Annotated in this window: 50 protein-coding genes, 2 pseudogenes and 1 riboswitch (2 of these 53 cut by a window edge); of the genes and pseudogenes, 19 read left to right on the forward strand and 33 right to left on the reverse strand. The window is 44.4% G+C overall.

Features of this window, described 5'->3' with window-relative positions; genetic code table 11:
* The 4 genes and pseudogenes from QUE24_RS08880 to QUE24_RS08895 all read left to right on the forward strand — a co-directional run.
* Positions 1-1,231: the 3' portion of a type IV pilus secretin PilQ gene (locus QUE24_RS08880; protein ID WP_286303499.1), read on the forward strand. 887 nt of this gene lie to the left of the window's left edge; the window shows 1,231 of its 2,118 coding nt (coding positions 888-2,118); the start codon falls outside the window, past its left edge; its stop codon occupies positions 1,229-1,231.
* Positions 1,232-1,347: 116 nt separating this feature from the next.
* Positions 1,348-1,824: pseudogene (aroK, locus tag QUE24_RS08885) on the forward strand (shikimate kinase AroK); the annotation flags it as partial.
* A gap of 21 nt (positions 1,825-1,845) precedes the next feature.
* Complete coding sequence (aroB, locus tag QUE24_RS08890; protein WP_286306094.1) at positions 1,846-2,931, forward strand: 3-dehydroquinate synthase; 1,086 nt, start codon at positions 1,846-1,848, stop codon at positions 2,929-2,931.
* A gap of 7 nt (positions 2,932-2,938) precedes the next feature.
* The gene (locus QUE24_RS08895; protein ID WP_286303500.1) at positions 2,939-4,480 is read left to right on the forward strand and encodes an SPOR domain-containing protein; all 1,542 of its coding nucleotides are present in this window, start codon (positions 2,939-2,941) and stop codon (positions 4,478-4,480) included.
* Here QUE24_RS08895 and QUE24_RS08900 read toward each other — a convergent pair.
* From QUE24_RS08900 to QUE24_RS08920, 5 genes are read right to left on the reverse strand one after another with little or no spacing between them, the layout of a single operon-like run.
* Complete coding sequence (locus QUE24_RS08900; RefSeq protein WP_286303501.1) at positions 4,455-5,603, reverse strand: pyridoxal phosphate-dependent decarboxylase family protein; 1,149 nt, start codon at positions 5,601-5,603, stop codon at positions 4,455-4,457. The two genes, QUE24_RS08895 and QUE24_RS08900, sit on opposite strands and share 26 nt — an antisense overlap.
* Before the next feature lie 6 nt (positions 5,604-5,609).
* The gene (locus QUE24_RS08905; RefSeq protein WP_286303502.1) at positions 5,610-6,194 is read right to left on the reverse strand and encodes an amino acid kinase family protein; all 585 of its coding nucleotides are present in this window, start codon (positions 6,192-6,194) and stop codon (positions 5,610-5,612) included.
* Position 6,195: 1 nt separating this feature from the next.
* Positions 6,196-7,578, reverse strand: a complete 1,383-nt coding sequence (pabB, locus tag QUE24_RS08910; RefSeq protein ID WP_286306095.1) for an aminodeoxychorismate synthase component I — start codon at positions 7,576-7,578, stop codon at positions 6,196-6,198.
* Between the two features lie 9 nt (positions 7,579-7,587).
* Positions 7,588-8,634, reverse strand: coding sequence for a hydantoinase/oxoprolinase family protein (locus tag QUE24_RS08915; RefSeq protein ID WP_286303503.1), 1,047 nt, complete (start codon positions 8,632-8,634; stop codon positions 7,588-7,590).
* Entirely contained in the window at positions 8,618-9,583 is a 966-nt protein-coding gene (locus QUE24_RS08920) for an ATP-grasp domain-containing protein (RefSeq protein WP_286303504.1), read from the reverse strand. Before QUE24_RS08920 ends, QUE24_RS08915 begins: the two co-directional genes overlap by 17 nt.
* A 22-nt stretch (positions 9,584-9,605) precedes the next feature.
* On the opposite strand from QUE24_RS08920, the gene QUE24_RS08925 reads away from it, so the two are divergent.
* On the forward strand, positions 9,606-10,319 hold the full coding sequence (locus tag QUE24_RS08925) for a HisA/HisF-related TIM barrel protein (protein ID WP_286303505.1): 714 nt from the start codon (positions 9,606-9,608) through the stop codon (positions 10,317-10,319).
* 26 nt (positions 10,320-10,345) lie between these two features.
* Here QUE24_RS08925 and fae read toward each other — a convergent pair whose 3' ends face one another.
* From fae to QUE24_RS08990, 13 genes are all read right to left on the reverse strand, one after another.
* Positions 10,346-10,864, reverse strand: coding sequence for a formaldehyde-activating enzyme (gene fae / locus QUE24_RS08930; RefSeq protein ID WP_007143952.1), 519 nt, complete (start codon positions 10,862-10,864; stop codon positions 10,346-10,348).
* Positions 10,865-10,967: 103 nt separating this feature from the next.
* Entirely contained in the window at positions 10,968-11,858 is an 891-nt protein-coding gene (locus QUE24_RS08935; RefSeq protein WP_286303506.1) for a triphosphoribosyl-dephospho-CoA synthase, read from the reverse strand.
* Positions 11,848-12,762 (reverse strand): ATP-grasp domain-containing protein, encoded by a 915-nt coding sequence (locus QUE24_RS08940; RefSeq protein WP_286303507.1) that lies wholly within the window; start codon positions 12,760-12,762, stop codon positions 11,848-11,850. Before QUE24_RS08940 ends, QUE24_RS08935 begins: the two co-directional genes overlap by 11 nt.
* Before the next feature lie 6 nt (positions 12,763-12,768).
* On the reverse strand, positions 12,769-13,752 hold the full coding sequence (gene mch, locus QUE24_RS08945; protein ID WP_286303508.1) for a methenyltetrahydromethanopterin cyclohydrolase: 984 nt from the start codon (positions 13,750-13,752) through the stop codon (positions 12,769-12,771).
* 73 nt (positions 13,753-13,825) lie between these two features.
* Positions 13,826-15,052: a multifunctional CCA addition/repair protein gene (locus QUE24_RS08950; RefSeq protein ID WP_286306096.1), complete on the reverse strand. Its 1,227-nt coding sequence runs from the start codon at positions 15,050-15,052 to the stop codon at positions 13,826-13,828.
* 16 nt (positions 15,053-15,068) lie between these two features.
* Complete coding sequence (locus tag QUE24_RS08955; RefSeq protein WP_286303509.1) at positions 15,069-16,991, reverse strand: transglycosylase SLT domain-containing protein; 1,923 nt, start codon at positions 16,989-16,991, stop codon at positions 15,069-15,071.
* Positions 16,992-17,083: 92 nt separating this feature from the next.
* On the reverse strand, positions 17,084-17,404 hold the full coding sequence (locus tag QUE24_RS08960) for a hypothetical protein (RefSeq protein ID WP_286303510.1): 321 nt from the start codon (positions 17,402-17,404) through the stop codon (positions 17,084-17,086).
* Positions 17,386-17,562: a hypothetical protein gene (locus QUE24_RS08965; protein WP_286303511.1), complete on the reverse strand. Its 177-nt coding sequence runs from the start codon at positions 17,560-17,562 to the stop codon at positions 17,386-17,388. Before QUE24_RS08965 ends, QUE24_RS08960 begins: the two co-directional genes overlap by 19 nt.
* Positions 17,563-17,571: 9 nt before the next feature.
* A complete protein-coding gene (locus QUE24_RS08970; protein WP_286303512.1) occupies positions 17,572-23,463 on the reverse strand; it encodes a hybrid sensor histidine kinase/response regulator in 5,892 nt (1,963 codons plus the stop codon).
* A 23-nt stretch (positions 23,464-23,486) separates the two neighbouring features.
* Positions 23,487-24,752 (reverse strand): methyl-accepting chemotaxis protein, encoded by a 1,266-nt coding sequence (locus tag QUE24_RS08975; RefSeq protein WP_286303513.1) that lies wholly within the window; start codon positions 24,750-24,752, stop codon positions 23,487-23,489.
* A 24-nt stretch (positions 24,753-24,776) separates the two neighbouring features.
* Positions 24,777-25,325 (reverse strand): chemotaxis protein CheW, encoded by a 549-nt coding sequence (locus QUE24_RS08980; protein ID WP_286303514.1) that lies wholly within the window; start codon positions 25,323-25,325, stop codon positions 24,777-24,779.
* A gap of 2 nt (positions 25,326-25,327) precedes the next feature.
* Positions 25,328-25,693, reverse strand: a complete 366-nt coding sequence (pilH, locus tag QUE24_RS08985) for a twitching motility response regulator PilH (RefSeq protein ID WP_286303515.1) — start codon at positions 25,691-25,693, stop codon at positions 25,328-25,330.
* 3 nt (positions 25,694-25,696) lie between these two features.
* Positions 25,697-26,068 carry a response regulator gene (locus tag QUE24_RS08990; RefSeq protein WP_414673376.1) on the reverse strand — a complete coding sequence of 124 codons (372 nt, stop codon included), beginning with the start codon at positions 26,066-26,068 and terminating at the stop codon, positions 25,697-25,699.
* Positions 26,069-26,330: 262 nt separating this feature from the next.
* Here QUE24_RS08990 and gshA point away from each other — a divergent pair, with 262 nt between their 5' ends.
* On the forward strand, positions 26,331-27,605 hold the full coding sequence (gene gshA / locus QUE24_RS08995) for a glutamate--cysteine ligase (RefSeq protein ID WP_286303517.1): 1,275 nt from the start codon (positions 26,331-26,333) through the stop codon (positions 27,603-27,605).
* Positions 27,606-27,610: 5 nt separating this feature from the next.
* Here gshA and QUE24_RS09000 read toward each other — a convergent pair whose 3' ends face one another.
* From QUE24_RS09000 to QUE24_RS09010, 3 genes are all read right to left on the reverse strand, one after another.
* Positions 27,611-28,753, reverse strand: coding sequence for an FIST signal transduction protein (locus QUE24_RS09000; RefSeq protein WP_286303518.1), 1,143 nt, complete (start codon positions 28,751-28,753; stop codon positions 27,611-27,613).
* A 212-nt stretch (positions 28,754-28,965) separates the two neighbouring features.
* Positions 28,966-30,408, reverse strand: a complete 1,443-nt coding sequence (gatB, locus tag QUE24_RS09005) for an Asp-tRNA(Asn)/Glu-tRNA(Gln) amidotransferase subunit GatB (RefSeq protein WP_286303519.1) — start codon at positions 30,406-30,408, stop codon at positions 28,966-28,968.
* A gap of 49 nt (positions 30,409-30,457) precedes the next feature.
* Positions 30,458-31,111 carry a histidinol-phosphatase gene (locus tag QUE24_RS09010; RefSeq protein WP_286303520.1) on the reverse strand — a complete coding sequence of 218 codons (654 nt, stop codon included), beginning with the start codon at positions 31,109-31,111 and terminating at the stop codon, positions 30,458-30,460.
* Between the two features lie 148 nt (positions 31,112-31,259).
* Here QUE24_RS09010 and QUE24_RS09015 point away from each other — a divergent pair.
* Positions 31,260-31,768, forward strand: a pseudogene (locus QUE24_RS09015) (RNA pyrophosphohydrolase).
* Here the strand turns inward: QUE24_RS09015 and argA are convergent.
* Positions 31,765-33,066 carry an amino-acid N-acetyltransferase gene (gene argA, locus QUE24_RS09020; protein ID WP_286303521.1) on the reverse strand — a complete coding sequence of 434 codons (1,302 nt, stop codon included), beginning with the start codon at positions 33,064-33,066 and terminating at the stop codon, positions 31,765-31,767. The pseudogene QUE24_RS09015 and the gene argA overlap by 4 nt on opposite strands.
* A gap of 117 nt (positions 33,067-33,183) precedes the next feature.
* Between argA and ilvD the strand changes: the two genes are divergently transcribed.
* A complete protein-coding gene (gene ilvD, locus QUE24_RS09025; RefSeq protein ID WP_286303522.1) occupies positions 33,184-35,037 on the forward strand; it encodes a dihydroxy-acid dehydratase in 1,854 nt (617 codons plus the stop codon).
* Between the two features lie 32 nt (positions 35,038-35,069).
* On the opposite strand, the gene QUE24_RS09030 is transcribed toward ilvD, so the two are convergent.
* Genes QUE24_RS09030 through QUE24_RS09050 form a run of 5 tightly spaced genes read right to left on the reverse strand, consistent with a single transcriptional unit; the run spans position 35,070 to position 39,549 of the window.
* A complete protein-coding gene (locus QUE24_RS09030; RefSeq protein WP_286303523.1) occupies positions 35,070-36,854 on the reverse strand; it encodes an ABC transporter ATP-binding protein in 1,785 nt (594 codons plus the stop codon).
* Between the two features lie 9 nt (positions 36,855-36,863).
* Complete coding sequence (locus tag QUE24_RS09035) at positions 36,864-37,631, reverse strand: heme ABC transporter ATP-binding protein (RefSeq protein ID WP_286303524.1); 768 nt, start codon at positions 37,629-37,631, stop codon at positions 36,864-36,866.
* A gap of 7 nt (positions 37,632-37,638) precedes the next feature.
* Positions 37,639-38,679: a FecCD family ABC transporter permease gene (locus QUE24_RS09040; protein WP_286306097.1), complete on the reverse strand. Its 1,041-nt coding sequence runs from the start codon at positions 38,677-38,679 to the stop codon at positions 37,639-37,641.
* Positions 38,680-38,695: 16 nt separating this feature from the next.
* Positions 38,696-39,181: an ABC transporter substrate-binding protein gene (locus QUE24_RS09045; protein ID WP_286303525.1), complete on the reverse strand. Its 486-nt coding sequence runs from the start codon at positions 39,179-39,181 to the stop codon at positions 38,696-38,698.
* Positions 39,157-39,549, reverse strand: coding sequence for an ABC transporter substrate-binding protein (locus QUE24_RS09050; RefSeq protein WP_286303526.1), 393 nt, complete (start codon positions 39,547-39,549; stop codon positions 39,157-39,159). The genes QUE24_RS09045 and QUE24_RS09050 overlap by 25 nt, the downstream gene beginning before the upstream one ends.
* 166 nt (positions 39,550-39,715) lie before the next feature.
* Between QUE24_RS09050 and QUE24_RS09055 the strand changes: the two genes are divergently transcribed.
* Genes QUE24_RS09055 through QUE24_RS09065 form a run of 3 tightly spaced genes read left to right on the forward strand, consistent with a single transcriptional unit; the run spans position 39,716 to position 42,665 of the window.
* On the forward strand, positions 39,716-41,743 hold the full coding sequence (locus QUE24_RS09055; RefSeq protein WP_286303527.1) for a TonB-dependent hemoglobin/transferrin/lactoferrin family receptor: 2,028 nt from the start codon (positions 39,716-39,718) through the stop codon (positions 41,741-41,743).
* A 9-nt stretch (positions 41,744-41,752) separates the two neighbouring features.
* Positions 41,753-42,136 (forward strand): heme utilization cystosolic carrier protein HutX, encoded by a 384-nt coding sequence (hutX, locus tag QUE24_RS09060; RefSeq protein ID WP_286303528.1) that lies wholly within the window; start codon positions 41,753-41,755, stop codon positions 42,134-42,136.
* A 10-nt stretch (positions 42,137-42,146) separates the two neighbouring features.
* A complete protein-coding gene (locus QUE24_RS09065; protein WP_286303529.1) occupies positions 42,147-42,665 on the forward strand; it encodes a HugZ family pyridoxamine 5'-phosphate oxidase in 519 nt (172 codons plus the stop codon).
* A 72-nt stretch (positions 42,666-42,737) separates the two neighbouring features.
* On the opposite strand, the gene QUE24_RS09070 is transcribed toward QUE24_RS09065, so the two are convergent.
* Positions 42,738-43,412 (reverse strand): TIGR04211 family SH3 domain-containing protein, encoded by a 675-nt coding sequence (locus tag QUE24_RS09070; RefSeq protein ID WP_284452220.1) that lies wholly within the window; start codon positions 43,410-43,412, stop codon positions 42,738-42,740.
* A 146-nt stretch (positions 43,413-43,558) separates the two neighbouring features.
* Here QUE24_RS09070 and QUE24_RS09075 point away from each other — a divergent pair, with 146 nt between their 5' ends.
* Positions 43,559-44,011 (forward strand): arsenate reductase ArsC, encoded by a 453-nt coding sequence (locus tag QUE24_RS09075; RefSeq protein ID WP_286303530.1) that lies wholly within the window; start codon positions 43,559-43,561, stop codon positions 44,009-44,011.
* 5 nt (positions 44,012-44,016) lie between these two features.
* Here QUE24_RS09075 and QUE24_RS09080 read toward each other — a convergent pair whose 3' ends face one another.
* The 3 genes from QUE24_RS09080 to QUE24_RS09090 form a co-directional block, all read right to left on the reverse strand.
* Entirely contained in the window at positions 44,017-45,831 is a 1,815-nt protein-coding gene (locus QUE24_RS09080) for a GGDEF domain-containing protein (RefSeq protein WP_286303531.1), read from the reverse strand.
* 89 nt (positions 45,832-45,920) lie between these two features.
* Positions 45,921-46,139: a porin gene (locus tag QUE24_RS09085; protein WP_286306098.1), complete on the reverse strand. Its 219-nt coding sequence runs from the start codon at positions 46,137-46,139 to the stop codon at positions 45,921-45,923.
* Positions 46,049-47,275 carry an OprO/OprP family phosphate-selective porin gene (locus tag QUE24_RS09090; protein ID WP_286303532.1) on the reverse strand — a complete coding sequence of 409 codons (1,227 nt, stop codon included), beginning with the start codon at positions 47,273-47,275 and terminating at the stop codon, positions 46,049-46,051. The genes QUE24_RS09085 and QUE24_RS09090 overlap by 91 nt, the downstream gene beginning before the upstream one ends.
* Positions 47,276-47,493: 218 nt before the next feature.
* On the opposite strand from QUE24_RS09090, the gene QUE24_RS09095 reads away from it, so the two are divergent.
* From QUE24_RS09095 to groL, 3 genes are all read left to right on the forward strand, one after another.
* Entirely contained in the window at positions 47,494-47,967 is a 474-nt protein-coding gene (locus tag QUE24_RS09095; RefSeq protein ID WP_286303533.1) for an FxsA family protein, read from the forward strand.
* Positions 47,968-48,082: 115 nt separating this feature from the next.
* Complete coding sequence (gene groES, locus QUE24_RS09100) at positions 48,083-48,373, forward strand: co-chaperone GroES (protein ID WP_007143920.1); 291 nt, start codon at positions 48,083-48,085, stop codon at positions 48,371-48,373.
* 46 nt (positions 48,374-48,419) lie between these two features.
* Positions 48,420-50,057 carry a chaperonin GroEL gene (gene groL / locus QUE24_RS09105; RefSeq protein WP_286303534.1) on the forward strand — a complete coding sequence of 546 codons (1,638 nt, stop codon included), beginning with the start codon at positions 48,420-48,422 and terminating at the stop codon, positions 50,055-50,057.
* A gap of 58 nt (positions 50,058-50,115) precedes the next feature.
* On the opposite strand, the gene mscL is transcribed toward groL, so the two are convergent.
* Positions 50,116-50,571, reverse strand: a complete 456-nt coding sequence (gene mscL, locus QUE24_RS09110; RefSeq protein ID WP_286303535.1) for a large conductance mechanosensitive channel protein MscL — start codon at positions 50,569-50,571, stop codon at positions 50,116-50,118.
* 178 nt (positions 50,572-50,749) lie between these two features.
* A riboswitch (cobalamin riboswitch) is annotated at positions 50,750-50,939 on the forward strand.
* A gap of 130 nt (positions 50,940-51,069) precedes the next feature.
* Between mscL and QUE24_RS09115 the strand changes: the two genes are divergently transcribed.
* The 3 genes from QUE24_RS09115 to QUE24_RS09125 are packed head-to-tail and all read left to right on the forward strand — an operon-like array spanning position 51,070 to position 56,140.
* Positions 51,070-55,380 (forward strand): cobaltochelatase subunit CobN, encoded by a 4,311-nt coding sequence (locus QUE24_RS09115; protein ID WP_286303536.1) that lies wholly within the window; start codon positions 51,070-51,072, stop codon positions 55,378-55,380.
* A gap of 3 nt (positions 55,381-55,383) precedes the next feature.
* Positions 55,384-55,833: a MotA/TolQ/ExbB proton channel family protein gene (locus tag QUE24_RS09120; RefSeq protein WP_286303537.1), complete on the forward strand. Its 450-nt coding sequence runs from the start codon at positions 55,384-55,386 to the stop codon at positions 55,831-55,833.
* The gene (locus QUE24_RS09125) at positions 55,826-56,140 is read left to right on the forward strand and encodes a DUF2149 domain-containing protein (RefSeq protein WP_286303538.1); all 315 of its coding nucleotides are present in this window, start codon (positions 55,826-55,828) and stop codon (positions 56,138-56,140) included. Before QUE24_RS09120 ends, QUE24_RS09125 begins: the two co-directional genes overlap by 8 nt.
* Before the next feature lie 2 nt (positions 56,141-56,142).
* On the opposite strand, the gene QUE24_RS09130 is transcribed toward QUE24_RS09125, so the two are convergent.
* Positions 56,143-56,562 carry a lysozyme inhibitor LprI family protein gene (locus QUE24_RS09130; protein ID WP_286303539.1) on the reverse strand — a complete coding sequence of 140 codons (420 nt, stop codon included), beginning with the start codon at positions 56,560-56,562 and terminating at the stop codon, positions 56,143-56,145.
* Positions 56,563-56,761: 199 nt separating this feature from the next.
* Between QUE24_RS09130 and glnE the strand changes: the two genes are divergently transcribed.
* Positions 56,762-57,671, forward strand: the 5' portion of a protein-coding gene (glnE, locus tag QUE24_RS09135) for a bifunctional [glutamate--ammonia ligase]-adenylyl-L-tyrosine phosphorylase/[glutamate--ammonia-ligase] adenylyltransferase (RefSeq protein ID WP_286303540.1). Its footprint extends 1,907 nt past the window's final position; only the first 910 of its 2,817 coding nucleotides appear in the window; its start codon is at positions 56,762-56,764; the stop codon falls past the right edge of the window.

Consider the following 57,671-nt stretch of genomic DNA (forward strand, 5'->3'; position numbering starts at 1 on the left):
ACTTCAGCTTTTAGCTGATTTTACAGGCATGAACCTCGTTACCAGTGACACCGTGACTGGCAACCTGACTCTACGTCTAAAAAATGTTCCCTGGGATCAAGCTCTGGATATCATCTTAAAAACGAAAGGCCTTGCCATGAGACAAAATGGCAATGTGATGTTAGTTGCACCAGCTTCAGAAATCGCCGCCAGAGAGAAACAAGAACTGGAAGCTCAAAAACAACTTGTTGAGTTAGAGCCACTGTATACGGAGATTAAAGAAATCAAGTTTGCTAAAGCCGATGAGCTGGCAACCTTGTTACAAGGTGACGGTAAAGAATCGGGTTTCTTATCTGCCCGAGGTAATATTACGATTGATGCCAGAACTAATTCTCTGTTAATTCGTGATACGGCAAAAGGTCTGACTGAAATCAGTCAAGTCATTGAACAATTAGACAAACCTGTCAGACAAGTATTAATCGAGTCACGTATTGTTATTGCAAATAATGACTTTGAGAATGAATTAGGTGTTCGTTTTGGGGCGTCTGGTCGTAGCCGAACCTTGGGTGTGGGTACGTCTGGCTCATTAGATGGCTTGACCGTGACTGATGGTGTGAGTAATCCAAACTTGGTCACACCCGCAACCGGCACACGAACATTAGGTCAGGATTTAAATGTGAACCTTCCTGTGACAGATGCTTCTGGCACCATAGGACTTGCTTTAACAAAACTTCCACTAGGAATGATACTAGAGCTTGAATTATCAGCCATGGAGACCGAAGGTAAAGGTGAGGTTATTTCTTCACCACGAGTGATTACCTCTAACCAAAAGCAGGCCACCATTGAGCAAGGGACAGAAATACCGTATCAGGAAGCAACATCAAGCGGCGCAACGAATGTGTCGTTCAAAGAGGCCGTGCTGAAGCTGGATGTGACACCTCAAATTACACCTGATGATCGTATTGTGATGGACTTAGAAGTCAGCAAGGATGCCGTTGGTAGTTTATTCAATGGTATTCCGAGTATTGATACCCGTAAAGTTCAGACACAAGTCTTAGTAGATAATGGTGAAACAGTAGTTTTGGGTGGGATTTATGAACAAACAAAATCTGACACGGTAGAGCGTGTCCCATTTTTTGGTGATTTACCTTACGTTGGCTTTATGTTCAGAAATACGAATAAAACAGATTCAAAACGTGAATTACTGGTTTTCATCACACCCAAAATTGTAAAAGAAGGATTTCAATACTGAAATCAGTCATTATCGGTTAAAATGAAAAAGCCGGATCTTATGTGATCCGGCTTTTTTATCATCAGCATTTGGATTAAACCACTTTGAGTTTAGGAAATATATTTCTTGTTGGGCCGATGGGCGCAGGTAAATCTACAATAGGTAGACAGCTTGCAAAAGCTCTACACAGGAAGTTTTACGATAGCGATAAAGTTATTGAAAAGCGAACAGGTGTGTCTATTTCCTGGATATTTGAAATGGAAGGGGAATCTGGCTTTAGAGACAGAGAATCAAAAGCGATTGATGAATTAACTGATTTGAAAAAGGTCGTTGTGGCTACTGGTGGCGGTGCGGTTTTGTCTGAACAAAATCGTCAATGGCTTAAAACGCGTGGCCAGGTTATTTATTTATCTGCATCGGCAGAGCAATTATATCGACGTACAGCCAGAGATAAAAAACGTCCCTTATTACAAAACACCGATAGACGTAAACAAATTGAAAACTTACTCTCAATTCGAGATCCTCTCTATCGTGATGTGGCTGATATTATTGTAAAAACAGGTGAGCAATCTGTTCAGCATACCGTCAATGAAGTGATTCGTAAGCTGAAAGAATTAGACAAAAAAGTGAAACGCATGAAAACGCTACAGGTTGAATTAGCAGAACGCAGTTATCCCATTTATATCGGGACTGAGTTATTGTCACAGAAAGAGTTGCTAAGCAAGCATATCAAACGTCGCGAAGTCGTGATTGTGACGAATGAGACCATTGCACCTTTATACCTTGAGAAAGTGAGTGCTTTACTGACCGAGTTTAAGTGTGAATCTGTCATTTTGCCGGATGGTGAGTCGTATAAAACTATCGAGGTAATGAATCAGATTTTTGATAAGTTACTCTCGGAGCAGTTCTCAAGGCAAGTGACATTGATTGCACTTGGAGGGGGCGTTATCGGTGACATGACAGGGTTTGCTGCGGCATGTTATCAACGGGGTGTACCATTTATCCAAATACCCACCACCTTGTTATCACAAGTTGACTCTTCCGTGGGCGGAAAGACTGCGGTGAATCATGCTTTGGGTAAGAACATGATTGGCGCGTTTTATCAGCCGCAATGTGTCATTGCGGATACCAACACACTCAATACCCTGGATGATAGACAATTAGCTTCCGGTATAGCGGAAGTCATCAAATATGGCTTGATTAATGATTTGGCTTTTTTTGAATGGCTGGAAAACAATATTTCAGCGTTAAAGCAGCGTGATCCACAGGCATTAGCCTATGCTATCGAGCGTTCATGTCAGGATAAGGCCGATATTGTTGCTAAAGACGAGACAGAACAAGACGTTCGTGCATTATTAAATTTAGGTCATACTTTTGGTCATGCCATTGAAACGGGCATGGGCTATGGCAATTGGTTGCATGGCGAAGCGATTGCAACCGGGATGTTAATGGCCGCCGATCTGTCAGCAAGACAAGGTTGGATGTCAACTGAGGATGTTGCACGTATACGAGATTTATTCATTGCTGCAGGGCTACCAGTTGATGGACCACAACAAATGTCTTCTGACGACTTTATGTCATTAATGTCAGTTGATAAAAAAGTTCAGGATGGAGTCATTCGCCTGGTGTTATTGAAAGGCATAGGCAAAGCCATTATCAGTGATAATTATGATGCAGATAAACTGCGTGAAACACTGATGGCATTTCAAAAAGAACTATAGGTGCTGAATGAGTGATATTGCTGCAACATCGCCAGAGCCAGCATATATCACTAAGCTGGCTTTACGTCATCTTCCTTTCTCTGAGGTAAAAGAGACGCAAGACTTTTTCGATGGCCGCTATATCAAGCAACGACGTTTACTGATATTACATTTATTAAGATCCACTACTACTCCCATTCTGTTGCAGGCAGATTCAGGGGCAGGTAAGACAACGTTATTACAGCAACTACAGCGCCAGGCACCATCTGATATACGGTTTTACAGCTGGCAGAAAAATGCGTCAGCTGCTGAGCAGTATCAAAGCATGTTAAAAATATTAGCGACTGAAACGGCTTCGACACGAGATGAAACAGCGCTAGCGAATATTCTGAAAGAGCGGCTCAGTCATCTAAAAAAACTCAACATTACTCCTGTCTTACTGGTTGACGATGTGCACTTATTGACGGACGTTGAGCAGCAAGTCTTACAAGTCTGTCTTAGCTGGCAAGATGAGCAGCAACAGCCAGTCATGCAAGCTGTCTTAGCAATGACGGCAGAAACAGCCTTTACGGTTATTCCCACGCAATGGATGGATTTACCGCCATTAGAGCTTATTGAAACAGAAGCGTATTTATTACACCGCTTGAAATACGCTGGACTTCAGGGAGATAGCCCTTTCACCCAAAAAGAGATTCAATATTTAAGTAAGACATCAGCAGGGAATCTGGCAAAACTGAATGCCTTGGCGCATCAGCAATTATTAGGCATTAAAGCCAAAAAGTGGCGTACCAGACCTTCTATCAGACTTGGAAACGTCCATTGGCTAAGATGGGGTGGAGGGCTTTCGCTGGCCATTGTTATTCTGCTTATCCTAAGTTTTCAGAATCAAATTAATGAATGGATTTCTGCCTCTACCACAACTGAAAATCATCTCGATTTGCCGGAAGATATTACAACCGAAGATGAGAAGCTGGCCACGGTTATTGTTGGGGATGAGCAAGAAATAAAAGCAGAAATGCTATCTGAACGTGAAAAGTTAGAAGCGCTACTTGCTGAAATTCCTCCTCCAGCGTCCCAGGAAAGTGAGGCTCCAAAGGCCATAGAGCCAGAACCACTCAGCGCACCTGTTCCTCAGCAACTTTCTGAGCCTGAAGAACAACCCCTCGCCGAGATATCAGTGGAAGAGCTGTCAGGGGAAAATACCAGTCAGGAATCACGTCAGGAAGCTACAGATAAAGCTGATGAGGATATGCTGAGCGCTGTTCACCAAAGAGACTGGATTCTGTCTCGTCCAGAAAAAAGCTATACATTCCAATTAATGGGATCGTGGGAAGATAAAGAGGTCGATGACTTTATCAAGGAGCATGGGCTGAAAGGCGATGTTGCCCGCTTCACAAGCTTACGCGAGAATAAACCATGGCATGTGCTTATTTATGGTGTTTATCCATCCAAGCAAGCAGCCCTAAAAGCCAGTAATCAGTGGTCTGGTGCCATGAATAATTTGCCAACCTGGTTACGTCGATTTGATAGTGTACAAAAACAAATCAAAGAAAAGGGCGTAGCACCCTAAGAATATTGTCTGCGCTTGTATCGAGTCCTGCAAAAACGACACGATAATACAACGTTTGATTTAATTTAATAGTAGAAATGGTGCCATTTTTAATTAATGATGTTAAATCATGATCCTGGTTGAGCTTGAAGCAGACAATACCTGTCCCATGATTGATCACTTTACACTTAGCTTGTTCAAGTGCTTCGGTAAAATGTGCTGCTTGTGCAAGACGATAAGCCATTTTTTCAATAAACCATGTTTTGCCCAGCAGCTTCCAGTTTAACCATAAGGGAAGAAAAACCTCTCCTCCATAAGAACCACCAATGGTCATCTCGGGCGGCTCTGATAGGTAATCAATCGCACTCATCAATTCTGGGGCTTGATGGCTAAATAAAAGACTGCATGGTCTAGGTTGAAATAATGCCTTATGGGGGTCGAAACTCAAGCTATCGACTTTCGATATGAGTTGTTTAAGCTCATTAGCCTGTAAAAGCATAAAGCCTCCCCAGGCGCCATCCACGTGTAACCATGAGTCATATTTAGCCGCAATTGCTGTTATCTCTTCGATGGGATCCATAGCCCCCGTGGCTGTGGTTCCCATATTAGCAATAATGGCGAGTGGTGCAGTCTCTGCACATTTTTCTTCTAATGAGGCGAGGTGGATTTGTTGACGCTCGTTACATTCAATTACTTCAAAAGTGATACCGAGAATATCACAGGCTTTGGCTATGGAATAATGGCACGCTTCACTGCCATAAATCACGTTTTTATTAGTGTCTGACTGCTTTCTCGCCTGCCATAAAGCTTGTAGGTTTGAGAATGTTCCACCATGAGTAAATTGGGTGTAAGTAAATCCAAACTCTTCTGCCAGCGTGTAACGAAGTTCTGTTTCAGCTTGTTTGAGTTTGGGATAAAGCTCAGGAGATAACAGATTGCCATGATGGTGCAATGCCAACTGCATGCCTAACTGACTGTATGGTGCCAGATCGGGTGTCATATGAGCTGCCCAACATGCATTCTGGTAACGGCTGGCCTCTTCGACAAGATCCTGATAACTGATATCAGACGAAAGATTTTCCCGTGCATTACCTGCTTGTGCTGTCTGGTTTATTCCATCCTCAGCATCGTAGTTATGTTTCATGTTTGTTCATTGCAGTACAAGACCTTTGTCGGGAAACAAGGCTTGCTGTTGAAAGTGAAACAGGCGTGTCATAATGGGCTGTTGATGGAATAAGGGCAGAAAGCCACTGTCCAGGACGTTATGATTAATTAAAGATTTTATCTGACTAGAAATAACGGTACTGCGTTTAATGATGCTGAGCTCATCCGCCTTGAGTGACTGACTCAGCCACAAGGCCATGCTATCTGAAGTAATATTCCAGCTATGTTTTAACTCTGCTACAGACAATACTCTATGATCGGGAAGCCAGATATATAAACCATTTTTCAATAGCGTTGTCTGTTGCTCACCTGGGTAGTAGAAAGGGCGACAATTCGGTGCTAGATCTTTTATTAATAAACCAAATTGTGACATGGCTAAGATGGCCATATGATGTGCTGTCGCATCACTAAAGCGGTGTAAACGTTGAGCATGCCGAACTTCATCAGCAAAAGGGCCACCGCCAGGTACGATGATCACGGTTTCGTATTCGCTGGCTCGACTTAATAATGTTAGCCATTGCTTAAGTTCTGGCGTATGAAAAAGACTACCACCCAGTTTAATAATTCGCATGTTATTGTAAAAATTGAATTAGGTTAATCATTGCTGCTGCTTTATCGTGCACTTCTTGGTATTCCTCATCTGCATCAGAGTCTGCCACAATTCCGCCTCCAGCCCAGAATCTTAGACGATTATCACTGAATACCATGGTGCGAATAGTAATGTTGGTATCCATATTACCATCAAAACCAATATAGCCGATGCTTCCACAGTAGACACCGCGACGTTGGGGTTCAAGCTCTTCTATAATTTCCATTGCTCGTAATTTTGGCGCGCCAGTTATAGAGCCGCCAGGGAAGCATGCTCTGAGTAAAGTCACCGCTGACTCTGTCTTGGCCAAGGTACCTGTAATCGTGCTCACGAGGTGGTGGACAGTGGCAAAGCTCTCCAATGCAAAAGGGTGAGGGACCTGAATACTTCCCGGTTCACAAACCTTACCAATATCATTCCTTAGCAGGTCGACAATCATTAAGTTCTCTGCACGATCTTTTAGGCTGTTTTGAAGTGACTCAGCAAGCAATCGATCTTTTTCAGGATTATGGCGATCGCGAGGTCTTGTTCCCTTGATAGGTTTTGTTTCTACCTGTGTTCCCTCAACACGCAATAAGCGTTCAGGTGAAGAGCTTAATACAGAGACGGTACCCGTATCAAAATAGGCTGAAAAGGGCGCTGAATTTTGTTTTCTTAAAGCCTGATAGGCTAACCATGAATCACCTTCAGCATTAACTTCAAAGCGCTTTGCCAGATTAACCTGATAACAATCGCCCTCAGTAATGTAGTTTTTTATTTTTTTGAAAGCTGACTTATACGATGTCGTATCGAAGTTACTTTTTAATCGACTGGTGATATTGAATGCTCTTGCTTGCTTGTCAGCTAAGGAGTTCAAGGTTTTGAGCAAGTCTGACCATCTATCCTCTGTATGAGGATCAAGACCATGACTAACCAGCCAGCTACGTTTCAACTTGTGATCAACGACGACTGCCCAGTCATAAATGCCCACTGCCATGTCTGGAATCTGTTCAGCATCTTCAGCCACTGCTGGTAGTGTCTCCAGATAGCGACCTAAATCATAAGCAAAGTAGCCAATCGCACCACCGGTAAAAGGTAATGATGTTGTGTCTTGTTTGTAGCGCTGTAAAAGATCATTGAGCAGTAGAAAGGGGTCGGATGTCACCGTTTTTTTATTCTGACTCTCTGAGATCACTGTTGTGCCATCAGTCGTTTCTAATGTCATAAATGGGGCAGCAGCCAGAATGTCAAAGCGGCCAATATCGGGTGAAGTATTGGCACTATCCAGCATCACTGGCCAAGGAAAGTGACGGATACGGCAAAAAAGCTCAGCGCTATCTTCAAGATAAGGGAGTTCAGTGGTTAAACGTGGGTATTCAGAGTTCATCATGTTATTTTACGATAACTGCTGTGCAGCAAGAAGCGCTAATGCCGTAGCGGGAGCATAGGATGCAGCATCAGGATGATGCTGACAGAAGGCAGCATAATCCACATAAGGACGATTGAGTCGTGATGCGCATTTCTCGACGATGAATTGCCCAATTCCTGCACCTATAATCGGACTTGATGGTTGCCAATCAGGAAATTGACTTAATACTTGATAGCAGCCATTAAGGATCTGTTGCATTTGCTTCTCAGCAAAATAAGCGGCTACATTCTGCCATTGTGCGTCGGTGGCATCACGGGCGTCAGAGCCCAACATTCTGGCTAACCGTTGTTGGCTATGCGTTTGAGTCCATGGCTGGCCATCAGTACTACTATCTTGAATATCGCTCTCATTGAGTTGATTCAATATCAGCCAGATATCAGCACTACTGGCAAACCATTCTGCAGCCAGGGAAACCCGATTGCCGTGTAATGGGGCAGCATCACTTATCGCTATTAACGGTGTTCGTATCGCACCGGTATAGACCAGCTCGCCCGAGCATTGTCGTCCATAATCGGTTGTGGCTGTTGCCGAAACTTGGTGACGATCAATCCCAATGATATCGCAGGTCGTGCTGCCGATATCAATGAATAACCCCTGTTCAATATGTTGAGCAGCAAGCAATGCACTTGCTTGCCAGTTCATTGAAGCAATATTCTGCCATTGCTCAATCGCTTGATTTTTTGTTAGCCAAGTTGCCTGACCAGCAAAGAAACGCACGTCACTGTTATTGAGGTGAGCGTCAATAGTTTCGACAATCGCTTTCACTCCTTCTTGGCGATCAGGGAAGGCATCTACGAGTTCTCCTGTCATGGTAATGTAATGACCAGCCGTAGCTTTGGGTAATAGAGCAAGGGCAGATCTGATGCTTTCATTCAGGGCATCAATGCCTTTCCATAAGGCGCAGGGGAGTTGAAAGACATGTAGTAAATTTCCCGTTGCATCAGCATAAGCCACTTTAAGATGTGCGCCACCAATATCCCAGCCGCAAAATGCCATATTAGTTTGTGTTGTCATGGTTGAGTGCTTGTATGTGTGTATTCAATAATCTTGCAGGATTTGTTTGGCTTCGCATGGCTGGTTCTGCATAGGTTGTGGTCAGTCGCGGATTGACTTCTACTACATAAATGACGTTGTCAGTTTTGATAAGATCAACACCAACGAAGCCCCATAGCCCTGGGATTGCCATACGAATCTGTTCAGCGATTTCTTGTGCTTTCTCAATGGACAGCATATCAAATCGTTGGGCTTCAAATGCGTCTAAGTGCAGCTGTTGCTGATGTTTTTTTACATGCTGAATATTGACGGATAGTAAGTGAGACTTTTCACCTGTCATAAACAGACTCAAGCTTAGGCTGTCACCGTAAATATATGGCTGAACGATAAACCGGTCTTTGTTTAAGGTTAAAAGCTGATGTCTGGCATCAATACTGTTGTATACATACGTGTCCTCACAGCCGGCACCATCCATGGGTTTTAAGACCCACTGATGGTGATCATGGTGATCTTTGTAAAGCCACTCATCGGCTGTGAAGGTGACTGGTGTCTTTATCTGATGAGCTTTAAATTGCTGATATGTTCGGTATTTATCAGTACATAAAAGAATAGCTTCAGTACGGCAATTAAGGATGGTTTTGGATTGTTGTTCGAGACTTTGTATTAAATCAAACAATATTAAATCCGTTTCGGGTGCGATAATGAGAAACACGTCATAGCGTTGCTGGCATTGTAACCAAGTCTGATTGAATTGCTTTTGAGTTTGGATGGGGTAGGTGGTTATACGCTCTGTTGAGAAAGGTAAAGCTGGAAGCCGCTCATCTCGCATAATGGCGATGTGATGATCATATGCCTGTAAATCCTGACAAATGCTTGCCAGCATTAATTCACCTTCGTGCATCAAACCAGCGGAAAAAACCGTTTCTGATAACGCACCACTGGTAAGATGTTCGTATATAAAAATTGTCATTTAAGCGGACATATTAAGAACTATGAATATTATACCTGTCATTGATATTCGTGATGGTATTGTTGTGCATGCACGGGGTGGCGAAAGAGCAAACTACCAGCCATTAAAGTCACTATTAACTCAGTCTGTGAAGCTAGAACAAGTCATTGATGATTTACTCGCGTGGTACCCATTCAAACAGCTCTACATTGCCGATCTCGATGCCATTGAGCAAAAACAACATACGCCTCAACAATATCAACATTTAATCGACACATTTCCACAACTGAGCCTCTGGCTTGATGCTGGTATTACTGAGATGAGTGCGTATTCATATTATCCGATGTCGCCACAATTACGTCTTGTCCTTGGAAGTGAAACGCTGACAGATCTGCAATTGTTAAAAGCGCCGCATGTCAGACAACAGTCAATTTTGTCTCTGGACAAGAAGTCTGGATCCATTTTGGGCAGTGAAGAAATAGTAAAAGAGCCAGCTTATTGGACACAAACATGTATAGCCATGAGCTTAGATAATGTAGGTACAGATAAGGGACCAGACTTTGACTGGCTCAAATCATTAATGAAAGAGCAAGAATGCGTGAAATGGTATGCTGCGGGTGGAGTACGTGATGAAGCTGATTTAAGTCAGTTAGCACAAATAGGTGCCACAGGGGTATTAGTAGCCAGTGCATTGCACACTGGTAAATTAGGTCGCTCGAATATAGAACGATTAAGCAGGGACATCACTCTTCCGTAGAAGAGTGATGTATGTAAGCTTAAATCTTACTTAGCACCAAATGGGTGTTCGCTAGATTTGTATTGTGCAACAACGTCAGCCGCTTTTGGCTCACGAGCAACAGCACGTTTGATAGCTTCTTTAGTAGCGCGATAGTTCCAATCTTGGATTTTTTCATCGCTATCAGCAGTTGGAGAAATGAATACGCCAACGCAGATAAAGCAATCATCAGCTTCACCAGCTGGGATAGTGCCATCTTCAACACATTCAGCAACAGCAAGTGAAACACCACGCTGTGCTGGGCCGAACATTTGAACGGCTTGTTTCATGTTTTTGATGGTGACTTTGTTGAACATTACAGTTGCAGGCTTAACCATTAAGTTAGGCGCAACAACAGCCAACAAGCCATTAACCCCTTGTTTCTGGTCGGTGAGAGTACGGCAGAAGGCATCTTCTGCTGCAGAACCACGTGGACCCATGATTAAGTCAATGTGTGCAACGTTGTCTAAGTCACCATCTTCGATGACCAATGATTCACCTACAAGTACGCGATCGATAACTGGCATGTTATATTTTCCTGTTCCAAAAAAATTGTCAAAAAGGCTCATTTTTTTCCCTCCTTATTGTGAAAGGAAGGGTTTATACGTAATAAAGGAACGTATCACCTGCTCAGTGCCGTCCGCTAAATGCTTCGTGGTACTGAAATTCATTAAAAGAAAGCAATTGCTTAAATTTATAAAGCAACAAGGTGGCTGCAATAAGATCAGCCGATGTCCCTGGATTAATTGCTTTCTCTTTTAATTCTTTATCCCAGTGAGTGAGTGCATCAAAATGGGTCTCTACAGTACCCGTTTCTTCTATTTGGATCACAAACTGTTTTGCTCTCTCACTGACTTTGGTTGCCAGCGCAGTGGATTGCTTACGGGATATCAAGCTATCCAACGCCTTCGATAACAACTTAAGATACGCGAAAGCCGTTGCCCATTCAACACTTTCCCCAGAATTTATCGCTTTTGTCAATGATGGTAAACTCAGATCCCATAGCGTGTTGAAATTATTGATATATTGCTGTGCAATATGATCACGATTTTTTGCTAAATCCATCGCTTCAAGCAAGGTAATGGTTGGTACTGCGCTGATATCCTGTTGGTCTTGTTTACCTAGTCCACCCGCTTCAGCTAAACGAATGGCTTGGTAGCAATCGATGGCATCATCTACAGTCAGATTATTGAGTACGACTTGAAGACGTTCTGGAAGTTCGTCAAAGGTTTCACACGACTGAACAGCCTGACACAGTGGTGCAAACAGTAAAACAATACCTAAGTTGGTATTGCAGTTGACAACACGTCGGGTTGCCTGAATCGATTGCAAAATACGTTCACCTACGGTCAAATCAGGTTTTGCCATAACCGGGGCGATAGCGTGAGCACTTTTAATAAAATCTTCCACCACCATATTATGCCCATCACTGATGACATTAACATTACCGGGTTTGGGGGCAGAGACCTCTTGCTCACAGGCCCAGAATACAGCGTCTTTTAAATCTGACTCAGAGAGCATGGGTCGCTTGTTTTTGTTCAATACGTTTGACTAATGCTTTAGCCAGGTGCATAGCCACATCCGTTCCGGTAGCTTGATAGAGTCCTTTCCAAGCTGGAACACTGTTCACTTCTAACACGGTAAAGTGTCCATTTTTATCCCTGATCAGATCGACACCGGCATAGTCTGCATTCACTGCTGCCGTCGCTTTGACAGCTAATTGCCTCATCTCTTCGGTGACCGTGGTAGCAAAACAGCTGGCTCCTTGAGCAAAATTGGTTATCCATTTATTGGCGCGTCGGCTCATGGCGGCGCAGACTTCATTATCAATGACCAATAGACGCCAATCCTGCCAGATACCTTCAAGTTCTGGTGCAATATATTCCTGCAGATAATAAGCACCACCAACAGGAGGAAGTTGTTCGAATTGCGATAATTCTTCGATTAAGGTGATACCTTTACCTTGGCAGCCGAATAACGGTTTCATCACGATTTTATTACCCATATTCAATTCTCGGGTAATGATCTGTTTGGCCATATTGCTGTCTTCGCATGCCCAGGTTCTTGGCGTGCTCAATCCAGCCTGATTCAGGCGTAATGATGTTCTGGCTTTATCTACCGTGTATTCGATAGCCGTTGCTGGGTTAAAAACAGGAATTCCCAATTCAGCTAAGGTATGCAGGACATCCATGCGAAGGGTGATTTGTTCGAGAAATCCTGGCGCAATACCTCGAACCATAGCGGCGGCGGGTAATTCATTCTCAAAGCCGGGAATAAACAAACCGGTCGGGGAGTCTAGATCGATTCGACATGCCGCTAAGTCTGTTAACACTGCTTCGATACCAAACTGGCTCAGTGAATGTGTTAATTGTTCACTGTGCCAGCCGTGGGTATCGTTAAAAATAACAAGGCGGTTTGACGCCATAGTGATTTAAAGTCCGAAAGAAAGATTGAGTAATTCCTGATTCAGCTCACCAGCAGTGAAGCTTTTACCTGTTTTTGTGCTAGTCACAATCACTTTACCTGGACTGAACAACATGCCATCAATTTTGAAAAAGTCATATTCATAAGATTTAAAGATGTCGGCAAAGGGACGGCCATAGTCTGATGAAGTATTACTAGGCATTTTTTCAGCCAGATCTTTCGCTTCTTCATCTGTAGCATCAACAAATAAATGTACTTGGCCACCAAATAAAATTGCATCATTAGTGCGGCCCATGGCAGTCATAAAGTCACCACCTGGAGGCGCGACTGGCGTTGAGCCATAACCATCAACAATTTTTTCTAACGGGAAATGCAGTTCGTGTGCTTTATGCATGGCGACTTCCAGGACACGGATAGCAATTTGCATCACACCAGCCAGACTCGAGGTAGGCGTCAAGATGAACGTGAGGTTTTCAGGCTTAATACCACAGTTATTGGCCACTTTTTCAGCCACTTCTACTGGCGGGAAACTATCTACTTCCAGAACAATGACGGTTGATTCAGCTTCGTCTTTGTAACCAAACTCTTTGAAAATTTCTTCTCTAGCTGCCAGCGCACGACCGGGGCCAGAGCCTAAAGCAAAGAACTTACTGTCTTCGCTTTTATGAGATAAGCTCCATCCGGCATATTGACTGCCGAGGCAACTTAAAACGGGGGTCTTAGCATGGACATTAACTGACCATGGCCAGTTGGCAAAGCCACTGTTGGTACCCATGGTGGCCGTACCCAGCCCACCCATACAAATTTCACCAATAAGACGTCCGGCTTCCAGCCCGCCGTTACAGTTAATGCCAGCATCAACCACCCGAGTGTCATTGCTTAAGGTGCTGATTTCAAGTTGTAATGCTTCAGCATTATCAATTAAGGCATCCACTAATGGTTGGCAGGCAGCGTTTACACTGGTCCATTTGGCTGAAATGTCTGTGCTCATTGTAACGTCCTATAGATAGAGTCGAAAAAAGATTCATTAGATTATACGTGATGAAGGGCTGGCTTATGCAAGGTCATGGCGCTGCTCGGTAGTGGGATAAGACCCCCTCAATTGCATCGAGTCTATGTTGGCGAATTGCCGATTTGATTTGCTCGCCTGCTAAACCTTGATCAAGTAATGGTTTGATGTCGACCGCGGCAGCGTGTTGATAACAAGCCGAAAAGGCATCTTTTTCAGGATAATCAGCGGTTTCATACCCTGGTCGACCACGAAAGTCCGCTTCACCTGCCAATAAAAACTGTTCACATCGGTGAGGACGGCGAAAGCTATCCAAACCTTCAAGCACCTTTAAAACCCGACTGGCATCAAGCTCAAATAATAAGTGAACATCGGTATGAAACTCTGCCACTTTTGCGGCAAGCGAACTGATATCTTTTGGTACTCTCAAGCGTTGGCATAATTGTTGGGTCAGCTTAATACTTGTCGCTTCATGACCGGCATGACTGGGCAATATATCTTTTGGTGTCAGACCTTTACCCAGATCGTGGCATAAAGCAGAAAATCTGACAGCCAGGTCTTCGGTTAACTTTGCAGCCTGATCGATAACCATCATCACATGCACGCCGGTATCGACTTCAGGGTGCCATTTGGGTATTTGTGGCACACCAAACAGACGATCCACTTCAGGGAATAAAGTGGATAGCGCATTCACCTGTCTGAGGCTAGTGAAAAATACGGAAGGTTGTTCTGTTTGTAATGCTTTTGATAACTCTTGCCAGACCCGTTCAGCCACCAAGTGTTCAAGTTCGCCACTGGCTACCATTTGTTTGATTAGCTGTTGAGTTTCATCGGCAATAGTGAAATTGAAGCGAGCTGCAAAACGAGCGATACGTAGTACCCGAACAGGATCTTCTACAAAAGCAGGTGATACATGCCTGAGAATGCCTTGTTCAAGATCGCGAATGCCGTTGAAGGGATCGATAAGCTCACCATCAAGTGATTCGGCAATGGCATTGATGGTTAAATCGCGACGTGCGAGATCATCTTCTAAGGTGACGTCTGGCGAAGCATGGACGGTAAATCCCTGATAACCATGTCCTGATTTGCGTTCAGTTCTGGCAAGTGCGTACTCTTCCTGCGTCTTAGGATGAAGAAACACGGGAAAGTCTTTCCCTACTGGTTTGTAACCATTTTCCAACATATAGTTGGTTGAGGCACCAACGACTACCCAATCACGATCCTTGACAGGTTTTCCGAGCAGTTTGTCTCTAACACAACCGCCAACAAGATACGTTTTTATCGTGTCGATAACGACCTTACTCCGATTTTATTCTAGGCATTCTTTCTGACAACGGTTTAATTGATTGGTTACGTTGACTATCAAAAATAGCTGCATAGCTCATGACCGTTTGGACATAGTGCCGGGTTTCATTAAATGGAATATTTTCAGCCCAAATATCAGCATCAAGTGAATTATCAGGTAACCACTTACTGACACGATGTGGTCCTGCATTATAGGCGGCAGTGGCTAATACAGGATTTTGTTGATTCTCATCATACATGCGACGTAAATAAGCACTACCTAGTTCGATATTACGCTCTGGACGATACAGTTCGTTAAGCTGTTTTAATGGACGATTAATCAGTTTAGAAATCAGGCGACCAGTATCGGGCATCAGCTGCATTAGTCCCATTGCACCAGCATGTGAGCGGGCTTCTGGGTTGAACGCACTTTCCTGACGAGCGATGGCTAGTAACCATGACGGATCTAAACCTTGTGCTTTACTGGCCTGACGCATGGCATCATCATAAACGACAGGGAAACGTAAATCTAAAGCATCCCAATATTGGGCTTTACCCAATAAGGCGATGGTTTGATTATGCCAACCCCATTCGTGAGTCAGCATCGCGATCATTTGAAGTTCACGATCCGGACGCGTTTGTTTCAAGTGGTAAGCTTCTCGACGTGCTTCCAAGTGCATACCTTGTATATAAAACTCATGTAAGCGTTGGATTGCAGATTGTTTTTTTAACGCTGCCATGTCTTGTTGAGTCACCGGTATAGGGCGGTGATTCATTTTATAAGGCTGGGTTAGATGATCAGAAGCCAAGAAAGAGTAATAATCGCGCTTACCTAAAATGGCTGAAAATGTTTGATTAGCAGCTTGCTTTTTCCCTAGTGCTTCCTGACTTCTGCCTAACCAATACTGCCAGCGTGTTGTACCCAGCTCATCAATATTCATCAATTTGATAGCTTTTTCAGCGGCTTTCCAGTCTTTTTGCCATAATGCGGCACGCACCTGCCATTCACCACCTGGAATATCACCAAAGTAACGCAAAGCTTTTTTATCACGGTTAAGTGCGGCCCATTTTCCAATCGCTTTTCTAGCTTCAATCGTATCTTGTTGGCTAAAATTGTAGCGCGTTTTAATGTTTGACCAGCTAGTGAATGCTTGCTCCGGCGAACGTCTGGCTAGTCGTTGCAAACCATGAATAATCATTTCACGATTGAGGGCCGTATCAGCGCTTAATGAGCTATTCTTGGCAAGCCCGTTGAATACAGAGAGGGGATTATTATGTATCGCTTGCCACTGCTTCACCAACTGCTGATTATCTACTGGATTGGCGGTTGATTTAGCTAGATAAGTCGCCATAGAGAATTGATTGGCACGCAAGGCCAGCATCATACGTTGATAGCGTAAATCATTGTTTAATAAACCCGCCGTTTCCCAAGCTGAGAATACGGGATCACAGGCTTTTTCTTGTGAGTGGGGGACCAGCCATAACTCAGGCGTAAGTTCAAAAGCTTTTTGTTTCTGACCCGAGGCTAGTAATGCTTGCAGGTAATAGCACTGCCTTGTTGCTGATTGTGGAGGCTGGTAAAAACTCAAATAGTCGGACCAACGATTTTGTTGAGCTAACTTATTTAGCCAAAACATACGTAAACGTTCAGCATAGAAACTGCCATCTTCTTTCTTTAAAAACTCGCTGACAGAAGCGTTGCTGGCCTGACTCAGGCGTCCATTCAGATATAGATACTGTAAATAACCTTGTAGTGGATAGCCATCAAGTTGTTTATGTAGCATTTGATAGCGTGATATTTGATTATCTTGTAGCGCTTTTTTTGCTTGCTGGAACAAATGTCGTTGTTCAGTTAGTTGCACAGCATTATCGCTATAAGCCAGTGGGCTCATCAGTAGACAGAGAATGAAAAACGGCAGTGTTTTGATAATGTTCATGAGGCCTATCTTAAACCATATACGCAGACAAAATCAGCCTATCTGTAAAGAAAATATGAGTGTGATTGATGACGTAAATAGATGATAAATTTTCAATCGTTTTTAGCTGATAAATTTGCGTTCTTTATGGCGATTTCCAGCGTATCAAGATTAGGAATAAAGGCCACTTTATTACCCACTTTTATTTGGCAATACAGATAATCAGAGTTGTTCTGGTCGTGTGTCATTTTAAGCGCCGAAGCGTTTAGCGTAATGAGTTGTGGTGAACCTGTGCAAGGAATCGCATAATACCCGATATCGGCATCAGCATTAATGCCTTCGATAATGCACAGTTTGTTAGCAGGATAAAGTGTTTCTATATTTTGCTTGAGTAAAGTCTCAAGATCGACAACAGCTAATTTTTTTGTTGCCATTCGACCCACTCTAACCAAGGAGTCATCTTCGTGGCCGCTTGTTTAATCGTTGCTTTTGGAAGCACTTCCGTTATCGTGCTGTTTGGCAGCAGTAGGTAATGTTTCTGCAGTGGAATCAGCATGCAGTGCACGAATTGAGCTTGGGCAGGTTTTTCCATATCTGACATCTACTGTGTGGTTTCCTGAAAACTGACTTTACCCAGCAATTTCTGCATCTGCCAGATGAGTTCTTCTTCTTGGTAAGGTTTGCCCAAATAGGCATTCACACCGATTTCCAGGGCTCTTTCACGATGTTTATTCCCTGTTCTTGAGGTGATCATGATAATTGGAAGATGCCTGAATTCTTGGTCATTACGTACAATCGAGGCGAACTCAAAGCCATCCATGCGAGGCATTTCAACGTCTAACAGAATAATGTCGGGCTTCTGCTCATGTAATTGCGATAGCGCATCAACGCCATCACGAGCTGTCATGACTTCGAAGCCGATACGACGTAAAAGATTGCCTGTCGCTTTGCGCATGGTAATAGAGTCATCGACGACCATCGCGGTTGGCAGTCTGTCTTGTAACTGTTCGAGTTCACGTTCGAGGTTAATCGCATCGTCAGTATCCAGAGAAATATTCTGGCTACTATCCATCAGTGTGGGTATATCCAATATAAAGACCACCCGACCATCCCCAAGAATGGTGGCGCCGTTGATGGCTGTAATATGACCAAGTTGTGTACCGACAGATTTAATGACAATTTCGCGGTTGCTGACAATATCATCCACTAACAAGGCAATGCGTAAGTCACCAGAGCGGAACAGAAGCAGCGGCATTTGATGTTTCAGATTATCAGACAATGATAGTGGTTTATCGAGCAATGAACTCAGCGGCATAAACCGGTATTTTTCACCCTGAAAATCATAATGCGGTTTATGTGTGCCCAACATTAATTTAATGTCACGAACGCTGATACGTTCACCTGCCGTGATGGTATTTAAAGGTAGGGCGTACTGCTCATCCTGAACCCGAATTAATAAGGCCTGGATGACTGACAATGTTAATGGCAGACGAATTGTAAATGTACTACCTTTGCCGCGCTCAGATTTGATACTAAGACGTCCTTTCATACCGCGGATTTCATTGCTGACAACATCCATGCCAACACCTCGGCCAGCAAGCTGAGAGATATTGTCTGCGGTACTAAAGCCTGAGCTCAAAATCAGCTGAATCAGCTCATCTTCTGATGGCATATCATGATGGTTGATAAGGTTCATGGATAAGGCTTTTTCTCGCACCTTATCGATATTGATTCCTTGTCCATCATCACTGATATTGATGACAATTTCTGAACCTTCACGTGTGATAACTAATGACAGCAAACCGTTAGCTGCTTTACCGTGGTTGAGCCGATCTTCGCTATCTTCAATTCCATGCGCAATCGCATTACGAAGAATATGCTCCAATGGGGCGACAAGGCGGTCAAGAATCGTTCTATCGATATCGAGTTCAGAGCCTCGAATTTTTAACTCGACTTTTTTACCTAACTCAGATGCTGTTTGTCTGACGATGCGTTCAAGCCGACCAACAATGCCACTGAAAGGTAGCAAACGGGTGGTCATCAGACCTTGCTGTAAGTCGGTATTAAGCCGTGACTGCTGCAACAGAATTGCATCAGTTTCCCTGACCAAGGTATCCATCGAGTGACTGATGTCATGTAAATCAATGACGCTTTCAGTTAGCCCCCGAGATAACTGTTGAATCAGGGAAAAACGATCCAACTCCAATGGGTCAAAATCCGATTCATTCTTGAGTCGTTCATCTTCATAACGGAACAAAATCTGAGTTTCCGTTTCAATTTCCAAATTACGCAGCTGATCATGTAAACGAGCAACCGTCTCTTCCATTTCGTGTAGTTGCTGACGCAGTGCTATATGTTGTTGCGTCACCCGATCACGCGAAATACTGACTTCGCCGGCAAAGTTTGTTAGATAATCCAGAAGATCAGCACGAACTCTGACTTGCTCGACATGTTGAGGCGCTGGTGGGGTATCAGTTTGAATCGGGCTGACTGGTAATATATCGGACGCGGTATCTATATCTCTTTCTGCTTGTCTAACTTTTTCTGGTGCAGGTAGCGGTCTGTCTTCAATATGTAAATCCTGGCCTTCCGTGCGTGTGGATATCTCGGCAATCAAAGATAATGCCGTTTTCACCGGCTGGTGATTGGCTAATTGTTCCTGCATTTCCGCCAGCTTATCCTGACAGCGTTGCAGTAAATCAAAGAAATCCTCATCGGCTTCTTGTAAGCCATCGCTGACGGCCAACACTAATGTTTCGATTTGATGCGTCAAATCGGCCATAGGTGAAATACCCGTCAGCCTTGCGCCTCCTTTTAGCGTGTGTAAGTCACGCTGGAGCTGCAATATATCTTGTTCAGTATGAGTATGGCTCACCCAGGCTTTGATGATTTGACTGCTTGAGTCGAGTAGCTCTTGTGCTTCTGCGGCAAAGGCTGACAGCAAGTCATCATCCATATCTGCAGGTATGGCGTAGTCTGTTTCATCCAAGCCCATATCCTGCTGATGACGTGTTTTTTGAGCCAGGTAGTTATCAACCCGAGCAGAAAAATCGGCAGAGGTGGAAAGCGGCTTATTCTGTAATAAGCTTTCAATAAACTGGTTTAACTGCTCATACCCCTGTTCCAGTAAGGCATTTAAACCAATATCTTGAGGATGGCATTGATTAATGAGCTTGTTCAGGCTGGCATACGTGTTTGCAATGAGGGTTTGTTGTGCATCGGATGCCGTTTGCTCTAACTGCCGCAAGGTTGAACTAATGGCAAGCAGATTGTCCTGATCCGTGGGCACCAATTGCCACTGTTTTAATTGCTTGGTGTAATCTTCAAGGAGTTCATCCGTTTCTTCCAGCAAGATCATCAGATATTCAGGATCAATGACTGGTGCCAGTGCCGTTTCTCCAGACGGTGTCAGTTCAGAAATATAGGATGATAATGTGATCAGGTCAGGCTGTTCGCTCTGATTCATCACGTGTTCAAGCAGTTTGTCTAGGCCATCAACCACCTCATGCATCAACGTCATCTGATGATTATCAAGCACAGTATCGTTCATATGGAGTTGCTTAACAGCTTGATCCATTTCTGTGGCAATCATCGCCATGGTTTTTATGCCGGCAATATTGGCACAGCCTTTTAATGAGTGAACCGAGCGTAAAACTGGCGAAGTGATTTGTCTGGAAAAAGCGATATCGTTGAGGCTTTGCTTCAGTGTTGAAATATGTTGTTGTGCTTCTGCCACAAAGATATTGAGCAACTCATTATGCTCTTCTTCTGCAATTTCATCCGCTTCCTGTTCAGATAATGTTTTTGCTTTGATGTATTGATCGACAGATGTGTTGTCTTGAGCACGTTGAATCAGGTAACGGTCAACAGAGCTTATGGGGGACAGTATTTCTTCTACAGGAATACTTGTGCGGAATGCCTCAATTTCTTTTAAACGATCCTGCTGGGCAATATAGCGTGCGACACTCGTTTGTTGAGGTTCAGTAATGGTTGTTTCATGCTCTGTATGCAAACGCTGTATGTAGCTTTCAACGCTGGTCATAAGTGGACTTTGATGCTTCTCAAGCCCCCACTTCTTACGAATATATCGTTCGACGCCCGTAGGCAGAATGGGATCTATTTCAAAAACAGGTTTGTCCGGGGAATATTGCGCATCTTGCTGTGCCTGATACGTTGCTAAATCGACATCTAACCTTGCTGCATCACGTGCTTGACGAATTTGGATATAACGTTCAACAGAGGTGCGTTGGTCCTGCTGTCTTTGCGCTTTTACTTCTTTGAGTAAGGGATTTAAGCACCTTTCTTTTAGTTCATACAACGCATCGATGTTATCTGGCGAACTGGTATCTGCTTGAGTGAAACGTGACAGTAGCTCTGGTAAGAGTTGATAACTGTCTTGTACTAATTTTTTGACAAGATCATTATCGTCTCGGCTGCCCTCAATGACGTGATTCAACACATCTTCAACAGCCCAGCAAAGATCGGCAATGACCTGAGCTTTTGCCATACGTCCGCTGCCTTTAAGCGTATGGAAGTGACGCCTTGTTTCATTTAATGCTGCCTGATCCTGCTGTTGAATCCAGGCAGGAATGTGGTGCGCTAATTCCTGTAACACTTCTGTGGCTTCTTCAATGAAGATAGCAGCTACTTCAGCATCAATACCCTCAGCAAAATGCCAGTCTGCGTCAGCGCCTGAATCTGTGCCGGCAATGTTGGGTTGGTCAGTTGATACCTCGACTGGGGATGAATGAACGGTATCATCGCCAGAAAGAACAGGATCATCGATAAAGTCATATGGCTCAATACGCTTATCTTCAACGGATAGCGCAGGTTCGGCGGAAGTCTCTGTGTCAATTATGACGTCTTCATCAGTCGCTGTTTCATATTCATTATCGAACTGCAGCAGTTTGGTTTTAGCTGTTGCCAGATAATCGTCATCAGCCTGTCCGTGATGACGCACGCCCTCCATGTATAATTCGCAGCAAGCAATGATATCAGCCAAACGTTGCAGCTTAATCGCCGAGAAGGTTTTCTCCCCTGCGTGATAATCAGATAGTGTCTCCGATGTCATTTTCACGATCTCGGCCGCAGCAGCCTGGTCCAGCATATCAAGACTGCCTGCAATCAAACTTAACTGTTGTTCTGTTTCTCCTAAGCCATCAACATAGCGTTCTGATCGCTCCATTAATGTTAGTGTTTCTTTGATATTACTCAGCTCTAGCAAACATTCGGTCATGACTGTTTGGCGCAACTGGTCACTGACGTTTGCCTGTGTCGTAGATGCCAGTAGGGCTTCTGCCTGTAATAAGCTATCGGCAAGTTGCGTTAAGTCATCTTCACTGGGAATATCACCGCGACTGCTTATCGCATTGAGTTGCTCTACCTGATGATGTAATAGATTGCTGGCTTCATATTCGGCAAGTAAAGCCAGTGTGTCTGACATGCTTTGTAATTGTTTTGATGTCGACTCAATCACATCAATATCAACATCGCCATCATGAACGTGTTGATTTAACTGTTCTTTTATATCCTGAAGTTGCTCAAGCAAAGCAAGGTGAGCATCACCCAGCGCATTGTCACTCATTCCATAGATACGGGAACGTTGATCAAAGAAATACAGTTTTAACGTCGCTTTTAGTAAGGTGACATGTGAGCCACGGCTGGTCGCTTTGGCAATGGCTAATAACAGCTGTTTTTCCAAGTCTGCAGGAAAATCCAATTGTAGGGCGGCTTCACCGGCTTCGCTATGTTGCTTAATTGGTTGAACCAATTTACCCATTAGGGGTTTTATTTGCCCGGCAGACGTCAGTCCTTGGTGTTCAATAGCTTCAATGAAAGCTTCGGCTGTCCACCAGAACAGGCAGACTTTTTCTTGGTGGCTGGATAAGCGAAGAAAATGCACGATGGCATACATTTGCCTTAGGCTGTCATTATCTTGCTGACGTAACCATTGCAGTAGCAAGACTTGGAAAACATGTCCCAACTTACGTTGTTCAATATTCAATGCTGGAAGTTTTCGGGCTGGATTGGGTGCAATGCTGTCTGGTAGAGCAATGGAAAGCGATGGATTAAACAGCTCGATTTCAGTTCTGGTATCTGCTTTGCAGACTTTTCTCAGCTCGTTAATGATATCCAGCAGGGACAGTGGGTGATCCAGAAAGTCGTTATTCAGCAGTTTGATGTAGTTCGGTAATAGTAATAACGATTTTACAATGGCATCCTGAGCCGCTGAGGTATCTGTTACCTGATTATTTTGAAGGGCTCTGACGGCTTTTTGTGTTTCTTCAGTCAGCATTGACGCACCGGACATATTAATCATATCCAGTGTCCCTTTCACCTGATAAAGAGACTCGATAGTATCGGTAAGAAGCTTCTCTTCAGCCTGGCCATCGAGAAAATTATTCATGGCCGCTAAGGCATGAGCAAGAGACTGCTGCAATTCATCTTGCAGCCAGACTAATGCATCGTAATTGCCTTTGATGAGTTGTGCCATTAGATGACTATCTCCAAATAAGCTTAGCGAGGTAACTTAAAGCCAGATACAGACTTACGCAGTTCGTTTGTTAACTCTAGAAGTCGACCAATCGAAGCTGCACTCTCATTGGTGCCGGTAGAGGTTTGCATAGTGATTTCCTGAATAACATTCATGTTCTCAGAGGTCGTCACCGCAGCCGTTGCCTGTTGTTTGGCATTATCGGAGATATTGTTGATAAGTTCTGCCAACTGGTGAGAAACACTTTCAATTTGCTCGAGAGAGGTGCCGGCATCCTGTGATAGTTTTGCTCCGGCAACGACTTCGGTTGTACTTTGTTCCATCGAACTGATGGCCTCGTTAGTATCACTTTGAATCGTTTTAACCAGGGCATCAATTTGGCGTGTGGCGTTACTGGAACGTTCAGCAAGGCGCTGAACCTCATCCGCTACCACAGCAAAACCGCGACCAGCTTCACCAGCCATCGCAGCCTGAATGGCGGCGTTCAGTGACAGAATATTCGTTTGTTCAGCGATATCATTAATCAGTTCAACAATATCTCCGATTTGTTGTGAGCTTTCACCTAAACGTTTGATACGTTTTGATGTTTCTTGAATTTGTTCACGGATGGTATCCATACCGTGTATCGCTTTTTTCACTGCACTGTTACCCTGAATAGCCAGAGATACAGATTGTTGCGCTACATCAGATGATTGGCTGGCACTACGAGATACTTGCTCGATAGAGCCTGCCATTTGATTGATAGACGAACTGACTTCGGTAATTTGTTGTGCTTGATGCTCACTGGCATCGGTCAGATGTAAGGCAGTTGCTTGTGTTTCCTGCGCTGCAGAAGCAACCTGCATGGTGGTAGAGTTAATTTGCTCAACCAGACTTCTCAATGCGTCTATGGTGTAGTTAACGGAATCAGCAATAGCGCCCGTGATGTCCTCTGTCACTGTGGCACTGACGGTAAGATCACCATCGGCCAGATCACCCATTTCATCCAGTAATCGAAGAATCGCATCTTGATTGTGTCTGTTTTGTAATTCCATTTTATCCAGTGACACTTTCAACTGATGAATAGAAGGCAGGCACAGATTAATAGCTGCCAGAGTAGAGAGAACAAACAGTATGGCTACGCCAATGCTGATATAGAGCAAATTGGGGTAGAGGAGTGTGTACATACCCGTTGCAATCAGCCCTAAGCCTGTCAGGGTGAGTATAAACAGAATGATAAACGCGGCCAGTCCCGGCCAGTTCTTACTGTTTTTCAGCGACGAAAATAAAAGCTTGCTGGTTGAGTTCATATACCTAGTCCTGATATCAAATTATTATGCGGCAGCATTAATAAACCTTTCATCTTCAATAAGTTTCGAGAAACTGAAAACGTCCCATTGTATGTCTTGCTGGTAAACACTACCTGTTAAGTAAGGTGTAATTTCTTTATGTGCTTGCGTGTCGAGAGAGTCTGGCTCACGTTGAAAATGCTTGAGTCCATAGACTTCATCTACTAATAAACCACTGTTGATGTCTGCATCGTTGATAACAATAATGCGGCTTCGTTTAGATAATCTGCTGGGTTTATCAAGAAGATAATGCTTTAGATCCAAGACGGGTAATAGTTCACCACGAAGGTTAACGATGCCATATACCCAAGCTTTAGCTTTTGGCACGGCGGTAATGTGGTCGGGGACGGGAAAGACTTCTCTGGAATCGTTTAGTGGAATCACAAAATGCTGACCAGCAAGACGAAATCCGATGGCTGTCCAGCTTTGCCCAAGCGATTCTTGTTGTGTTAACCCTGCCGCTTTTTGTCTGCTACGGCGTTCGACATCTTGCAATATGGCAATAATGTCTTCGGGTGTTTGTGGTTGCATCATAGTCATTTATCCAGCAACGATTGAATCTGTTCAATAATCTCATCCTCTGAGACCGGTTTGCCAAGATAACCTTTGGCTCCCTGGCGGAGTCCCCACATCTTATCGGTTTCCTGATTCTTTGAGGAAACAATAATGATAGGAATGTGACGAGTGTCATCATCACGACTTAAAAGACGTGTAGCCTGAAAGCCATTCAGGTTAGGCATAACCACATCCATCAATACTAAGTCTGGTTGTTCTTCTTGTGTAATACGAACTGCTTGCTCACCGTCTTCTGCAACCAGAACCTGATGACCATGTCGTTCTAACAGTTTTTGAAGCACATATACTTCGGTAGGCGAGTCGTCAGCGATTAAAATTCGAGCCATAAATTAATTTGCGTCCTGAGTTTTTTCCAGCAAATGTGTTCGGATGGCACCGAGTAAATCTTCACGAGTAAAAGGCTTGGTTAAATATTGTTCGGCCCCTACAACGCGTCCTTTTGCTCTATCAAATAAACCATCCTTGCTGGAGAGCATTACTACGGGTATGTCCCTAAATTTAGGGTTATTCTTCACTAGTGCACAAGTCTGATAGCCATCCAGTCGTGGCATCATAATATCGATAAATAAAATATCGGGATGATGGGCACTAATGATGGGTAGAGCTTCAAATCCATTGTCAGCCGTTAACACATCACACCCTGCCTTTTTTAATAGTGTTTCAGCTGTGCGGCGAATGGTGTTGCTATCATCAATCACCATCACTTTCAGACCGTTAAATTCGTTTTCACTCTGGCTCACGACTATGCTATACCTGAATTATTTTATAATTGTAGTGCACACGAAGATAACCCATTTTTGTGTTACAGGCTAGTGATGACTTGAGTTGAATAATCATCTCAGCGAACTGTAAATTCACAACGGTTAAGTATGAATGACTTGAAATATCAAATTTGTGTCCCATGTCTCTTCTTATCGACATTTATACTCAACTCTACACTTTAAAACATAAGCGAGCTTAACCATGACTTCTGGCGTCCCACACTTAACCACCGCTTTAAATGGTCCTCTTCTAAAGTTAGAAGCCATATTGCTAGAAAAGCAGACACAAGTTGAAACATGGTTAAGAGAGCAGTGGTTAAAAACGCCTGCGCCGTTTTATGCTTCTGTCGATCTCCGAAATGCGGGGTTTAAGTTGGCGCCTGTGGATACGAATTTATTCCCTGCTGGGTTTAATAATCTCAACGCCTCTTTTATGCCTTTGTGTATTCACGCTGCTCAGGCTGCTGTTGAACGAACCTGTCCAACAGCAAAACGCGTATTGATCGTGGCTGAAAATCATACGAGGAACTTGTTCTATCTCGAAAGTTTGGAAACCTTACGTGACATCTTCCAAAAAGCAGGTATGGAAGCTCGCATTGGCAGTTTATTAGAAGAGATTGAAGAGCCTATGAGCATTGACCTGCCATCAGGTAAGCAAATTACGCTTGAGCCATTAGTCAGAAAAGGTAATCGTGTTGCCGTGGATGACTTTTCACCCTGTCTGGTTCTGTTAAATAATGACTTATCTGCCGGACGGCCAGCTATTCTCGAAAATCTAGAGCAAGAGGTTATTCCACCATTACGCGCAGGCTGGTCAACCAGAAAAAAATCTGATCATTTCACTCAATATAATCAAGTCGCAAAAGAATTTGCTGAGCAGATTGATATAGATCCGTGGTTAGTATCCCCTTTGACATTGCAATGCGGTGAAGTGAATTTTAAAGAAAAGTCGGGCATAGAGTGTCTCGCCAAAAATGTGAACAATTTGCTGACATCTATTCGAGCCAAATACGCTGAATATAATATCGACAGAGAGCCGTTTGTTGTTGTGAAAGCCGATTCCGGTACCTATGGGATGGGCATTATGACGGTTAAAAGCGCCGAGGAAATCGAAAACCTCAATCGTAAACAACGAAATAAAATGTCATCCGCTAAGGAAGGTTTGGTGGTGGATAATGTGTTGGTTCAGGAAGGCGTTTACACCTTCGAGACATTGGGGGAAGAAAAGGCGGTAGCTGAACCCGTTATTTATATGATGGATCACTATGTGGTAGGTGGCTTCTATCGTGTTCACACTGGGCGTGGCGTTAATGAAAATTTAAATGCGCCGGGGATGCATTTTGAACCACTGGCCTTTGCTCAGTCCTGTAGCACACCAGATCAAACAGATTTGCCTGATTCGGAACCGAACCGCTTTTATGCCTACGGTGTCATCGCTAGATTAGCGTTGTTAGCAGCAGCGAGAGAAATCGCCTGATTTAATCAGGCGTTGTGCTCACTCAGATAAGCGATAGTCATGGTTTGGTTGTGCAGTAAACTGTGACTATCATCTTCCCCTGAACAGATTTCACCATTTGAATAGAATCCGGTGATGCCTGTCTGCATACCCAGTAGTCTTTGCACAGCAAACACTTCGTCTGATACCTGAGATTCCATGACTAATTTACGGCCAACACAGCTCACGCAAATAGCTAAGGCTTTATCGTTTATGTTGACGTCTTTTTGTAATATTTGTCTGGCTGCTTCACTGGCACCTAAAACCAAACGATCATGATCAGACTTGAGAAAACGAACGGTAGACCCTTCTTTTATATTGCCTGCAAAGGTCAAGCTATTATCTTGTTCATTAATCGAGAGGAGTGTTCTGATGACATTAACATTCTTCTCATCCATGATGGCAAAGGGGAAATTCAAGCCAGAAGCAGGTAATTCATTGGCGTAATAGCCTATGTACATCTTGTAAAGTGGAAGAGCGGGTTTATTGTCTAACTCGTACACCACATTTTTGTTTGAACGCGTAATTTTTCTTGGTGGTCCGTATGGTTGCCAGCCGCCTAAGGCGCCACTGGTAACGATGGCATCTTCTCCGTAAATACCAACAGCGATCACTGTACGATCCTGAATTTTGTCATTGTTGATGAGTAAGGTTTGCTTGAATGCAGCAGAGTCGCCTGCTAGACCACCTGTGATAGGAATATTGGGCAATATCTCCTGGAGACCTTCTACCAGTTCAGAACCATTAACATTCAAACCGTCACTGAGAACAAACACGCCTTTGAGATCATCCATTTTTAACTCAGCGGCAATTTGAGCACCCAGTGCATGGGATTGCTCCATACTATTAACCGGCTTGCTTATAAAGCGGAGCGTGCTTCGCTCCCACTGCATGGCTGTGATATGGATGCTGTCATCATAAACACCATCACCTGTAATCTCGCCCGATGTGGTGCAACCGATGATTTCGGCGTTTGGGTAGCGTTTTTTTAGGGTTTTAGCAAAACCTTTATCGTTGAAGCGGCTGACTGAGCCGAAAACGAGTACCCAGTTGGCTTCAGGAAGGGGAGAGGCCGACGGTAATTTATTTAAACCCGTCTTGGCGGGGAGGTGCTCCTGTACAAACTTCATTGGTTGGTCAACCTTTGCTCCATCATTGGCTTTTAGCGCCGTAGTCAAAAAAGCGTAACAAATCCATCGGGTGATACTACATCGTTTAGCGATTAAGGGGAATCGGGTCGCTTGTAATTTGTGAGATGCCTCACAATGAATGCATAAAAATCGGCCATAAAAAAAGCCGCTCAATGGCGGCTTTTTTTGATGATTGACTCATGTGTTAGGAATTATCCATTCAGTTTTTTCTTCAGTAATTCATTTACCTGGGCTGGGTTGGCTTTACCTTTTGACGCTTTCATTATCTGGCCAACGAAGAAGCCAAGTAATTGTTCCTTGCCATCCCGGTATTGCTGCACTTGATCAGGATTATTTGCCAATACTTCATCCACCATAGCTTCAATAGCGCCGGTATCGGTGACTTGCTTCAGACCTTTATTTTCGATGATCGCATCGGCATCTTTACCTTCACCTTTCCACAATGCTTCAAACACGGTTTTGGCGATTTTGCCTGAAATGGTGTTATCACTGATTCTGTTTAAGACACCAGCAAGCTGTTCAGCACTCACCGGCGATTCAGTAATATCCATGCTTGCTTTATTTAGCGCACCGGACAGCTCAACAATAACCCAGTTTGCACACTGTTTAGGATCATTGCCGCCAGTAGCCGCTAATAATGACTCAAAATAAGTGGCTAGCTCACGGCTACTGGTGAGTACTGAGGCGTCATACAGCGATAGACCTAACTCATTGACAAAGCGGTCACGTTTTTCGTTGGGTAGTTCTGGCAATGTCGCTTTAATATCAGTGATCGTGGCTTGGTCAATAATCAGTGGGAGCAAATCAGGATCAGGGAAGTAACGGTAGTCATTCGCTTCTTCTTTACTGCGCATCGCGCGCGTTTCATTTTTGTCGGCATCGTACAAACGCGTTTCCTGAATGACTTCACCACCTGATTCCAACACATCAATTTGACGCTCCACTTCGTAGTTAATAGCGCGTTCAACGTTACGGAAAGAGTTAATGTTTTTCAGCTCGGCACGGGTACCAAACTTTTCCTGCCCTTTAGGACGAATTGAAACGTTCGCGTCGCAGCGGAATGAACCTTCCTGCATATTGCCATCACAAATCTCAAGATAGCGAACCAGTGAGTGGATTTTCCTCATATAAGCAACCGCTTCTTTTGCGCTGCGCATATCAGGTTCAGACACAATTTCTAACAACGGTGTGCCTGCTCGGTTTAAATCAATGCCTGTTTGACCGTCAAAGTCTTCATGTAGTGATTTGCCAGCATCTTCTTCGAGATGAGCACGAGTAATACCGATGACTTTTTCAGAGCCATCCTCCAGTTCGATACTGATGTGGCCTTTTCCGACAATGGGTAATTCATATTGGCTGATTTGATAGCCTTTTGGTAAGTCAGGATAGAAGTAATTTTTGCGGGCAAAGACTGAACGTTCAGAAATCTCAGCATCAACGGCAAGACCAAACTTAATCGCCATTCTGACAGCTTCTGCATTGAGTACCGGTAATACGCCCGGCAGACCCAGGTCAACGGCACATGCTTGTGTATTCGGCTCTGCACCATATGCTGTAGCAGCACCAGAGAAAATCTTAGACTTGGTGGCGAGTTGGGTATGAATCTCTAACCCAATAACAACTTCCCATTCCATAATGACGGCCTGATTGTGAATGATAAAAAACGATGAATTGTAACAATTATTAACGCAAACTGAGAATTTTCCAGCCTTTTTCCTTAGCAAAGGCTTCAAGCTTCTCATCGGGATCAACGGCGACAGGGGTATCGACCAGTTCTAATAGTGGGATATCGTTATGAGAATCACTGTAAAAAGTACTGTTCTCCATCGTTTCATCCCGATGGTTTAACCACATTTTCAAACGCTCGACTTTACCACGCTGAAACGAGGGCGTGCCTGAGACTTTGCCGGTAAACGCGCCATCAATCATTTCTGGATCCGTGCCAATTAAATGTTCAATGCCCAGGAGCTCCGCAATAGGCTGGGTCAGGAAACTATTGGTGGCCGTAATAATGAGTAATGTATCGCCTTGAGCGCGATGCTTTTCGATGAGTTCGATACCCGCTGGCAAAATGATGGGTTTAATTTTTTCTTCTAGATAGGCCGCGCGCCAAGCTTCTAATTCAGACATGGGGTGGTTGGCGTAAGGTGTAAAGACAAACTCCAAAAATGCGTAGATATCGAGCGTGCCGTTAGTGTATTCTTGAAGAAAATGATCATTGCTAGCCCGGTAGGCGTCCTCGTCTACAATGTTATTTTCACACAAGTAACGACCCCATAAATAGTCGCTATCACCGGCCAGTAAAGTATTATCCAAATCAAAAATTGCCAACGCCATGATGCTGGAAAAGTCTCCGTTTTAATCAAAAATGCGACTATTGTATGTCAAAATGCATTGCATACTGACAGTGCTTTTAATAATCTAATCGCTAATTGAGAATAAACCGCTGGGGGCGATTGCGCTCAGCCAGCTAGAGACTTCAGTCGTGATTGATAAAGATGGCTTCAGGCCTAACGTAGGGATCATACTCTGCAACGAAGAGAATCAGGTGTTGTGGGCGCAACGTGCGCAACATGATTCGTGGCAGTTTCCTCAGGGGGGATCAAGTCCCATGAAACTCCTGAGCAGGCGGCTTATCGTGAGCTTACGGAAGAGGTAGGTTTACTGCCAGAGCATGTTGAGTTAATTGCAACGACCCGAGGGTGGTTGCGTTACCGCTTACCTAAACGTTACCTGCGATATGGAAATAAACCGCTTTGTATTGGCCAAAAGCAGCGTTGGTTTTTAATGCGTTTTACCGGTAAGGAAGAAGACGTCAAGCTTAATCTGCATGAAAAACCAGAGTTTGATGATTGGCGCTGGGTGGATTACTGGACGCCGGTTGACGAAATTGTGTTTTTCAAACGTCGTGTTTATGAAAAAGCACTCCATGAGTTTGCGCCATTATTATTTCCGGAATATCGACGTCAGTTAAATAACAAAAAAAGACGTTAATCCAGTTCTTTTCTGAACACACGCGATTTGCGCTGATAATTGTATAGCGCTTGTTTTGCGACAGGGAGATCAGCTATTTCTGCTGGTTTGAACCCATGCTCTAAAAACCAGTGCGCCGTTTGAGTGGTTAACACGCACAGATTATTGATGCCTTGTGCTTTTGCTGACTGCTCCAGTACCCCGAGTAATTGCTGACCGCGACCATGACTCTGGTATTGATTCGATACCGCCAGGCAAGCAAGTTCTGCCATATCATTATCAGGATAGGGGTAAAGTGCCGCGCAGGCTACAACACTGCCATCACGCTCCATGACCGTGAAATGATCGATCTCTCGTTCTAGTAACTCTCTTGAACGTTTTACGACAACTCCTTTTTCTTCTAACGGTTGAATTAACTCCAGGATACCGCCGACATCATCAATCGTTGCTTGTCTTGTGGTTTCAAAAGAGGTGGACGTTACCAGCGTACCAGCACCATCACGGCTGAATAATTCCTGTAATAAAACACCGTTAATGGCTCTATCCAGAATATGTACTCTGGTGACGCCTGCTCTACAGGCTTTTACCGCAGCATGTAATGAAGGATGGGAGCTGAGTGTTTTTTCTGCCTCATTCACCGTCAGTTCGCGGGGCATCGTTTTGTTACTGTGACCAATAAAGATCAATTTATCTGCGCGTAATGCTGTGGCCACTTCTGTCGCGATAGATTCAGCTGAAACGTTGAAGCTTTCGCCTGTAAGGGAGTAACCCAGAGGGGGCAGCAAAACAATATTACCTAATCCCAATTGTTGATTGATGCCTTCAGCATCGATACGGCGCACTTCACCGGTATGACCCAGATCCACACCATCTATGATGCCAGCAGGTCTGGCAATCACCAAGTTCCCACTGATACAACGAATACGTGCATCGGCCATTGGCGTATGTGGTAACCCAAAGGACAGTTTCGATTCGATATCAAGGCGCAGTTTACCAATGGCTGCTTTGGCAATAACCAAGCTGATATCATCGGTCACTCTCAAACCATTGTGATATCTAACAGGTATGTTTTGTTCGATACAGCTTGCTTCAATCTGAGGTCTGGCACCGTATACTAGAACCAATTTAATGCCTAAGCTATTCAGGATAGAGATATCATGGAGCAGGGGCTCGAATTCCTGGCTATCGATGGTTTCACCATCAAAAGCAATCACAAAAGTCGCGCCACGATGACTATGAATATAAGGCGCAGCGGTACGAAACCAGCTGGTTGTGGTGGCTAAGTTTTGTGGTGTAACTGGCTTTACAGTGTCGTTCATTCGTTTCTTTTTATCTCAGACTCGGCACGCTTGCCAAGTGTCGTGTAAAATTTATCAGATTATTACCATGTGATCTAAGGGTTACGTGGGGCAAAACAGATTTTGGAGAGATTTCGCATGCCTCAATATCGTTCAAGAACATCTACCGCGGGTAGAAATATGGCTGGCGCTCGCGCACTGTGGCGGGCGACAGGAATGAAAGATGATGATTTCAATAAACCTATCATCGCTATTGCAAACTCGTTTACACAATTTGTTCCCGGACATGTTCATCTAAAAGATCTTGGCCAACTGGTTGCGCGCGAAATTGAAAAAGCGGGCGGTGTCGCAAAAGAGTTCAATACCATTGCCGTTGATGATGGTATCGCTATGGGGCATGGCGGCATGCTTTACAGCTTACCATCGCGCGACATTATCGCTGACTCTGTTGAATATATGGTCAATGCGCACTGCGCGGATGCCATTGTTTGTATTTCAAACTGCGACAAGATCACACCCGGCATGTTAATGGCCGCTATGCGACTCAATATTCCGGTGATTTTTGTTTCTGGTGGACCAATGGAAGCGGGTAAAACAAAACTCGCTGGTAAAGACGTCAAGCTGGATCTGGTGGATGCCATGGTTCAGGCAGCGGATGAGCATGTCAGTGATGCGGATGTCGAACAGGTTGAGCGTAGTGCCTGTCCAACCTGTGGTTCATGCTCTGGTATGTTTACAGCTAACTCAATGAACTGCCTGACGGAAGCTTTGGGGCTATCATTACCAGGCAATGGTTCATTGCTTGCTACACACGCGGATCGCAAAGAACTGTTTCTGGAAGCAGGTCGTCGCATCGTCGATTTAGCTAAACGCTACTATGAAAATGATGAAGAGGATGTATTACCGCGATCTATTGCGACAAAAGCGGCGTTTGAAAACGCCATTGCCCTAGATATTGCGATGGGTGGTTCAACCAATACCGTGCTGCACTTATTAGCGGCGGCGAATGAAGCCAAAGTCGACTTTACTATGGCTGATATTGATCGCATGTCACGTAAAATTCCGAATTTATGTAAAGTCGCGCCTGCCACCAACAAATACCACATGGAAGATGTACACCGCGCTGGTGGTGTCATTTCTATTCTTGGTGAATTAGCGGCTGGTGGTTTATTGCATACTGATGCGCCCACAGTTCACAGCAAAACCATGGGTGAAGGTTTAAAACAATGGGATGTGAAACGCACAGACTATGAGCCTGCATTAACACGTTATCTCGCTGGTCCTGCTGGTATTCCAACACAGGAAGCCTTCAGTCAGAACTGCCGTTGGCCAGAGCTGGATTTGGATCGTGAAAACGGCTGTATTCGTGATGTCGAACATGCTTATAGTAAAGATGGCGGCTTGGCCGTGTTGTATGGCAATTTAGCTGAAGATGGTTGTATTGTGAAAACGGCCGGTGTGGATGAGTCTATTTTGACTTTCTCTGGTCCGGCACGCATTTTTGAGTCTCAAGATGACTCTGTCGCAGCTATTTTAAGAGGGGATATCAAAGAAGGTGATGTTGTCCTCATTCGCTATGAAGGACCCAAAGGTGGACCAGGCATGCAGGAAATGCTGTATCCCACCAGCTACCTGAAATCTAAAGGTTTAGGTAAAGCCTGTGCCTTATTAACTGATGGACGTTTCTCCGGTGGTACATCGGGTTTATCTATTGGTCATGCTTCACCTGAAGCGGCAGAAGGCGGGAATATTGGCTTGGTGGAGGAAGGCGATATCATCCATATCGATATTCCTAACCGTAAGATCAATGTTGAGATAAGCGACGAAGAGCTGGCGCATCGTCGTGCCGCTATGGAAGCGAAAGGCGATGATGCCTGGAAACCCGTTGCGCGTGAGCGTGAAGTGAGCCTAGCTCTTCAGGCCTATGCCGCATTGACTACCTCAGCGGCGAAAGGGGCTGTTCGGGATGTTGAACAACTCAAGCGTCGATAGAAAATAAATGAGCCCGGTTTATCCGGGCTTTTTTATATCTGTTGTGCGTAAAGTTTTTGGTACAAACCGTCCTGATTAATCAATGAATCATGGTCGCCTTCCGCAATAATTTCTCCACCGTCAAATACGATAATGCGATCGGCTTGTTTCACGGCGCTGAGACGATGAGCAATAATAATGGTTGTCCGATTTTCCAGATACTGCTCTAAAGCATTATGCAGTTGAAATTCGGTATCACTATCTAAGGCTGAAGTGGCTTCATCCAAAACAACCACGCTTGGATTCACTAAAGCCATACGTGCAATTGCCAGACGTTGACGTTGGCCACCCGATAATTTCACGCCATCACGGCCTATGATGGTATCCAATTGTTCTGGAAGGTCTTGGATGACGGTTTCTATCTGTGCGATACGAATAGCTTCCCAGATAGCATCATCAGAATATTGACGTCCCATCGTAATGTTTTGACGCACGGTATCATTAAACAAAGCGGGGCTTTGTAAGACTGTGGATACGTGCTCACGAACCGTGTCCAGGCCAATTTTACTCACAGGTACACCATTAAAAAATACCATGCCATCATCAGCTGGATATAAACCTAATAACACATTGACTAAGGTAGACTTTCCGGCACCACTAGCACCGACCAGTGCGACTTTTTCACCTGCTTGGATATTCAGCGAGACGCCGCTGAGCACTTTATTATTATCGCCGTATTTAAAGTGCAGGTTCTCAATGCGAATACTGCTGGGTTGTCCATCTACAAATGGATTTACGTCGTTTTGGTAACGCACTTCTTCATGCATGCTGAACAGACTATTCAGCCTCGAAACCGCTGCGCTGGCAGAATAAAAAGAATATTGAATATTCAGAATTTCTTGTACCGGACTCATCATAAACCACAGGTAACCAAAGACGGCGAACATCTCACCAATACTTAAATTAGAGAAAATCACCATAAACATACTGACAGCCCTGAACACATCAAAGCCAAACAGGAAGATCACAAAAGAAAAACGGTTTGCGGCATCACTTTTCCAGGCAAACTCTGAGGCATGGTTTCTAACCTGACGTGCGTTATCAATGACGCGAAGCAGATAGTGTTTTTCACGATTAGCGGTGCGTATTTGTTGAATACCGTCTAAGGTTTCGGTCAAGCTTTGTTGGAAGATTTCAAAAGCAGAATTTTCTTTCCTTTTAAGCTCCTTGACGTGTTTACCCACCACCATAGTGAAATAGATCACCAGCGGATTCATAAACAAAATTAATAACGCCAGTTGCCAGTGTAAAAACAGCAATATCACTGCTGTACCAATAATACTCAGCGTTGCTACGATAAATCGACTGATGGTATTGCCGATAAAATTATCAATCACTTCAATATCGGTAACAAAATGTGAGGCAATGCCGGCGCTACCTCGAGTTTCATATTCGCTGATGGCAATTCTACCCAGCCGTTTAATCAGTTTTTGACGAATCCTGAAGGTGATGCGTTTGGCAATAAGGGTGAAATAACGTGACTGAGCCACATTCAAAATGACCGATGCCACACGTAATACCAATGTAAATAACAACACAGCCAAAATATATAAAACCGGACCATGCCAGCTATCGGGACTGAATTGCTGAATAAAGGCGACGGTTGGGCCTGGCTCTTCAAGTAACACTTCGTCAACCATCAGAGGCAATAATAGAGGAACAGGCACAGCACAGAGTGTCGCCAGAAGCGCGATGATATTGGCTTTGACGAGATGCTTTTTGTACAGAAGGGCTTGCTTGAGAATGCCGCTCAGCTCATAGCTGCTTTTGTCAGTCATATAAAGTCATTAAATTAGAACGTTGTTTCCTGCTTGAGTGATCAGTTTCTCAGCAACATAACCCCAGACCGCACTGACGGTATCAGGTGTTAATATCGCCTGTGGTGAACCTTGAGCAAACATTTTACCCTGATTTAGCAACCAAATCTTATCGGCATAACGCGTTGCTTGGTTAAGATCATGCAAAATGGCCACGATCGAGAATTGTGATTCATGACTAAGCTGACGAACGAGTTGTAATAAATGATGCTGTTGACCTAAGTCTTGTGCTGATGTGGGTTCATCCAACAAAACAACAGGTGGTTTTTCGGCTTGTGATACCTGGAGTAATATTCGCGCTAGCTGCACGCGTTGCCGCTCTCCACCAGAGAGACTGGTAAAAAAGCGATCTGCAAATTGCCAGGTATCGGTTTTTTCCATCCAAAATCGTGTTTGCTGAGCTAACTCATCAGCAGATAGAGACAGCGGCGTCGCACCTATTGCCACGACTTCACTTGCACTAAAGGGAAAGGTTAATTGTGATGATTGGGGCAAAATACCTAAGTGTTTCGCACGCTCTCGACGAGACCATTCATTTACATTTTTATCATGCAAAAAAACATGACCTGAGCTAGGTTTCCACTCGCTAGTAATGGCACGAAATAAACTGGTTTTTCCTGCGCCATTAGGGCCCAGCACGGCAATAAACTCGCCCGGCTCAACATCAGCATGCTCGATATGGAGAATGGAGCGTCCACCATGAGCAATGTTGAGATGATTTAAAGTTAAACTGGTCATCGTCATCCTACAATGTACTTAAGCGCTGACGTTGCTGTAATAGAAGAAAAACAAAAAAGGGTGCGCCAATCAATGCTGTCACTAAGCCAACCGGAAGTTCGGCTGGAGCGAGCCAGACCCGTGCTCCCACATCAGCCAGTAATAACAGGGCCGCCCCTGCAATGGCAGATAAAGGTAATAGGCGTGTGTGATCTGGGCCTAATGTCATACGTATTAGATGAGGCACAACCAAACTGATGAAGCCAATAATGCCTGAGGCAGAGACGGCAATACCAATGCCAATCGCTGTCGCAATGATGAGTTGGCGTTTGAGTTGTTCAGTATGGATGCCTAAATGTGCCGCTTCAGCTTCACCCAGCAATAAGGCATTCAGGGCTTTGGCGTAATACTGATAGAAAAGTATCAAGCACAGGCAACAGCCAGCACATAACCACAACATAAAAGGTGTGGCGCCATTTAAGGAACCCATGCCCCATAAAGTTAAATCGCGTAATGCCTGATCATTGGCAATAAATGTTAGAAAACCAATCACGGCACCGGTAAATGCGGCGACCGCGACCCCGGCTAATAACAGAATAAGCACGGAAGTATTTCCTTGGCTGGATTGGGCCAGTCGATACACTAATAAACTGGTGACTAACCCACCCACAAAAGCCGCTACAGGTGTGGCAAAAACTGAGAAACTTACGGGAAATATTACGATGGCAAGTGCCGCCCCAAGCCCTGCACCAGAAGACACACCAATGATGCCTGGATCAGCCAAAGGGTTTCGAAACAAGCCTTGTGTGACGGCGCCACAGATGGCCAATAAGGCGCCAATAAACAAAGCTAGCAGCGTACGAGGCCAGCGAAGATCCCAGATAACGACCTTCTCATAGTCATTTAGACGGCTAAGATCAGTATGGAATAAACCGTCCCAGACAGTTAACAAACTCTGCCAGCTTGATAACTTCATGGGGCCAGATGTCAGAGATAAAATAATACCGATGACAAGCAGGCTGATCAGAACTGGCCACGCCAGCTTTCGGAATAGCGATTGGTAGGGCATAGTCACGAGTCGATGGCTAGTAGAGTTTATCTGCCAGTCGTTCAGCTTCCGCCAGAGCACCGAGGCTGAGCCCGGCAATTAAGGTCGCTGCATTCACACTCACTATCTGATTATTTTTAGCCGCTTGGCTATGTTGCAGTAATGGCTGACGTTTGACGAGCTTGTTAGCGCTATCCAAGCTGTCAGAACGACTACCAACCAGAATAATATCCGGATTGACGGCTAATAAGGCTTCAACAGAAATAGATTTGTAACCACTAAACTGGCTGATATTTTTACCGCCCAATAGTTTTATGAGTGCATCGCCAGTGGTATCGGTGCCCGCTTGGGATAAACCACGCTCACCAATATCGAGCAGGAATACCACAGTTGGCTTATGTGTCGGCTGTTTTTCTAGCAAGGCTGCCTGTCTTGTTTGAAGCTGTTCGATAAGCTCTTGCGCTGCTGATTCAGCATGAAGCCGAGAGGCTAACAGCGTTATATTTGTTTCAAGTTGCTGCAATGTCGTTGGACTATCAAGTTCGAGAACAGGAATATGTGCTTTTTTGAGAGCCGCGATAGCGGGGCAGGCCCCATATGGTTACTTCCGATAACTAAATCAGGATGTAACTGGAGCAGCCCTTCTGCAGATAATGTTCGATGGTAACCTAAATTTTCAACTGGCTGAGATAACAAGGGCTGACTGGTTAAGTCTGCAGCCACAATATGCTCTTCCAATCCCAGGTTGAGCAAAATCTCAGTGGCATTGCCGTCAACACTGACCAGGCGGGAATTATTAGAGTCCGCATAGCTGCTTGGGGCTGTGAGCAAAGTCAGCATTAAAAGCCATAGAGCGCAGAAAAGAGAAGGGATTCTTTTATTCTTCATCATATAAAGTTCAGTCGATATATTAGTCATAGTGAAAAGGGGGATACACAACGCACAGCATTCTACTTGATATCTGCTAAATTGTTAATCTATATGTAAATGATAATTGATCTCATTATCGTTAAATGGTAATTTTCTCGACATATTTTTCAAGTCAGGAACAATTACGATGAAATTAAGAAAGTTAGCCTTGCTAATGCAGGTGCCTGTTTTATTGACAGTAAGTGGTGGCGAAGCCTTTGCTGCGGAACAAAGCCTCGATGAAATCACTATCACAGCGACAAGAAACACTGACGGTGATAGCTCAAGCCGCAATATCAGTGTCGTGAGTCAGGATGATATTGCACGACAACAAGCCACTTCTGTTCCTCAAGTTATTAACTATTTACCTAATGTCACATTAACTGGTGGCCCTCGTGAACAAGTTCAGGGAGTCAATATCCGTGGCTTGGGTGGAAACCGTGTTTTGCAATTGATTGATGGGGTTAGACAGAATTTTGAATCAGGTCATCGACCTACGTATTTTTTAGACCCATCACTCTTAAAAAATGTTGAGGTACTTCGAGGGCCGAGCAGTTCTTTATGGGGGTCAGGTGCGTTAGGTGGTGTTGTGTCACAGAATACTATTCATGCGGCTGATCTCTTGGATGGAGATAATCTGGGCGGCTTTGTGAAACAAGGTTATCAATCAAACGGTGATAAGTGGACAACAACCGGTGCTTTGGCTAGTCGTTTTGGCAATGTTGATTTGCTGCTATCGGGTTACTATCGTGATGGCAATGACTTGGAGCTGGGGAATGGCGATGATCTGGAAAACTCGGCCGATCGTGACCAAGGCGTGTTAGCTAAACTGGACTGGTTTATCGATAACGATCAGATGGCGACATTTAACTTTCGCCGCTCCTATACGGATGGTGGTGTGCCATCCAATGCATCAGCAAATTTGGGCACGTCGGTGTTTTTAGTTGATCGGGAAATTCAAACGGATCATGCTTCTGTCGATTATCGCTTTAACCCAGACAACAAACTGATCGATAGCCAGCTCAACTTATACTGGAACCGAACAGAAGTCGATGAAAATCGTGTGTCCGATAATAGATTCGATACAACCAATATCAGAACATTAGGTTTAAATCTCAATAATCGTAGTCAGTTTGGTGATGTTTCTGTGCTGTATGGCGTGGATGGTTATCAGGATAAATTAGACGCTTCACGAAGTGGTCCCAGTCGGCCCATTGTGCCTGAAGCCACCACGGATGTCTGGGGTGCATTCACCGAGGTGCAGATTCCATTTGCTGATATCTTGCGTCTGGAGTTGGGTGCACGCTATGACTATTTCGCGACTGAAGCGGATAACTTGAATAATGATCGTAGTGATAATGCGTTTTCACCTTCAGCAGCCATCAGTTGGTTGCCAAATGAGGATTTACAGGTGACGTTACGTTATGACGAGGCATTTAGAGCGCCATCGGCTGAAGAGCTTTATACTACGGGGACTCATTACAGCTACGGACCTGCAGGCGCTAATACATTCATAAATAACCCAAATTTGAAGCCAGAAGAATCCCAAAATATTGAGTTCTTGGTAGATTACCAAATGCAAAATGCCTTTAATGAAAAAGATACTGTCAACATTCATGCTTCAGTCTTTCATAATGAGGTCAATAACTTTATCGAGCAAATAGCAACGAATTATCAGCAGATAATGTTGATCTATGGTCCGCAGTTTGATGATTATTATCCTGTTAATACAGAGTATCGAAATGTTGATAAAGCTCAATTAGTTGGATTTGAGTTGGCAATGGATTATCAATGGCAAAACTGGAATGCGATGGTCAGTTATGGTCAAACGCGTGCCAAAAATAAGAATACGGGCGAAGCCCTAGCCAATATTCCAGCAGATAAATGGGTTTTAGATCTGAATAAGTCATGGCTATCTGATAGTTTACAAACTGGCTCCACATTGACACGAGTGGAAAGCCAAAAACATAAACCAAACGATGTCATGTCTGCCAATGAAGATTATGAGCACTATAATTTGGTTGACCTCTATGCTCGCTGGACTCCACGTGACTTTGAAAACCTGACGGTTGATCTCACAGTGAATAATTTGACTGATCAACACTATCGTGTCGCATTTCAACAACTCTATATGCCGGGCAAAGATATTCGTCTTGGCGTGAAGTATGATTTTTAAGGAGCAGCTATGTCTAATGAAGTAACAATGCCAGGTGAGCAGGCTCAAGCATTACTCGAGCAACTGGCTGATTGGGGTACTATGACGACCATCGTATTGCATGGCGGCAGTGTGTTTGAGTTTATGGGGCCTTTTCCGAAAGGCTCTGTAGCGGAAGGTTTTTATAATTTATCAGGTCCGGTGCCAGGCTTTCATGGACACTTAAATCTTAAGTTAGTAAACCATATTCGTTTTCAAGATAAACAGCACCGTGGCCGAGAGAGTTACGCGTTTGTTTTTGAAAATGCCGAGGGCGAGGTGATTTTTAAAGTCTTTCTTGGCCGAGATGAAAAAGGCGAGTTGTTAGCAGAACAAAAACAACGTTTTCTGGCCATGCAACAACAATATCAATGAGAATAGAGTAATGAATAATAAAGGGTTAGAAGAGAAAATCAGTCAAGAGATTATGGCGATGGTCAACAGCAGAAAAAGTTTGCTGCTATCCTCATTAACCGAAGAAGATGAACCTTATGCTTCCTACGCGCCCTTCGCGGTGGGAGAAGATTGTTTATATGTATTAATCAGTGAAATCGCAGTTCACGCTAAAAACTTGCAGCATCACCCTAGAGCTTCAGTATTAATTATTGAAGATGAAGATTCTGCTGCGGAGTTATTTGCTCGTCTTCGTGTTCAGTACAATGTGACCACAGAACTATTGCCTGTCGATTCTGCAGACTGGGATGTGGGTATTCAGTGTTTAACCGATCGTCATGGCGATCGCATACAAAACTTAAGTCAATTGAGTGACTTTAAGTTATTTAAGCTGAATCCTATCGGTGGCCGTTATGTGAAAGGCTTTGGTAAGGCGTATCAGATTGATGGTGGCTCTTTAGCTGGAGAAGGCTTGTCTCATCTGAGAGATGGACACAAAAAACGTGCTTGATAGACTGGTTGTATGAAACAAAAAAAGGACGCTCGATGCGTCCTTTTTTATTGACGAGATAATAATCTGTTATCAGAGGCTGCCCCAGCTATCCTTTTTCCGAACTTTTAGGCGCGGTAGGATGATGCCTAACAAGATACCTGCGAATAAAACAGCGGCGCCAATAAGGAACCAGCTTCGGGTACTGTTATCTTTTAAGGCATTGTTTTCGATGACTAATGACTGGTTTTCATGATCAATTTCTTGCAGCTTTTCTTTTAGCTGGCGGTTTTCATTATCTAAAGCCACAGCATTTGACGCGGTACGACGGAGGTCGTCCAGTTCTTTGCTCAAACGTTGTGACTTTTCTTTCAACGACATGTTTTGTGTATCAACGTCGGAGTTTTGATTACTGAGTGATGAAATTTCTTCTTTGTATTTAGCGATTTCAAGTTCTAAATTGGCCACACGCTTTTGACTGGCTTCAAGTTGATCACGAGCACTCGGTGTGTTGGTCAGATAACGGGTTAACACCCAGCCTTCAACGCCATCTGTCGTTCTGACTTTTGAATAACCTGCTGGATCCGTTTCCAGTACTTCGAGTCGTGTACCAGACTCGAGCATTTTACGGATATTGAACTTCACACCTTGACCATTCCGCATGGTGATTTCGAGCTTATCAGATACATAACGCGTGGTTTGAGCTTGAGCAAGGACGGGAGTCAACAGTGCCGCTGAGATGAGGATGTGTGCGATCAGTTTTTTCACAATGGACGTCTTTATTCTTTGATAAACAGGCATTTTAACAGAAGCGATGCTGTTCGCTTCAAGTCTGAGTTAGTAATTAACAATAAATCAGAATGTTATGCCGTCGTAACGGTGTTGTCATATTGGTTTGTTAAGGTCGGCCTGCTATGAAGAAAGGGTTAGAAATGGAAAAGATTAGAGTCATGTTTTTGTGTACTGGCAACTCGTGTCGGTCACAAATGGCTGAGGGCTGGGCAAGAGCATTGGCCAGCGAAGAAATTGAAATAAAATCGGCTGGTATTGAGGCACATGGACAAAACCAACGTGCCATCAAAATTATGTCTGAAGTCGGCATTGATATTTCTCAGCAGGAATCGATTCGTGTGAATGGTGAAATGCTGGAATGGGCAGATTTGTTAGTCACACTATGTGATAACGCTGAAGAGCAGTGCCCTCTACTCAGCCCCCATACAGTTAAGGTGCATCTGCCTTTGCCTGATCCGGCCAAGCTGCGGGGTAGTGAAGAGGAAGTGATGGATATCTTCCGTGAAACACGTGAGAAAGTACGTCAGCGTGTCGAGTTTGTACTCGAACAGGTTGCTTACGAAGCGGCTGTTTAAGCTGATTATTTCTCCGTGACCAAGCGTATTTTCGGTTTCTGATTACTCATATTTTTTTCTGTCGCCTCTAGTTGATAGAGGCTGTTTCCAGCTATTCGTTTAGCCATTGATTTTGCTTTACTGGCGTATTCGGTCAGATCAATCTCTGCCTGGATATTCGGGAAGTCTAAAATGCGCACAGCACCTATCGATAAGCTAAGCAGTGAATAAAAGGTTTCATTGCCATGGCGATCAACCGCATTGATGCCTGCTTGTTGCAGATGACGTAAGTTGTATAGTTGTGGGTAAAGTGCCTCAAATGCTTCCAGAATCTTTTGGCAACGCTGCTGCCAGTCTTTACTTTCAAACAAGATGATAAAATCATCGCCACCCACATGCCCGACAAAGTCGATTTCCTGGTCGACATGTTCAGTTAACGTTTTAGCTGTGAGGCTAATCACCTTATCGCCTTTACCGTAACCATAAATGTCGTTGTAGGGTTTGAAGTTATCCAAGTCAAAATAGCAGACAGTGACATCCCGATTTTGCTCGATAATTTCACGGGTATGTTCACTTAATGGCACATTTCCTGGCAGACCACTCAACGGATTGGCATGACGCGCCATGGTGATTTGCATATCGGTAATCTGACGTAGCAAGTCCATCAAACTACCTACACCGCGATAGCGGCCTTGCTCCGTTATGACGAAGGCACTGTGCTGGTGATGTGCTTCCTGGCTGGTGATTTGATAACTGAGTTTTTTCAATGGCAGCTCAGTTTCAACGACGATGGGATTTTTATCCATAAAGTCTTTTATGGGTTTTCTTCCGTACAGTTCACGACCAAAACGGCTGGCGTAAAGTGTCATAAAATCATCGCGCCACATGATACCCACGACACGATTATTATCATCAACAACCGGCAACGCATTCAGTTTTAACGCTTTCTGAAAACGATCAGAAATGTGCTCAATGGTATCGTTATGTCTGACCGGATCTAAATCTGTCAGCAAGCTGCTAACAAGGGTATTCGCTCTTGGACGACCTGTTCGTTGTATCGTTGTTTCTTTGCGTTGGGCAAACAGACTGTTATCGAGTTCTTTTTGTGGATTACGATTAGGACGGCCAAAGTAATAGCCTTGTACAAAGCGCATATCCAGACTTTGTGCGGTGATATATTCCTGACGAACTTCAATGCCTTCACCAATCACCTGGCAGCCGATACTTTGAGCAATATCAATCATGGATTGCACAAATTGGCGCTTTTGCCGATCTTCATGAATATTCTGCATAAAGTGGCGGTCCAGTTTGACAAAATCAGGCTTGAGTTCAGACCAGGTGCGTAAGCCAGAATAGCCCGCACCCAAATCATCAATCGCAATCGAAAAACCCATATCGCGATAATGTTCGGTGGCTGCTCGCATTAATTCATAGTCATCAATCGGATACTGTTCAGTGAGCTCAATGATGACTTGTTCTGCTGATAAGCCCGCCATTTCAACATATTGTAAAGTCAATCCATGTGGATAATTGTTATCCAGAAGGGCGACAGGTGTGGTGTTGATAAAGAGTTTTTCTTTCAGGCCGAGTTGACCATAGCGTTTGATCGCCGTTTCTCGACAAAGTAAATCCAGCTCAGCCAGACAATCATGCTTGAGAGCGGTATCAAATAAGGTCACAGGCGAATGAAGTGGGCCATCAGATGGACCACGAATCAGTGCCTCATAACCAAAAATCTGTTGGTTGTGTAGAGATATAATGGGTTGAAACAGAGCTGTCAGACGTCCATGACTGAGAATTTCCTGTAATGAGTGATAGTGGTGTAATTCTTCTTGTGTCATCGTCTTATCTTCTCTTGCTAATATCTCCTAATCAGAAAAAAGCCCCACCCTGGGGTGAGGCTTTTATCAGTGCTTTCCAGTGTTAAGACCTACCAGAATGCTTGCGCACGGAATTTAAGTGCAGATGGTTCTTCATCACGGCTAACACCGTCTATTTTCAGGTCAGTAATTTTGTCGTAGTTCAACATCAAACGTGTGTTTTTAGTTGGGTAGTAGTTTAGACCCAGTGTGAACTTATCTGCTTCATCGCCTGAAGTAGCGTTACCTGAGATTTCGTCAATTTCCATGTTTTCGAAACGTGCAGCAATCTGCCATGCGCCATATTTAGACTTTGGTGTGATACCAGAGGTATAACCTTTTTCCATTTCAGTGATTCACCTGTTAGGAAGTAACCAGCTTCAATTGCGTAGCCAGTAGTATCAATGTCACCAGCAGTAGTGTCATTAGTGTAATCTAAGTACTCTGCCATAGCGTGGAATGAACCGAAGATTGCCATAGCATCGATAGTGAATGCATCAGAGCCGTCGTCAGCTGAAGGGGCTACAACTAACTCTAAAGGTTTGGTGTTATCAATGTGGCTTACAACACGTTGATCGTCATCAAAACCATCACCGCCGCCACGAGTTAAATAACCAGCACCGATTTGGATCAATTGATTTTTTGAGGCCATGTAAGGAACAAATGATGCGCGGGCTGCGAAAGTGCTACCGTTATCAGTCGTCTCACCGCCGCTCAGGCCACCATTAGTCAGGCCTGCAGAGAATGTCCAGCGATAATCATCAGCAGCCAGATCAGCAACGACACCACTTTGACGTGCTGGAGACCAGTCAGTATCAGCAAACAAAGGACGATCCATAAAGCTCATATATTTAGAGCTTATTTTGGTGTTCAGACCAAATGGGACATGAGATTGGCCCATTTTCACGCCATAACGAACGCCGTTTGAGAATTTGTTGCCATAGCTGACATAAGCGTCTTTGATTGATGCATCGCCACCTGCGAAGTCAGCTTCAAATTTGTAACCCCAGTCGTAAATTGAACCTGAGAAACCTAGACGAGCACGGCGTAATTCTGTTCCTTGAGCATCATCTGCCAGATCGTCTGCATCAGAGTCAATCGCATCCCACATGACACGACCAATTGGTTGGAAAGACCATGCACCATCACGGCTTTCAACTTTGATTTTGCCATCAGTGGTAATTTTTGGCATATCTGCAGTTGCTTCAGCGACTTGTTTTTTCACTTCAGCTTGAGCAGCTTCAGTTTTTTCTTGATCAGCTGCTGCAGCGTTTTTCAGCATGTTGTAGTCTTCTGCACTGATGGTGCCTTTGTCACGAAGGACTTTTAACAGGTCAGCCATCGCTTCGTTGTTTGCCTGAGCAGGCAACATTGCTGCACCAAACAAGGTACCGGCAATTAATAAAGATGTTGTTTTCAATTTCAAGGGACTATCCTCTAGGTTGGTTTATCAATTCGGTAAGAGCCGAAGTCCCGCACACCTTAGGCTTGTTATGTTTCAGCATGATGAAGAAAACGTTACAGTTTTGTGACATTGATACAAAAGCTGACTTTTGTTGTATTTAAGCGACAATGGCGATCAGGCCTTGAAATAAGGAAAACCGCACCAATATCCATCTATATAACTATGCCTTTGGACGTCCTATGTTTCGAATTTTATTACTGATTTTTTTAATTATCCCCATCGTTGAAATCTATGTGTTGATACAGGTTGGCGATGTGATTGGTGCATTACCGACTATATTTATGGTGGTGGCCACCGCTGTTCTAGGTGCGTTTTTACTTCGTTTACAAGGTTTTCAAACATTACAACGAGCACAAAGCTCCATGGCCAGCGGCCAAATTCCTGCCACAGAGATGCTGGAAGGGGTGTGTTTGGTTATCGCTGGGGCGATGTTATTAACACCCGGATTTGTCACCGATACCTTTGGTTTTTTGTTACTGGTGCCAGCCATTAGGCAGAGTGTGATTAAACAACTAGCCAAGAATAGTCGTATTTTTTACACACAAAAGCGTGGTGATGCTTTTTCACAACAACGTTATCGATCAGATTATCGAGAAGGTGATGTGATTGATGGGGAAGTGGTCGATGACGATGATAAACATCATCTTCGATAAAAATTTTTAAATTTTTTTGCTTAGCCCCCTTGAAAGCAGGTTTTGTAACCCCATTCTATGAGTTCCCTACAATTTAAGTTAGTCATTAATAGACATTTTTTCGGAGGAAATACAGATGAATCTTCGTCCCCTTCATGATCGTGTGATTGTTCGTCGCATGGAAGAAGAAACAATGAGCGCTGGCGGTATCGTTATCCCTGATAACGCCGCAGAAAAACCATCTCGCGGTGAAATTCTTGCTGCAGGTGATGGCAAGGTTACAGATTCAGGCGAAGTTCGCCCTTTGGCGGTAAAAGTGGGTGACAAAGTACTGTTTGGCAAATATGCCGGTACTGAAGTTAAGGTTGACGGTGAAGAACTGTTAGTCATGCGTGAAGATGACATTGTTGCTGTTATCGAAGGCTAATCCCTGGATTCATTTGCTTTATTAAAGAATAAGAGGAATAACTACAATGGCTGCTAAAGAAGTCAAATTTGGTGCAGACGCACGTCAGTTAATGGTTAAAGGTGTGAATACACTGGCTAACGCAGTAAAAGTCACACTGGGACCAAAAGGTCGCAACGTTGTTTTAGATAAAAGCTTCGGTGCACCTACCGTCACGAAAGACGGTGTTTCAGTCGCGAAAGAAATCGAACTGGAAAACAAATACGAAAACATGGGTGCCCAAATGGTAAAAGAAGTGGCTTCGCACACTTCTGATGCTGCAGGTGACGGTACAACTACAGCGACAGTTCTAGCACAAGCTATTCTGCGTGAAGGTATGAAAGCCGTTACTGCTGGTATGAACCCAATGGATCTGAAACGTGGTATCGACAAAGCAGTTCAATCTGCGGTTGAACAACTGCGTACTATGTCATCACCATGTGATGATGATAAAGCGATTGCTCAAGTCGGTACTATTTCAGCTAACTCTGACGCTTCAATCGGTAAAATTATTGCTGAAGCCATGCAAAAAGTCGGTAAAGAAGGCGTTATCACCGTTGAAGACGGTAGCGGCTTTGAAAACGAATTAGACGTCGTTGAAGGTATGCAGTTTGATCGTGGCTACCAGTCTCCATACTTTGTTAACGACCAACAAACTATGACAGCAGAACTGGAAGATCCGTATGTGCTGTTATTCGACAAAAAAATCTCAAACATCCGTGATTTGCTGCCAACTCTAGAAGCTGTCGCGAAATCTAGCCGTCCATTATTGATCGTTTCTGAAGATGTGGAAGGTGAAGCCTTAGCCACACTGGTTGTGAACAATATGCGCGGTATCGTGAAAGTCTGTGCTGTTAAAGCGCCTGGCTTTGGTGACCGTCGTAAAGCGATGTTAGAAGATATCGCTGTGCTGACTGGTGGTACTGTGATTTCTGAAGAAGTCGGTCTGAGCCTGGAAAAAGTGACTTTGGATCACTTAGGTCAAGCGAAGAAAATCACTGTCAGCAAAGAAAATACCACTATCGTTGATGGTGCTGGCCGTGCAGATGAAATCCAAGCACGTGTTGAACAAATTCGCACACAAATCGCTGAATCTTCTTCTGACTACGACAAAGAAAAACTGCAAGAACGTGTTGCTAAATTAGCTGGCGGTGTTGCTGTTATCCGTGTTGGTGCGGCTACCGAGATGGAAATGAAAGAGAAGAAAGCACGTGTTGAAGATGCGTTACACGCGACTCGTGCTGCGGTTGAAGAAGGCGTCGTCGCTGGTGGTGGTGTTGCTCTTGTTCGTGCAGAAAGCTCTCTGGGCGAACTGCGTGGTGACAACCATGATCAAGACATGGGTATCAAAATTGCGCGTCGTGCAATGGAAGAGCCTTTACGTCAAATCGCTACAAACGCGGGTGCTGAAGCATCTGTTATCTTGAATGAAGTTGTTGCAGGTAAAGGTAACTATGGTTACAACGCGGCAACAGGTGAATACGGCGATATGATTGATATGGGTATTCTTGACCCAACTAAAGTCACGCGTACTGCATTACAAAATGCAGGTTCTGTTGCTGGTCTGATGCTGACAACAGAAGCGATGATCGCTGAACTGCCAAAAGAAGATGCACCTGCAATGCCTGATATGGGCGGTATGGGTGGCATGGGCGGCATGATGTAATCATCCCTCAGTCTTTAGTGCTAAAAAAGCCCCGGCCATTTGGTCGGGGCTTTTTTGTTTATACGAGTTCAGATGTGCAGTGTGGGCAACGCGTCGCTTTGATAAGAATGGTTGAGTAGCATCTTGGACATTCTTTATTGGTGGCTTCTGCAGGTGCAGGTTCTGCTTCTTTTTCACGTTGCATTTTATTGACCGAACGAATCAACAGAAAAACAGCAAAGGCGACGATCAAAAAGCTGATGACCGCATTAATAAAGACGCCATAACTAATCACTACAGCACCAGCTTCCTGAGCTGTTGCCAAGGTGGCATATGGACCTGCCACAGTACCTTCTTTTAACGTGACAAATAAGTCTGAAAAGTCGACACCTCCCAGTAATAGACCAATAGGTGGCATAATTACGTCGGCTACCAAACTCTTCACAATGGTGCCAAACGCACCACCGATGATAATCCCCACGGCCATATCTAACACATTGCCGCGCATGGCAAACTCTTTGAATTCCTTCAACATCCTTTATCTTCCTTTTGTTGTTTTCATTGAAATAGAGGGCGAGCATCCTGATTAAACATTGAGTCTCAGTTGGATATTAGCCATCACTATTTGGGCTGTCTATCTTTATTTTGTGCATTATTCTTGTTCGCAATATTGTCTGCGTCATCAAACCGTGGTTGTTACTCGGGTAAGTACGTATAATTCTGATTTTTATGGTCTCTTACCAGAGTTAAAAGGGAATTCTTAACCGAAGCTGTCCCCGCAACTGTATACGTGAAGTTTCTGACAACGATGATGTAAAACCACTGAAATCGATCGATTTCGGGAAGGTGAGTTGGAAATGTTGAAGCGTGAGCCAGGATATCTGCCATGAAAACGTTATTATCCGATGGCCGGGGTGTGCAGTTGGAGCGGGAAACCGTTTAATGGCGAATCATCTTTGAGTTATTAAGCGGTGTCTGATCTTTCCGACGTGGTTTGATAACTCAGTGTTTTTATATATCGATGGATAGCGCTGTGTTTAACCGACTTATTCTTTGTTTCATTCTTTTTCTTTTTTCTTCATCAGTCCTGGCCGAGCAATTATTGCTGATTGTCACACCACGAAATGTACCGGAAGTGGTGTCTGGTGCGCATGAGTTTTTAAAACACCCCTCTCATTCCTCCACGTCAGTGCAAATACGCACGACCGAACAGTGGCAAGACTTAAGCGTAAATCAACAAGCCGCTTTATTAAAACAGTCAGATTTAGTCTTCGCGGGCGGCGTGTTTGGTGAAACAGCCAACCAGCTGATGGAAAATATCAAAAAAGGTCTGCTAAAAAATCTTATCGCATTGCATAGCGATCATCGTCTTATGGGGGCGTCTAGTTTGAACAGTCGTCCCATTTTAAATGGGCCCCCTGACAAATTAATGCAGCATCCAGATCCTGCGTTATCGACAGAACAGTGGATGGCATCGCTATTAGAACAATACCCGGCACAGGAAGCGTGGTTGATTTCACGATTCTTTTGGCTGGGAAGAAATAGTGAAAATATGCAGGGACTGATTAGTCATCTACATCATCTGGTTAAAAATGAAAATACAACTGAGCGTCCTCAATTAGCTGCACAGCTCAGGCTTTATCATCAAGATAAAATCATTCCACCAGATCAGTTTGAGTTTTCTGCAAAATCATCATGGGTGGTGTTAGTGGATTATGAAACTGGGGAACGGCCGGGAGAAAAGGCATTACTGGATGCTGTTTGTAAACAGCTTATTGATGAGTCAACTGGTTGTGTGTCAGTGCTTACTGCGTGGGGTGATGCCAGTTTATCTGCCATCAAGTTATTAGCTGAGAATAAATCACACATCAGTTCAGTGGTGTCTCTGCAAGACTTTGTGATTGGCGGATCGGAACATCGGCAGGCTGTCACCGATGAATTAAAAAAACTGAATGTACCGGTGATAAAAGCGATGCGTTTAAGTGATAGTACCCACGCTGAATGGGAGCTGTCAGAAGCCGGTATCAGTTGGGATTCTGTTCATTATCGTGTCGCTATGCCTGAGTTACAAGGGGTGTCTCAACCAATGGTGGTTGCAACGATGACTCCCGCCGAAGTCGATAAACTCACGGGAGCCAGACTGGCTTTCTCAGAACCTGTAGAGTCACAAGTCACCTTATTGGCCAAGCGCTTAAAACGCTGGCAGCAATTACAAGATAAAGCGAATCAGGATAAAAAGATTGCGATTATCTATTATAACCATCCGCCTGGTCGCCATAATATCGGTGCTGATAATTTAAACGTCGTGGAGTCCTTGTTCGATATTCTGCATTCCCTTAAAAACCAAGGGTACAATACCGGTGAGTTACCGGCGACATCAGACGCATTGCTAGATTTATTGCAGCAACGAGGCGTCAACTTACCTGAAGACCAGGCTGCCTTGGCTGCGATGTCGTCACAAGTCAACACAATGGATAGCAAAAGCTACCAAAGCTGGTTTCAAACATTGCCAGAATCACTACAGCAAGAAATGGTCAATGGCCCGCTGGGTTTATTACATGCCAATCTAAAACAAGCTAAAGCATTGAAAGATCCAACCATTGCGGCACATTTATTCGCTCGGGTGATGGAAGATATCCGCCATGTTGTCGATGGTGCCGACCATGCTGGTCGTGACCGTGTGTTGCAATTACTCAGTCAGCTACAAACCATCTACCAGCAACCTTTAGCAAACATCGACTGGCAACAGGCTGAGCAATTAATTAATGCCATTAGCCAACAATGGATAGAAGGCATAAGAGGCTGGGGCGAAGCGCCGGGGAATGTGATGGTTTATGACGATAAAATCCTGATTCCCGGTCTTGAGTTTGGCAATATTTTTGTTGGTCCACAGCCTCCAAGAGGCTGGGAGCTAAATGAAGAGCTATTACATGCTAATTTATCCTTCCCGCCACCACACCAATATTTGGCGTTTTATCAGTGGCTAAGAAATACCTTTCATGCTGATGCCTTAGTTCATCTGGGCCGCCATTCGACCTACGAGTTTTTACCTCGTCATCGAGTGGGTATGGCCGAGAATGATTACCCTCAGGCGATTTTAGGTGATTTGCCAAGTATCTACCCTTATATCGTTGATGGTGTGGGTGAGGGTATTCAGGCAAAACGCCGTGGCCTCGCGGTGATGGTTGATCACCTCACACCGCCTTTGGCTAGCACTGAGTTATATGATCAATTACTGGAATTACGACAGGTCGTTGAAAGTTATGAAGCTGCACCTGTGAATGCTGGGGCTATGCGCGATCGTGCGATTGAGGAAATGAAACGCTTAGTCGCCAACCTTAATCTGGAAGATGAACTGACAGCGAATATGGCTGGTGAGTTGGAAGTGCGAGGATTGAGTTCATTCGAGCAGGTGGATGACGATTTGTTAGTGCACGAAATCGGCCATTACCTGACCACTCTACAAGAAGATTTTATGCCTCTGGGGCTACATGTTTTTGGTCGAGACTGGTCTGAACAAGCGGTTCAAACCATGCTTACTTCAATGAATAATGGCAAACAAGCTACGGAGAGCTGGGATCCACTTCTACGCGGCTCACCTGCTGCAGAAATGTCGGCATTATTGGCTGCTTTAGATGGTCAATTTGTTGAGCCGGGTAAAGGTAATGATCCGATTCGCACACCATCAGCATTACCGACTGGACGTAATTTCTATGCCTTAGATGATAGCTTAATTCCATCACGTTTAGGCTACAAAGTCGGTATCGCATTAGCCGAAAAAGCCCGTGCAGAAACTCCCGCAAATAACGCTCAGGATAGTGATGCCTTAGTGTTATGGGCATCCGATGTGGTGCGTGATGAAGGTGCAATGATCGCTTTTGCTTACGATATGTTAGGGGTGAAACCGACCTGGAGTCGTCGTGGAATTTTTAGTGGATTAGAACGTTTGGATCTTTCTTCATCAGCCTCGCCTCATCCCCGAATCCGCCGAGATATGTTGCTGACGACCTCTGGTTTATTTCGTGATTTGTATGGTTCGCAGATAGTTTGGTTGGAACAAGCGGTATTGATGGCACTGGATGCCTCTTCTGGTTTGATTCGTCGTGACTATCCGGCGTTGACCTTATCATTGGATGCGGCTTTAGAGCGTTTACAGGTTAGTGAAAATCCTGGTTTTGAATCCTTAGAGCAGAACCAGGTTGCTGCCCGCTGGGTAGACGATGCCAGTGCGGCATTACGTGCGGGTGTGTCAGAAAACCAAGCCGGCCTGACGGCAAGTTACCGTATTTTTGGTACCCCACCGGGTGCTTATGGTGCTGGCGTGAATCGTCTGGTTGAGCGCTCTGGTGCCTGGGAAAACCGTGAAGAAGTCGCGCAAACCTATATTCATCGTATGGGGCATGCCTATGGTGCAGAACTGGACGGTCAGGCGCAGCAGGCCTTATTCCAACAGAGGCTGCAACATGTCGGTCAGACTTATCTCGGACGAGCCAGTAATCTGTATGGAGTTATGGATAACAATGATGCCTTTGATTATCTGGGCGGCTTAAGCCTCGCTATTGAAACCACACGTGGACAGGCACCAGAGAGTTATATTCTGGCGCACAGTGATACCACGGATTTACGCGTTGATTCTTTGCAGACCGTATTGTTAGGTGAACTGCGTGGTCGTTATCTGAATCCGCAATGGCTTAAACCGCTGATGAAGGAGGGGTATGCCGGTGCTCGCACCATGGGTAGTGAGTTTTTAGAATATCTATGGGGCTGGCAAGTGACCAATCCCGGCATTGTGAAAAGCTGGGTATGGGATGAAGTTAAACGGGTGTATGTGGATGATGGACTAGACTTGGGCTTAGATGACTTTCTTGAGCAAGATCATAACGTCCATGTGAAAAGTAATATGCTGGCGATTATGCTGATTGCAGCCTATAAAGGTTTTTGGCAAGCCGATGAGGCTACGCTGGAACAACTGGCACAGCAGTTCACCGATTTAGTTTCTGCAAATGGGCTACCGGGAAGTGGCCATACCTCACCATCCCACCCCATGTATGTATGGTTGAATGATTACCTGGATGAGTCTCATCAACAGCAATTAGCTGAGGTATTAAATGCGGCAAGAATGCCAGAAACTGAAATGACTGATGCACCAAGTCATATTGCCGAAATAACCGAGCAAAAAGCGACTCAGCCTGAGCAAGAGACGAATTCATCTGAAGAGCAACAGAAAGAGCAAGCGCAGCAACAACGCTTCTGGCTCTATGTGGTATTAGGTCTCGTGGTCTTATTAGTGATAGCTGGCATGGCAAAAGGCATGCGAGCCCCAACTGCCAAGTTCAAGGAGTAAGTTATGTTGAGTTCACAATCCATCGGTGTGATGCATCACTTAGTCGGATTTTTATTAGAACCGGTGATATGGGCGCTAATGTTATTTGCCGCCTTGAGCATTATTGATATTGGTATTGCGCTGGCTGAACGCTTTTCTGGTTTGAAGAAGTGGCAGCAGTCAGCAGGTCAGGTTGAGGCTTTTGAAACGTTAGCATTTAAACGAATTGAGCGGAGTGACTTTTTAGCCAGAATTGCGCCTATGCTCGGGTTGATGGGCACACTGATACCGCTTGGGCCGGGCTTATCTGCACTTGGTAATGGGGATCTCAGCATCTTAACCACGGCGATGAGTGTGGCCTTTGATACCACGGTTCTGGGCCTCTTTGTTGGCATTATCGGTTTTGTTTTAGGGCGATTAAGACGTCGTTGGTATGACGAGATTCTAACGACTATGGAGCAGGCTAATGGCTAGACGCTGGCGACATAATCGATTTGATGGCAATGATGATGAGCCATTAGGCCCCATGGCCAATTTATTAGACTTAATGTTGGTGTTTGCCTGCGGTCTGATTGCGGCATTAATTTCAATGAGTAGTCAGCTCCAGGAGCATTTTCAGGCCGAGGCAAAACAAGCGGATCATGCCCTGACGGAACTTCAATCGATGAAAGAATTACCGCAGCTACCTGAAGGTATGCAAGGTGGCGCGGAGGGTTATGAATCTGTCGGTCAGGTTTACCGTGATCCAAAAACCGGCAAGCTCATCATGATTGGGCAATGAGTTTACTCATACGTTAATTCTGGTTCAGGCATGATAGCCGGAGTGCTGTCCATATAGGTCAGATAGCTCGACCAGATCTCATGCGTTCTGGCTTCGGTCAGGTCTATCTGACAACTCAGCGTCATAGCAACACGAATAGTCCCGCCCATCCAAAGGGTGTAAATACTGTCACAGTGGGATGTTTTATAGGCTTCCCAGGCCGATTGTCCTGCTTCTATCGCAGTTACCACTTTGGTTTCATCGCTGTAGCGTTGTTTAGCTGCTGCCAAGTATTGCTGCATGATGTCCTTTTTGTCTTGCAACTCTTCGTTGAGACAAGCGTTAATTTCAAGCGTAGTAAAAGCAGACGCGCAATCACTCTCTGCGATAACGGGAAAACTCAACAATAAGCTCAACAGGGCAAGCATACGTTTTAGCATCATGGTTTCTTACTCCTAACTTAGTGCGAACCTGGATTATCACCTAAGGCGAATGATTAAGCGAAGACTGATAGCGGTTTGTTCTCCTTACTAGCGTGCATATCTCTTGATTATTTTATTGACTAGCTAGAATGGTTTACGCATTTGGTATTAATCAAGCTTAATGTAAAGTAATGCTTTTCCATCGTTATCCGGAGTGTTTATGTCCTCAGCATTTGTATTGCCAGAGCCATGGCAAAATGCCTTAAAGACTTATCCCGAACTGCTGAAAGTGGCACCTGATGTCTTATCAGCCAGTGATTACGTCAATCAGTGGGGGCAAAGACAGGAATCGATGCTGGCGCAGTTGCTTGAATCAGGTCAATTGCAGAAAAAACTGTCATTGGATGAGATTCGTCAGCAGCTGAAATCCATGCTCGAAGGCATCACTAGCGAGGAACAATTACATCAGAAATTACGTCATTTTCGTCAATGGATGATGGTACGTATTATCTGGCGGGATTTAGCTAATTGGTCTGATTTAGCCGAAACCATGGCTGATCTGTCCGCCATGGCCGATGTCTGTATTCAGCAGACCTTAAGCCTTCTCTATGACTGGCAGGTCGAGATAAATGGCATCCCACGTGACGATAATGGTCGTGAGCAGAAGATGATCGTTTTAGGCATGGGGAAACTGGGTGCAGGCGAATTAAACCTGTCATCGGATATTGATCTTATCTTCACCTACCCAGAGGAAGGGGAAACCGAAGGGGGCAGGAAGCCGTTAAGCAATAGCGAGTTCTTCGTTAGGCTTGGACGCAAATTGATTCAGGCCCTGGATAACCAGACCGTTGATGGTTTTGTGTTTCGGGTCGATATGCGCTTACGTCCCTTTGGTGAGAGTGGCGCTTTGGTCTCCAGCTTTGATGCAATGGAAGAGTATTACCAGACCCAGGGAAGAGAGTGGGAACGCTACGCGATGATTAAAGCGCGTGCTATTACCGGCAATGAAGCGGATAAAAAAGCGTTGTCAGATATGCTGCGCCCATTTGTATATCGACGTTATCTCGATTACGGCATGTTTGATTCATTGCGTGAAATGAAATCCATGATTGCCGGGCAGATGCACCACA

It is taken from the genome of Methylophaga marina (assembly GCF_030296755.1).
Taxonomy (GTDB): Bacteria; Pseudomonadota; Gammaproteobacteria; order Nitrosococcales; family Methylophagaceae; genus Methylophaga; species Methylophaga marina.

Excerpts from the sequence above, each read along its gene's own strand:
- aroB (WP_286306094.1), top strand. The coding sequence starts at position 1,846 with ATGAAAACGCTACAGGTTGAATTAGCAGAACGCAGTTATCCCATTTAT.
- QUE24_RS08895 (WP_286303500.1), top strand. The coding sequence starts at position 2,939 with ATGAGTGATATTGCTGCAACATCGCCAGAGCCAGCATATATCACTAAG.
- QUE24_RS08900 (WP_286303501.1), bottom strand. The coding sequence starts at position 5,603 with ATGAAACATAACTACGATGCTGAGGATGGAATAAACCAGACAGCACAA.
- QUE24_RS08905 (WP_286303502.1), bottom strand. The coding sequence starts at position 6,194 with ATGCGAATTATTAAACTGGGTGGTAGTCTTTTTCATACGCCAGAACTT.
- pabB (WP_286306095.1), bottom strand. The coding sequence starts at position 7,578 with ATGAACTCTGAATACCCACGTTTAACCACTGAACTCCCTTATCTTGAA.
- QUE24_RS08915 (WP_286303503.1), bottom strand. The coding sequence starts at position 8,634 with ATGACAACACAAACTAATATGGCATTTTGCGGCTGGGATATTGGTGGC.
- QUE24_RS08920 (WP_286303504.1), bottom strand. The coding sequence starts at position 9,583 with ATGACAATTTTTATATACGAACATCTTACCAGTGGTGCGTTATCAGAA.
- QUE24_RS08925 (WP_286303505.1), top strand. The coding sequence starts at position 9,606 with ATGAATATTATACCTGTCATTGATATTCGTGATGGTATTGTTGTGCAT.
- fae (WP_007143952.1), bottom strand. The coding sequence starts at position 10,864 with ATGCCAGTTATCGATCGCGTACTTGTAGGTGAATCATTGGTCATCGAA.
- QUE24_RS08935 (WP_286303506.1), bottom strand. The coding sequence starts at position 11,858 with ATGCTCTCTGAGTCAGATTTAAAAGACGCTGTATTCTGGGCCTGTGAG.
- QUE24_RS08940 (WP_286303507.1), bottom strand. The coding sequence starts at position 12,762 with ATGGCGTCAAACCGCCTTGTTATTTTTAACGATACCCACGGCTGGCAC.
- mch (WP_286303508.1), bottom strand. The coding sequence starts at position 13,752 with ATGAGCACAGACATTTCAGCCAAATGGACCAGTGTAAACGCTGCCTGC.
- QUE24_RS08955 (WP_286303509.1), bottom strand. The coding sequence starts at position 16,991 with ATGAACATTATCAAAACACTGCCGTTTTTCATTCTCTGTCTACTGATG.
- QUE24_RS08960 (WP_286303510.1), bottom strand. The coding sequence starts at position 17,404 with ATGGCAACAAAAAAATTAGCTGTTGTCGATCTTGAGACTTTACTCAAG.
- QUE24_RS08965 (WP_286303511.1), bottom strand. The coding sequence starts at position 17,562 with ATGGAAAAACCTGCCCAAGCTCAATTCGTGCACTGCATGCTGATTCCA.
- QUE24_RS08970 (WP_286303512.1), bottom strand. The coding sequence starts at position 23,463 with ATGGCACAACTCATCAAAGGCAATTACGATGCATTAGTCTGGCTGCAA.
- QUE24_RS08975 (WP_286303513.1), bottom strand. The coding sequence starts at position 24,752 with ATGAACTCAACCAGCAAGCTTTTATTTTCGTCGCTGAAAAACAGTAAG.
- QUE24_RS08980 (WP_286303514.1), bottom strand. The coding sequence starts at position 25,325 with ATGATGCAACCACAAACACCCGAAGACATTATTGCCATATTGCAAGAT.
- pilH (WP_286303515.1), bottom strand. The coding sequence starts at position 25,693 with ATGGCTCGAATTTTAATCGCTGACGACTCGCCTACCGAAGTATATGTG.
- QUE24_RS08990 (WP_414673376.1), bottom strand. The coding sequence starts at position 26,068 with ATGGTGATTGATGATAGCAACACCATTCGCCGCACAGCTGAAACACTA.
- gshA (WP_286303517.1), top strand. The coding sequence starts at position 26,331 with ATGACTTCTGGCGTCCCACACTTAACCACCGCTTTAAATGGTCCTCTT.
- QUE24_RS09000 (WP_286303518.1), bottom strand. The coding sequence starts at position 28,753 with ATGAAGTTTGTACAGGAGCACCTCCCCGCCAAGACGGGTTTAAATAAA.
- gatB (WP_286303519.1), bottom strand. The coding sequence starts at position 30,408 with ATGGAATGGGAAGTTGTTATTGGGTTAGAGATTCATACCCAACTCGCC.
- QUE24_RS09010 (WP_286303520.1), bottom strand. The coding sequence starts at position 31,111 with ATGGCGTTGGCAATTTTTGATTTGGATAATACTTTACTGGCCGGTGAT.
- argA (WP_286303521.1), bottom strand. The coding sequence starts at position 33,066 with ATGAACGACACTGTAAAGCCAGTTACACCACAAAACTTAGCCACCACA.
- ilvD (WP_286303522.1), top strand. The coding sequence starts at position 33,184 with ATGCCTCAATATCGTTCAAGAACATCTACCGCGGGTAGAAATATGGCT.
- QUE24_RS09030 (WP_286303523.1), bottom strand. The coding sequence starts at position 36,854 with ATGACTGACAAAAGCAGCTATGAGCTGAGCGGCATTCTCAAGCAAGCC.
- QUE24_RS09035 (WP_286303524.1), bottom strand. The coding sequence starts at position 37,631 with ATGACCAGTTTAACTTTAAATCATCTCAACATTGCTCATGGTGGACGC.
- QUE24_RS09040 (WP_286306097.1), bottom strand. The coding sequence starts at position 38,679 with ATGCCCTACCAATCGCTATTCCGAAAGCTGGCGTGGCCAGTTCTGATC.
- QUE24_RS09050 (WP_286303526.1), bottom strand. The coding sequence starts at position 39,549 with ATGATGAAGAATAAAAGAATCCCTTCTCTTTTCTGCGCTCTATGGCTT.
- QUE24_RS09055 (WP_286303527.1), top strand. The coding sequence starts at position 39,716 with ATGAAATTAAGAAAGTTAGCCTTGCTAATGCAGGTGCCTGTTTTATTG.
- hutX (WP_286303528.1), top strand. The coding sequence starts at position 41,753 with ATGTCTAATGAAGTAACAATGCCAGGTGAGCAGGCTCAAGCATTACTC.
- QUE24_RS09065 (WP_286303529.1), top strand. The coding sequence starts at position 42,147 with ATGAATAATAAAGGGTTAGAAGAGAAAATCAGTCAAGAGATTATGGCG.
- QUE24_RS09075 (WP_286303530.1), top strand. The coding sequence starts at position 43,559 with ATGAAGAAAGGGTTAGAAATGGAAAAGATTAGAGTCATGTTTTTGTGT.
- QUE24_RS09080 (WP_286303531.1), bottom strand. The coding sequence starts at position 45,831 with ATGACACAAGAAGAATTACACCACTATCACTCATTACAGGAAATTCTC.
- QUE24_RS09095 (WP_286303533.1), top strand. The coding sequence starts at position 47,494 with ATGTTTCGAATTTTATTACTGATTTTTTTAATTATCCCCATCGTTGAA.
- groES (WP_007143920.1), top strand. The coding sequence starts at position 48,083 with ATGAATCTTCGTCCCCTTCATGATCGTGTGATTGTTCGTCGCATGGAA.
- groL (WP_286303534.1), top strand. The coding sequence starts at position 48,420 with ATGGCTGCTAAAGAAGTCAAATTTGGTGCAGACGCACGTCAGTTAATG.
- mscL (WP_286303535.1), bottom strand. The coding sequence starts at position 50,571 with ATGTTGAAGGAATTCAAAGAGTTTGCCATGCGCGGCAATGTGTTAGAT.
- QUE24_RS09120 (WP_286303537.1), top strand. The coding sequence starts at position 55,384 with ATGTTGAGTTCACAATCCATCGGTGTGATGCATCACTTAGTCGGATTT.
- QUE24_RS09125 (WP_286303538.1), top strand. The coding sequence starts at position 55,826 with ATGGCTAGACGCTGGCGACATAATCGATTTGATGGCAATGATGATGAG.
- QUE24_RS09130 (WP_286303539.1), bottom strand. The coding sequence starts at position 56,562 with ATGATGCTAAAACGTATGCTTGCCCTGTTGAGCTTATTGTTGAGTTTT.